This window comes from Vibrio sp. R12-SW3-ISO1 (genome assembly GCF_059834005.1).
The window spans coordinates 1-57671 of sequence record NZ_JCBDGK010000021.1; the positions used below are offsets into that span (position 1 = coordinate 1).

At 48.7% G+C, this 57671-nt stretch carries 48 protein-coding genes (1 of these 48 running past the window's edge); 28 read left to right on the forward strand and 20 right to left on the reverse strand.

Going from position 1 to position 57671, the window contains the following annotated elements:
- The 4 genes from AC6R0R_RS07060 to AC6R0R_RS07075 all read left to right on the forward strand — a co-directional run.
- Positions 1-1116, forward strand: a 1116-nt coding sequence (locus tag AC6R0R_RS07060) for an HlyD family type I secretion periplasmic adaptor subunit (RefSeq protein ID WP_500626190.1), incomplete at its 5' end; no start/stop codon positions are given.
- A 42-nt stretch (positions 1117-1158) separates the two neighbouring features.
- Positions 1159-1821, forward strand: a complete 663-nt coding sequence (locus tag AC6R0R_RS07065; protein WP_500626191.1) for a transglutaminase-like cysteine peptidase — start codon at positions 1159-1161, stop codon at positions 1819-1821.
- A gap of 5 nt (positions 1822-1826) precedes the next feature.
- A complete protein-coding gene (locus AC6R0R_RS07070; protein ID WP_487902927.1) occupies positions 1827-3737 on the forward strand; it encodes a bifunctional diguanylate cyclase/phosphodiesterase in 1911 nt (636 codons plus the stop codon).
- A gap of 15 nt (positions 3738-3752) precedes the next feature.
- The gene (locus AC6R0R_RS07075) at positions 3753-5870 is read left to right on the forward strand and encodes a type I secretion system permease/ATPase (RefSeq protein WP_500626192.1); all 2118 of its coding nucleotides are present in this window, start codon (positions 3753-3755) and stop codon (positions 5868-5870) included.
- 172 nt (positions 5871-6042) lie between these two features.
- Here AC6R0R_RS07075 and AC6R0R_RS07080 read toward each other — a convergent pair whose 3' ends face one another.
- On the reverse strand, positions 6043-7440 hold the full coding sequence (locus AC6R0R_RS07080) for a tryptophanase (protein WP_500626193.1): 1398 nt from the start codon (positions 7438-7440) through the stop codon (positions 6043-6045).
- A gap of 521 nt (positions 7441-7961) precedes the next feature.
- Between AC6R0R_RS07080 and AC6R0R_RS07085 the strand changes: the two genes are divergently transcribed.
- The 6 genes from AC6R0R_RS07085 to sstT all read left to right on the forward strand — a co-directional run bounded on the left by AC6R0R_RS07085 (position 7962) and on the right by sstT (position 12318).
- Entirely contained in the window at positions 7962-8612 is a 651-nt protein-coding gene (locus tag AC6R0R_RS07085) for a DUF2057 family protein (RefSeq protein ID WP_500626194.1), read from the forward strand.
- 51 nt (positions 8613-8663) lie between these two features.
- The gene (locus AC6R0R_RS07090) at positions 8664-9197 is read left to right on the forward strand and encodes a GNAT family N-acetyltransferase (protein ID WP_500626195.1); all 534 of its coding nucleotides are present in this window, start codon (positions 8664-8666) and stop codon (positions 9195-9197) included.
- A gap of 107 nt (positions 9198-9304) precedes the next feature.
- A complete protein-coding gene (locus tag AC6R0R_RS07095) occupies positions 9305-9766 on the forward strand; it encodes a hypothetical protein (RefSeq protein ID WP_487902923.1) in 462 nt (153 codons plus the stop codon).
- Positions 9763-10374 carry an SCO family protein gene (locus tag AC6R0R_RS07100; protein WP_500626196.1) on the forward strand — a complete coding sequence of 204 codons (612 nt, stop codon included), beginning with the start codon at positions 9763-9765 and terminating at the stop codon, positions 10372-10374. The genes AC6R0R_RS07095 and AC6R0R_RS07100 overlap by 4 nt, the downstream gene beginning before the upstream one ends.
- A gap of 26 nt (positions 10375-10400) precedes the next feature.
- On the forward strand, positions 10401-10847 hold the full coding sequence (locus AC6R0R_RS07105) for a copper chaperone PCu(A)C (RefSeq protein WP_500626197.1): 447 nt from the start codon (positions 10401-10403) through the stop codon (positions 10845-10847).
- A gap of 250 nt (positions 10848-11097) precedes the next feature.
- Positions 11098-12318 carry a serine/threonine transporter SstT gene (sstT, locus tag AC6R0R_RS07110; RefSeq protein ID WP_500626198.1) on the forward strand — a complete coding sequence of 407 codons (1221 nt, stop codon included), beginning with the start codon at positions 11098-11100 and terminating at the stop codon, positions 12316-12318.
- A gap of 84 nt (positions 12319-12402) precedes the next feature.
- Here the strand turns inward: sstT and AC6R0R_RS07115 are convergent, their stop codons facing one another.
- A complete protein-coding gene (locus AC6R0R_RS07115) occupies positions 12403-13626 on the reverse strand; it encodes a tetratricopeptide repeat protein (protein ID WP_500626199.1) in 1224 nt (407 codons plus the stop codon).
- A gap of 536 nt (positions 13627-14162) precedes the next feature.
- Between AC6R0R_RS07115 and AC6R0R_RS07120 the strand changes: the two genes are divergently transcribed.
- The 4 genes from AC6R0R_RS07120 to AC6R0R_RS07135 all read left to right on the forward strand — a co-directional run bounded on the left by AC6R0R_RS07120 (position 14163) and on the right by AC6R0R_RS07135 (position 19304).
- On the forward strand, positions 14163-15908 hold the full coding sequence (locus AC6R0R_RS07120; protein WP_500626200.1) for an SgrR family transcriptional regulator: 1746 nt from the start codon (positions 14163-14165) through the stop codon (positions 15906-15908).
- A gap of 202 nt (positions 15909-16110) precedes the next feature.
- The gene (locus AC6R0R_RS07125) at positions 16111-17100 is read left to right on the forward strand and encodes an ABC transporter substrate-binding protein (RefSeq protein ID WP_500626201.1); all 990 of its coding nucleotides are present in this window, start codon (positions 16111-16113) and stop codon (positions 17098-17100) included.
- A gap of 79 nt (positions 17101-17179) precedes the next feature.
- A complete protein-coding gene (locus tag AC6R0R_RS07130) occupies positions 17180-18079 on the forward strand; it encodes an ABC transporter permease (RefSeq protein ID WP_500626202.1) in 900 nt (299 codons plus the stop codon).
- Positions 18072-19304 carry a quaternary amine ABC transporter ATP-binding protein gene (locus AC6R0R_RS07135; protein WP_500626203.1) on the forward strand — a complete coding sequence of 411 codons (1233 nt, stop codon included), beginning with the start codon at positions 18072-18074 and terminating at the stop codon, positions 19302-19304. The genes AC6R0R_RS07130 and AC6R0R_RS07135 overlap by 8 nt, the downstream gene beginning before the upstream one ends.
- Before the next feature lie 132 nt (positions 19305-19436).
- Here the strand turns inward: AC6R0R_RS07135 and AC6R0R_RS07140 are convergent, their stop codons facing one another.
- Genes AC6R0R_RS07140 through AC6R0R_RS07150 form a run of 3 tightly spaced genes read right to left on the reverse strand, consistent with a single transcriptional unit; the run spans position 19437 to position 21180 of the window.
- Positions 19437-20273 carry a CsgG/HfaB family protein gene (locus tag AC6R0R_RS07140; RefSeq protein WP_334552853.1) on the reverse strand — a complete coding sequence of 279 codons (837 nt, stop codon included), beginning with the start codon at positions 20271-20273 and terminating at the stop codon, positions 19437-19439.
- Positions 20274-20287: 14 nt separating this feature from the next.
- The gene (locus AC6R0R_RS07145) at positions 20288-20692 is read right to left on the reverse strand and encodes a curli assembly protein CsgF (protein WP_500626204.1); all 405 of its coding nucleotides are present in this window, start codon (positions 20690-20692) and stop codon (positions 20288-20290) included.
- 23 nt (positions 20693-20715) lie between these two features.
- Positions 20716-21180 carry a curli production assembly/transport protein CsgE gene (locus AC6R0R_RS07150; RefSeq protein WP_500626205.1) on the reverse strand — a complete coding sequence of 155 codons (465 nt, stop codon included), beginning with the start codon at positions 21178-21180 and terminating at the stop codon, positions 20716-20718.
- Between the two features lie 409 nt (positions 21181-21589).
- Here AC6R0R_RS07150 and AC6R0R_RS07155 point away from each other — a divergent pair, with 409 nt between their 5' ends.
- Both AC6R0R_RS07155 and AC6R0R_RS07160 read left to right on the forward strand, forming a co-directional pair.
- A complete protein-coding gene (locus AC6R0R_RS07155; RefSeq protein WP_500626206.1) occupies positions 21590-22204 on the forward strand; it encodes a curlin subunit CsgB in 615 nt (204 codons plus the stop codon).
- 51 nt (positions 22205-22255) lie between these two features.
- Positions 22256-23353, forward strand: coding sequence for a curlin (locus AC6R0R_RS07160; RefSeq protein WP_500626207.1), 1098 nt, complete (start codon positions 22256-22258; stop codon positions 23351-23353).
- Positions 23354-23862: 509 nt separating this feature from the next.
- Here the strand turns inward: AC6R0R_RS07160 and pstB are convergent.
- The 4 genes from pstB to AC6R0R_RS07180 form a co-directional block, all read right to left on the reverse strand.
- Positions 23863-24612, reverse strand: a complete 750-nt coding sequence (gene pstB, locus AC6R0R_RS07165) for a phosphate ABC transporter ATP-binding protein PstB (RefSeq protein ID WP_334552864.1) — start codon at positions 24610-24612, stop codon at positions 23863-23865.
- A 33-nt stretch (positions 24613-24645) separates the two neighbouring features.
- Entirely contained in the window at positions 24646-25509 is an 864-nt protein-coding gene (gene pstA / locus AC6R0R_RS07170; protein ID WP_487902911.1) for a phosphate ABC transporter permease PstA, read from the reverse strand.
- Between the two features lie 16 nt (positions 25510-25525).
- Positions 25526-26458, reverse strand: a complete 933-nt coding sequence (gene pstC, locus AC6R0R_RS07175; protein ID WP_500626208.1) for a phosphate ABC transporter permease subunit PstC — start codon at positions 26456-26458, stop codon at positions 25526-25528.
- A gap of 92 nt (positions 26459-26550) precedes the next feature.
- Positions 26551-27372 (reverse strand): phosphate ABC transporter substrate-binding protein, encoded by an 822-nt coding sequence (locus AC6R0R_RS07180; RefSeq protein WP_500626209.1) that lies wholly within the window; start codon positions 27370-27372, stop codon positions 26551-26553.
- 375 nt (positions 27373-27747) lie between these two features.
- On the opposite strand from AC6R0R_RS07180, the gene AC6R0R_RS07185 reads away from it, so the two are divergent.
- The gene (locus AC6R0R_RS07185) at positions 27748-29391 is read left to right on the forward strand and encodes a methyl-accepting chemotaxis protein (RefSeq protein ID WP_500626210.1); all 1644 of its coding nucleotides are present in this window, start codon (positions 27748-27750) and stop codon (positions 29389-29391) included.
- 64 nt (positions 29392-29455) lie between these two features.
- Here AC6R0R_RS07185 and AC6R0R_RS07190 read toward each other — a convergent pair whose 3' ends face one another.
- The gene (locus tag AC6R0R_RS07190; protein WP_500626249.1) at positions 29456-30799 is read right to left on the reverse strand and encodes a DEAD/DEAH box helicase; all 1344 of its coding nucleotides are present in this window, start codon (positions 30797-30799) and stop codon (positions 29456-29458) included.
- 394 nt (positions 30800-31193) lie between these two features.
- Here AC6R0R_RS07190 and AC6R0R_RS07195 point away from each other — a divergent pair, with 394 nt between their 5' ends.
- Entirely contained in the window at positions 31194-31442 is a 249-nt protein-coding gene (locus AC6R0R_RS07195) for an Lpp/OprI family alanine-zipper lipoprotein (protein WP_334552872.1), read from the forward strand.
- 148 nt (positions 31443-31590) lie between these two features.
- On the opposite strand, the gene AC6R0R_RS07200 is transcribed toward AC6R0R_RS07195, so the two are convergent.
- The 4 genes from AC6R0R_RS07200 to AC6R0R_RS07215 are packed head-to-tail and all read right to left on the reverse strand — an operon-like array spanning position 31591 to position 35640.
- The gene (locus AC6R0R_RS07200; RefSeq protein ID WP_334552874.1) at positions 31591-32496 is read right to left on the reverse strand and encodes a L,D-transpeptidase family protein; all 906 of its coding nucleotides are present in this window, start codon (positions 32494-32496) and stop codon (positions 31591-31593) included.
- Positions 32497-33912, reverse strand: a complete 1416-nt coding sequence (phrB, locus tag AC6R0R_RS07205; protein ID WP_500626211.1) for a deoxyribodipyrimidine photo-lyase — start codon at positions 33910-33912, stop codon at positions 32497-32499. It lies immediately after the preceding gene.
- Positions 33909-34700, reverse strand: coding sequence for a MerR family transcriptional regulator (locus tag AC6R0R_RS07210; protein WP_500626212.1), 792 nt, complete (start codon positions 34698-34700; stop codon positions 33909-33911). Before AC6R0R_RS07210 ends, phrB begins: the two co-directional genes overlap by 4 nt.
- Positions 34690-35640: a YbgA family protein gene (locus AC6R0R_RS07215; RefSeq protein ID WP_500626213.1), complete on the reverse strand. Its 951-nt coding sequence runs from the start codon at positions 35638-35640 to the stop codon at positions 34690-34692. Before AC6R0R_RS07215 ends, AC6R0R_RS07210 begins: the two co-directional genes overlap by 11 nt.
- Positions 35641-35995: 355 nt before the next feature.
- On the opposite strand from AC6R0R_RS07215, the gene deoD reads away from it, so the two are divergent.
- The 6 genes from deoD to AC6R0R_RS07245 all read left to right on the forward strand — a co-directional run bounded on the left by deoD (position 35996) and on the right by AC6R0R_RS07245 (position 43133).
- Positions 35996-36706: a purine-nucleoside phosphorylase gene (deoD, locus tag AC6R0R_RS07220; RefSeq protein WP_334552881.1), complete on the forward strand. Its 711-nt coding sequence runs from the start codon at positions 35996-35998 to the stop codon at positions 36704-36706.
- A 55-nt stretch (positions 36707-36761) separates the two neighbouring features.
- Positions 36762-38231, forward strand: a complete 1470-nt coding sequence (locus AC6R0R_RS07225; RefSeq protein WP_500626214.1) for a transposase — start codon at positions 36762-36764, stop codon at positions 38229-38231.
- Between the two features lie 139 nt (positions 38232-38370).
- On the forward strand, positions 38371-39825 hold the full coding sequence (locus AC6R0R_RS07230) for a hypothetical protein (RefSeq protein WP_500626215.1): 1455 nt from the start codon (positions 38371-38373) through the stop codon (positions 39823-39825).
- Between the two features lie 12 nt (positions 39826-39837).
- Positions 39838-41418 (forward strand): diguanylate cyclase, encoded by a 1581-nt coding sequence (locus AC6R0R_RS07235; protein ID WP_500626216.1) that lies wholly within the window; start codon positions 39838-39840, stop codon positions 41416-41418.
- Positions 41419-41628: 210 nt separating this feature from the next.
- Positions 41629-42003, forward strand: coding sequence for a DUF3302 domain-containing protein (locus tag AC6R0R_RS07240; protein WP_334552889.1), 375 nt, complete (start codon positions 41629-41631; stop codon positions 42001-42003).
- Complete coding sequence (locus AC6R0R_RS07245; RefSeq protein WP_334552891.1) at positions 42003-43133, forward strand: HlyD family secretion protein; 1131 nt, start codon at positions 42003-42005, stop codon at positions 43131-43133. The genes AC6R0R_RS07240 and AC6R0R_RS07245 overlap by 1 nt, the downstream gene beginning before the upstream one ends.
- A gap of 79 nt (positions 43134-43212) precedes the next feature.
- Here the strand turns inward: AC6R0R_RS07245 and AC6R0R_RS07250 are convergent, their stop codons facing one another.
- Entirely contained in the window at positions 43213-43569 is a 357-nt protein-coding gene (locus AC6R0R_RS07250; protein ID WP_334552893.1) for an acyl-CoA synthetase, read from the reverse strand.
- 183 nt (positions 43570-43752) lie between these two features.
- On the opposite strand from AC6R0R_RS07250, the gene AC6R0R_RS07255 reads away from it, so the two are divergent.
- Positions 43753-44658, forward strand: coding sequence for a DMT family transporter (locus tag AC6R0R_RS07255; RefSeq protein ID WP_500626217.1), 906 nt, complete (start codon positions 43753-43755; stop codon positions 44656-44658).
- Positions 44659-44703: 45 nt separating this feature from the next.
- On the opposite strand, the gene AC6R0R_RS07260 is transcribed toward AC6R0R_RS07255, so the two are convergent.
- On the reverse strand, positions 44704-45159 hold the full coding sequence (locus tag AC6R0R_RS07260; protein ID WP_500626218.1) for a GNAT family N-acetyltransferase: 456 nt from the start codon (positions 45157-45159) through the stop codon (positions 44704-44706).
- Between the two features lie 346 nt (positions 45160-45505).
- Here AC6R0R_RS07260 and AC6R0R_RS07265 point away from each other — a divergent pair, with 346 nt between their 5' ends.
- Entirely contained in the window at positions 45506-46939 is a 1434-nt protein-coding gene (locus tag AC6R0R_RS07265) for a methyl-accepting chemotaxis protein (RefSeq protein ID WP_500626219.1), read from the forward strand.
- A gap of 99 nt (positions 46940-47038) precedes the next feature.
- Here AC6R0R_RS07265 and AC6R0R_RS07270 read toward each other — a convergent pair whose 3' ends face one another.
- A complete protein-coding gene (locus tag AC6R0R_RS07270) occupies positions 47039-47803 on the reverse strand; it encodes a ferredoxin--NADP reductase (RefSeq protein ID WP_500626220.1) in 765 nt (254 codons plus the stop codon).
- 173 nt (positions 47804-47976) lie between these two features.
- On the opposite strand from AC6R0R_RS07270, the gene AC6R0R_RS07275 reads away from it, so the two are divergent.
- On the forward strand, positions 47977-48417 hold the full coding sequence (locus tag AC6R0R_RS07275) for an acyl-CoA thioesterase (protein ID WP_500626221.1): 441 nt from the start codon (positions 47977-47979) through the stop codon (positions 48415-48417).
- Positions 48418-48498: 81 nt separating this feature from the next.
- Here the strand turns inward: AC6R0R_RS07275 and glgB are convergent, their stop codons facing one another.
- The 3 genes from glgB to AC6R0R_RS07290 form a co-directional block, all read right to left on the reverse strand.
- Positions 48499-50682 carry a 1,4-alpha-glucan branching protein GlgB gene (gene glgB / locus AC6R0R_RS07280; protein ID WP_500626222.1) on the reverse strand — a complete coding sequence of 728 codons (2184 nt, stop codon included), beginning with the start codon at positions 50680-50682 and terminating at the stop codon, positions 48499-48501.
- 199 nt (positions 50683-50881) lie between these two features.
- Positions 50882-53062 (reverse strand): 4-alpha-glucanotransferase, encoded by a 2181-nt coding sequence (malQ, locus tag AC6R0R_RS07285; RefSeq protein WP_500626223.1) that lies wholly within the window; start codon positions 53060-53062, stop codon positions 50882-50884.
- A gap of 100 nt (positions 53063-53162) precedes the next feature.
- Entirely contained in the window at positions 53163-55616 is a 2454-nt protein-coding gene (locus AC6R0R_RS07290) for a glycogen/starch/alpha-glucan phosphorylase (RefSeq protein ID WP_334552905.1), read from the reverse strand.
- A 556-nt stretch (positions 55617-56172) separates the two neighbouring features.
- On the opposite strand from AC6R0R_RS07290, the gene malT reads away from it, so the two are divergent.
- Positions 56173-57671: the 5' portion of an HTH-type transcriptional regulator MalT gene (gene malT, locus AC6R0R_RS07295; protein WP_500626224.1), read on the forward strand. Its footprint extends 1210 nt past the window's final position; the window shows 1499 of its 2709 coding nt (coding positions 1-1499); the start codon lies at positions 56173-56175; the stop codon falls past the right edge of the window.

Below are 57671 nucleotides of genomic sequence, written 5' to 3' on the forward strand. Positions count from 1 at the left end.
AGGTTAATACAGTCCGAGCCTCATGTGATCTCAGCACCTCGTTTTCGCTCTGACTTTCGTGAGCGAGAGCAGCAAGTCGCAAACCTGACTGCCAGTGTCCTGCAACTCTCTGCATCCATTACCAGTGTTGAAGTGAATGAAGAGTTCGACGACAGCAACTGGCAAAGTAACGTTCAACTCGACTTCAGTAAGCTCGCCTTCCCTCCTATTCTGGAAGAGCGTCAACCTCAACTCGTCGCTCGTCAGCGGGCTGAATACCGTCAGGATCTCAATAATCTGCGTAACCAAATCTCTGTCATCGATCAGCAGGTTAAGCAGAAGCAACAAGACTTAGTAGAAATTCAAGCGCGTGTAAGAAACCTGCGAGACAGCTATGACTTTGCACGCAAAGAACTCGAAATCACCGAGCCACTTGCAGAAGAAGGCGTCGTACCTCGCATTGAGCTGCTCAAACTGCAACGCCAAGTGAACGATACGCGTAGAGAGTTGACCTCAAGCGAATTGAAAGTGCCCGTCTTACGCGCTTCGATTCGCGAGTCGATGTTGGCACGCATAGACGCGGCGCAGAAATTTCGCTCCGAGCAACAAGAAAAACTCAATGATGCGCAAGACAGACTTTCCTCTTTGACCGAGTCGACCGTTGGCCTCGAAGACCGAGTCAATCGCACCATTGTCACGTCTCCCGTTACTGGTACCGTCAAAACGCTCAATATCAACACCGTCGGTGGCGTCATCCAACCCGGTATGGACATCGTTGAAATCGTACCGAGTGAAGATACCTTGTTGGTCGAGGCCAAGATTGCGCCACAAGACATCGCTTTCCTCAGGCCAGACCTTAACGCGATTGTGAAGTTTTCAGCTTATGATTTTACCAAGTACGGCGGATTAGAAGGCTCTCTTGAGCACATCAGCGCGGATACCACCACCGACGAAGAAGGCAATAGCTTCTATTTGGTGCGTGTACGGACCAGCGAAACGTCATTAAACAAAGATGAGTCACTGCCGATCATCCCTGGGATGACAGCGTCGGTCGATATCATTACCGGTAAGCGCACCGTGCTGGAGTATCTGCTCAAGCCGATCATGAGCGCGAAAAGTAACGCACTAAAGGAATAGTGAATGTACAACTGTAACGCACACAAAAGCGGCCTGTAATCAATGAAGTATTGTTGGGCCCTAGTGCTTTTGCTCATCAGCTCCGCCACATCGTTTGCTCTGAATACATCAGAGCAACGTTGGGTGTCGGCTGTGCATAAAGTCTATGGCCCAAGAGCGGCGAAGCGCGTAGCAACCTGGCGCAATGAAATCTCACAATATCAATCGCTACCGGAGACAGAGCAGCTTGAGAAAGTGAACAACTTTTTTAATCAGCTTCACTTCGTTAACGATGACAGACTGTGGGGCAAAGCTGACTATTGGGCGACGCCGCTCGAATTTTTAGGCGCGAACGCCGGGGATTGCGAAGATTTCACCATTGCCAAATATTTTTCACTGCTTGAACTTGGCGTCTCAGACAGAAAATTGAGGCTGGTGTATGTTAAAGCCATCGAACTGAATCAGTTTCACATGGTTCTCGCCTACTATTCATCACCCAATGCGGAACCTTTACTTCTCGACAACATTAACCCGCAGATTCGCCGCGCTTCCACCCGCCGCGATCTACTACCGATCTACAGTTTCAATGGTAAAAACCTCTGGTTAATGAAATCGAAAAACGGACAGTTAGCAGGAAAATCGTCCCGACTTAGCTTATGGAACGATCTCCGTGCGCGAGAAAAATCGCTCAAACTCAATAAACCAATAGTCAATTATGATGAGTAGGCAATATGACGTTATATAAACAACTTGTCGCGGGAATGATTGCGGTCTTTTTGATGTTAATGATCTCGGTCTTTATCATTGAATTCAACACCACGCGAAACAACTTAGAGCAGCAACAGCGCTCAGAAGTGAATAACACCATCAACACGGTCGGCTTGGCTTTGGCTCCTTATTTGGAGAATAAGGACCAAGTCGCGGTGGAATCCGTTATCAATGCGCTGTTTGATGGCAGTAGCTACTCTATCGTTCGTCTGATTTTCCTCGATACTGGCGATGAGATATTACGCGCCTACCCAATCAAACCAAACAATGTCCCAACCTGGTTTACCGACCTTAAGCTGTTCGACACCATTCACGATAGACGTGTGGTAACCAGTGGCTGGATGCAACTAGCGGAAGTCGAAATTGTCAGCCACCCTGGGGATGCCTACACCCAGCTATGGCTTGCCTTCGAACGTTTGGTTTATGCGTTCTGCTTTATCTTCCTCATTGGCTTGTTTGCGATCTCTTTCATCTTGCGCCGCGCATTAAAGCCGCTCCAGCTCATCGTCACCAAAATGGAGCAAGTGGCGAAGAATCAATTCGGCGAACCTCTTCCCCGCCCTGCGACCAAAGATCTCATCTACGTGGTCGATGGCATCAACAGCATGTCTGCTCAAGTAGAGAAATCGTTTAAAGCGCAAGCTCAAGAAGCACAGCAATTGAGACAACGTGCCTACATCGATCCCGTGTCTCAATTAGGCAACCGCGCTTACTACATGAGCCAATTAAACGCATGGTTGACCGAAGGCGGAATGGGTGGCGTCGCTATTTTAGAGGCGAGCTTTATCCGTGAACTCTATGAGGAAAAAGGCTATGAAGCGGGTGATGGCATGGTTAGAGAGTTGGCCGATCACCTAAAAGTCTCTATCTCCTCGCCGGAAGCGACCTTAGCGCGCATCTCGTCTGAAGAGTTCGGTTTCATCCTTCCGAACATCGATGACAGTGAACTCAAACTGATGGCGGACAGCATCATTACCTTTGTGCAAGATGTCAGTGCCGATCCTACCGGCATGGCGACCGCTAATGTGTCACTGGGTGTGGTGTACAGCAAAACGTCTCGCGGGACGTCTGAAATCCTCACCATGCTCGATAACGCGTTGGCAGCGGCCAAAGCAAACCCAGATTCCAATTATGGCTATGTGACCGGTGAAAACACTGAAAATCTCATGGGCAAACAGCAATGGAAAAACTTGGTTGAAGAAGCGATCAGCAACGATTGGTTCTCCTTTAGGTTCCAGGCCGCGAACGACTCCTGGGGACAGACATACCACCGCGAGGTGTTCTCTGCGATTGAGAAAGGCGATGAGCGTTATACCGCCAACCAATACCTGTTTGCGCTTGAACAATTGGGCGCAAGCCACATCTTTGATGAGTACGTCATTCAATCGGTGGTGGACAAGCTAAGCCGCGGCGAATTCAAAGAACCCGTTGCCATCAATATGTCGCAAAGCAGTATTTCCCAGCCAAGCTTCATTCGCTGGATATCTCAATATTTAGCCAAGCACAGCAAAGTCGCCCCTCTGCTCCACTTTGAGATCCCAGAAAACTGCTTTATCAACGCACCACACCACACTGCGCTATTTTGTAATGCCATTCGTACGGCTGGCGCCGACTTTGGTGTCGATAATTACGGCCGGAATTTCCAATCGCTCGACTACATCAACGAGTTCCGTCCTGCGTACGTGAAACTGGATTATCTCTACACTCATCACCTTGACGATGAAAAGCAGAAGTTCACATTGACGTCTATCTCGCGCACTGCGCATAATTTGGGTATCAAGACCATCGCCTCGCGCGTGGAAACACAAACGCAGCTTGATTTCCTATCTGAACACTTTATTGAAGTCTTCCAGGGCTTCATCGTAGATAAATAACGACAAAGGGTTAGCATGCAGGATCCGCTATTAAATTCGCTTATCTACGTCAGTCGCTACTATGGTTTAGCGAACTCTCCAGAGGCACTCATTAATGGGCTGCCTCTTGCTGACGGGAAGCTCACACCTTTCCTATTTCCGCGCTCGGCTGAACGGGCTGGTCTAGTCGCGAAAGAAAACCGCTCAAAGCTGAGCGACATCTCCCAATTGGTATTGCCCGTTGTACTGCTGCTCAAAAGCGGTGACGCTTGCGTTCTCAACAGCATCAATGACGAAGGCAGCGAAGCGGAAATTGTTACGGGTGAATCTGGCCTTGTGCCGATTTCTATCAGCATGGATGAACTCGAAGCGCTCTATATTGGCCGCTACTTCTTGGTCAAAAAGCAATTCCGTTACGATGAGCGCTCACCCGAAGTGCTCAATACCAAAAAGGGCCACTGGTTCTGGAGTACCATTTGGCAATCGAAACGTATTTATCGAGATGTGTTAATTGCGTCTATTCTCATTAACCTGTTCGCCGTAGCCGCGCCAATGTTTACCCGCTTGGTGTACGACAAAGTGGTCCCCAACTTGGCGTTTGAAACCTTGTGGGTGTTGGCGAGCGGTATCTTTGTCATCTTCTTGTTTGATTTGGTGCTCAAACTACTTAGAAGTTACTTCATTGATGTAGCGGGTAAAAAGTCGGACATTCTCATCTCCTCCAAACTCTTTAGCAAAGTGATGGGGATCCGAATGGAGTCTCGCCCCCCTTCCGTGGGTGCGTTTGCTCGCCACTTACAAGAGTTTGAATCGATTCGTGAGTTCTTCACCTCGGCAACCATAGGCTCGTTGATTGACTTGCCCTTTGCGCTGCTGTTTTTGCTTCTGATTTGGCTAATGGCTGGCAATTTGGTGCTGGTACCGATTGTCGGGGTGGTGATCCTGGTCATCTACTCACTGCTGATTCAAGGGCCTTTGCGTCATACCATTGAAGAGGGTTCAAGGCTCGCATCGCAAAAATACGCGAACTTGATTGAGAGTTTGGCTGGGCTGGAAACCGTGAAATTGTTTGGCGCCCAAAGCCAATTTCAGTTCCGATGGGAAGAAGCCGTTGCCCACATGGCCAACTGGAACATCAAAAGTCGCCGAATTACCGATGGCATTCAAAACACAGCGGGATTTGTTCAGCAAGCGTCGAACGTTGGGATGATCATTCTTGGCGTTTATTTGATCTCTGAAGGTGAATTGACCATGGGTGGTCTGATTGCTGCCACCATGTTGAGCGGTCGAGCAATTGGCCCTATGGTGCAGCTGTCACTGCTCTCGACTCGATACAACCAAGCCAAATCCTCAATGACCATCATTGAGCAAGTCATGTCGATGCCTGACGAACAAGAAGAGGGTAAACGCTACATTCACCGCCCAATCGTACACGGTAAGATTGAGCTTGATAAAGTCACCTTTCACTACCCTGACTCACCCATCGCGTCGATTCGAGATCTCAGTTTAGTTATTAACCCAGGTGAAAAAGTGGCGATCATAGGTCGAATTGGCTCAGGCAAGACCACACTTGAGCGCTTGATCATGGGCTTGTACAAACCCACTGAAGGACACGTACGTATCGACGATACGGACATAGACCAAATGCACCACATCGACGTAAGACGCAACATTGGCTGTGTACCGCAAGACAGTCAGCTATTCTACGGCTCGATTCGCGATAACATTACGCTTGGCAAACCGCTAGCCGATGATCGCGATGTGATGGATGCGGCTAACCGAGCTGGCGTGACCGTGTTTACTCAACAAGATCCTGCCGGGCTAGAAAGGCAAGTGGGTGAAGGAGGAATGCTGCTGTCCGGCGGTCAAAGACAATCCGTCGCCATCGCGCGAGCCTTACTTGGCCGCCCACCCGTTTTGCTGATGGATGAACCCACCAGCGCAATGGATAATCGCTCTGAGATGCATATCAAGCAGCAGCTCTCTCAATTGAAATCGAGCGAGACGCTGATCCTTATCACGCATAAAACCTCAATGCTTGATGTCGTCGATAGAGTCATCGTGATGGAAAAAGGCAGTGTTATCGCTGACGGCCCTAAAGCTGAGGTACTCAACAGCTTGAAACAAGGTAAAGTGCGCGCGGTCAATCACTAACCCACGCTCTGATGAAGCAACGCGCCACTCGGTGTTAAACCGTTTGGCGCGTTGTTGTTTATGTGAATAGTGACCTAGGTGAACAGTTACCTAGGTGAATACTTACCTAGGCAAATAGTTATCTAAGTGACCAGCTCTATATGCGAAAGGCTATTTAACCAAATAGACTCCACTACTTAGAGCGAAAACGCGCCGTAAAGTGACGCAGCACTGGTGGCTCGTAATCGAACGTCAATCCTTTGAGTTCATGTGCGCGCTCTTTCAGGGCAATGATCGCATCGGCAATATAATCCATGTGATCATTGGTGTAGACGCGGCGCGGAATGGTTAAACGCATCAACTCCAAATCAGAGGCTTTTTGTTCCCCCGTTTGAGGATCTCGACCAAGCAACAAAGAGCCAATCTCAACCGCGCGAATACCCGCTTCTAAATAGAGCGCATTACAGAGCACTTGGGCAGGAAACTCATCCGCAGGAATGTGAGGCAAGATTTTCGCCGCATCGACAAACACCGCATGGCCGCCCGTTGGCGTTTGGATTGGAATACCGCCTTCTTGCAAACGTTCACCTAGATACTCAACCTGAGAGATGCGGTAGTGAAGGAAATCTTCGTCTGCCCCTTCATAGAGACCACGCGCGAGTGCTTCCATGTCACGGCCCGCCATACCACCATAGGTGACAAACCCTTCCATCGGCACACATCGGGTGCGCACTGCTTGGAATAACTCTTCATGATCTCGAATGCAGCATAAACCACCAATGTTCACCATTGGGTCTTTTTTCGCCGACATGGTCAACATGTCCCCGTACTGGTACATCTCACGGATGATCTCAAGTATCGACTTATCTTGATAGCCGACTTCACGTTGCTTAATAAAGTAGGCGTTTTCACAGTAACGCGCGGAATCGATTACCACTGGAATGTCATTTTTCGAAGCAATCTCGTAAACTGCGCGCATGTTAGCCATGGAAACAGGTTGCCCACCGGAGCTGTTACACGTTACCGTCGTGATGATCGCACAGATATTGTTGGCACCATGAGCCTCTATGGTGGTTTGCAGTTTATCGAGGTCAAAGTTGCCCTTCCAGTCATACGGCGTGGTGGTATCAAACGCGCGATCATCGACAACGTTAATGGCTTTGCCACCGTTTAGCTCGATATGACCTGCGGTCGTATCAAAATGGTAGTTGGAGATAAAGACAGGCTCAGTACCACCGCGAACCACTTTCATTCTTTCAATCAACGCGGGGAAGAGGATCTGCTCTGCACCTCTACCTTGGTGTGCGGGAACCGTAAGTTTATAACCAAAAAAGTGCTCAACTGCCGCGCAAAGGTTGTAGTAGTTGCGGCTGCCCGCATAAGACTCATCCCCCAGCATCAAGCCTGCCCATTGGTTATCACTCATCGCTCCGGTGCCTGAGTCGGTAAGCAAGTCGATGTATACATCGTCACTTCTAAGCAAAAACGGGTTAAGTCCGGCCTCATTGAGCGCTTCAACTCGGTCTTGGTAGGTGGTCATTTTAATCGGTTCCACCATCTTAATGCGGAACGGTTCTGGAATGCGTTTCATCTTTTGATCCTTTGATTGATCGCCAGGCACTCGTGATGCGCAAGCGTGCCAGAGCAGCATGCACATGCGGCATCACGCAGTGACGATCTTAAAATGTATTTAACGGTTGTGTGTCTCGCAGCGCATGGCGCTGACAAAGGGGATCAAAGTGATGAGGATTCTTTGCTGAGCAGGGAAAGGCAATAGTCCAAGTTGTACCACGACGACAACACGAGTTTGCTGTCTAATGCTGATTGTCGCACGAAAAAGTCGACCAGCATGCTGCTTGTCATAGCGTTATCCTCCTGTTGAATTGAACATTCCTACACTATAGCGAAAACCTTTTTGAGATTACCGTGAAGTCCGCCGCACAATAAACCATACAGAATCCGGTCTCATCGGTGGGCGGCCTTTACGCCAATGAAGATTGTGTTAAATTTTCAAACTTCTCACATAAGGTTATTGAAATCGACGCCCGATACGCGCGATGATGCATGAGTTAAGTGCCTGTTTCATAGGCTACTCTGTAATTAGGGAATACCATGAAAAATCAATTTTGCCTTTTCGCTGCGACCGCATTGATCAGTAGCGCAGCCTTTGCCGATGTCACCCTTTCCATTCCTGATACCATTAATGTATTAGTGGTCAATGACGCTAGCCCTAAACTAGAAGGCGGGTTTTTCTCTGCGTCGAAAACCCTGACCCTACCAGATGGTGAGAACCAAATTTTGTTCCAGTACCAACCCTATTTTGACCAAGGTAATGATCGCGTCATTTTAGAAAGCGATCCGCTCGTTGGCACCTTCAACGCTTCAAACATTAAACTGGAATTTGCTCTGCCTAAATACCGCAATGAAAACCAGGCGCGCAAGCAAATCAGTCATGTCGAGTGGTCACTTGTAGATGAGAGTGGCAACACGCTGGAGACCAAACAAGATAAATTAGTCAAAGATGGCTTTCAACTTGGGCGTAACCACCAAATCGAACTGGCCGAATACAACCGCCAAGGTGGTGTCGCAGCACTCTCTACCGTCGCTGCTGCGGCTGCAGTTGCCACGCCAGCGAGCAAAGCCACGCCAGCCAATACCGAACAAGTTGACAGCAACACGGCCGAAGAAATGCTCCATTTTTGGTACAACAAAGCCGACGCAGAAACTCAAGCTCGTTTCAAAGCGCACATCAACAACCAATAATCACCCACGCGCTCAAACGAGCGCGTTATTTCTTTGCAAAGGAGTGCAAGCATGTTTCGTTATGAGGTTGATGACGAAGTCTCATTGGCACTGGTTCATGAGTCGTTCGCGGCCCACTATGCTCAGTTGGTCACAGAGCAACTGCCCTACCTAACACAATGGCTAGCTTGGCCTGCCCATTGCCAAACAGAGCAAGATTTTCGCCTGTTCATTCAACGCTCCTTACATGATTACGCCGATGGCAAATCCATGACCTGCACCATCCTCTACAATGGCGATATTATTGGTAACTGCAGTTTCAATAGCATCAACCATGACACGAAATGCGTTGAAGTGGGCTACTGGATAAGCCAACACCATCAAGGTAAGGGGATTGCCACGCGAGTGGTTCAAGCACTGACGCACATCGCCTTTGACCAATACCAGATGGAAAAAGTCCAACTGAGCGCTGCGGTCGACAATCACGCGAGCCGCGCCGTCGCCACACGTTGCGGTATGACCCTTGAGGGAATCTTAAGCCATCAGGAAAATATTGATGGCCGCTTATTAAGCCACGCTATCTACGGTTTGCTTAAAAAGCCTTGATTTTGCGCACAAATCCTTGCCAGCCATACAGCGTTCACGTTGAGCTGTGGTAACATCCCGCCACTCTTGTTTGTCGATGTGACAATTTTTATGTGAGAGGCGGTTCGATGACATCAAGCTTTTCGATACACGGGAAAGGCCGTTGGCAGTGGCTACTGATCCTCGTAGCGCTCATGGGCGGTTACTTTGCCAGTGACATTTATCATTGGTTGAGCACAGCCCGCCACCAACACACTTCCATCGACTTAAGTGAGTACTGCGCTCTCACCACCTCTTCGTGTCAATTAGGCACGGTGTCGATTCACGCGGATAAAGACACCAGTCAGCCTCTGCTACCGACCACCGTCACTGTCGCCTGGCCAAACAACGATGCTCAATCGCTGGTTCTGTCACTCCAAGGCGTTGAAATGGAGATGGGTTCGCCAAAGTTTTTGCTTGCGCGGACAGGAGATGGGCAATATCAAGGCGAACTGCTACTCCCCGTCTGTACGACAGACGCCATGACTTGGTATGGCACCGTCTCTGACGGTCATACCCACCATAAACTCTCAGTAAGGATGGAAAGATGAGTCGAAATTGGTCCCTGATTTTAGTCGTCGCCTTTGCGCTGGGATTTGGCCTTAAAAGCTATCTCGATCACCAATCGCAGGTCACCCCAACCAATGATAGCCGTGACGCGTCCATATTGTATGGTGAGCAAGGCCAACCCGTTGATATTTTTGACTCGTCCGACCCACGTATCCGTGTGGTTTACTTTGGGTTCACTCGCTGCCCCGATGTCTGCCCCACTTCACTGGCTATGCTGGCTGGCGCTCTAAACCAAGTGGGTGAAGAGGTTCAACACCAATTTAGACCCATGTTTATCTCTTTAGATCCCGAGCGAGATGCCGCTGCCGATGCACATCGCTACGCGCAGTATTTTCATCCGTCAATAGAAGGGCTCTCGGCGCCTCTTGAGATCACCACCCCGCTCGCCCATCGCTATGGCGTAATATTTAGAAAAACCGAACTGGAAAACTCTGAGCTAGGTTACACACTCGATCACAGCTCCTACTTCTACTTTTTAGCGCCGAATGGGACACTGTTGACCAAAGTCCCACACACTCTTACGCCCGCGCCTATTGTTGAGGCGTTGAACACTGTGACCATACAGCCCCAGCAGGCTGATAAAAAATAATTGATTGAGAAAGAAAGGATTGCCTGATGAAACTGCCTACACTTCTACTGTCTTCGCTGCTGATGAGCGCTTCAGCCATGGCGAATACCGATGTCATGACGCACCATGCCTACGCTCGTGCCACGCCGCCCGCAGCGGTAACCAGCGCCGTGTTTGTCACCCTAATGAACAAAGGTGATGAGGAGCGAATCATCACCTCGGCCTCCACTAGTGCGGCAGGCAAAGTGGAGCTACATGATGTGATCAAAGAGGGCGATGTGATGAAAATGCGCCAGATTGAGCGCATCACCGTACCCGCCCACGAGCAAGTGGAACTGAAACCGGGTAGCCTACATATTATGCTGTTTGATTTAACGGCACCTTTGGTCGAGGATGAAGAGATTGAAGTAACCATTGAATACCTAAATGGCGAGTCACAAACCTTTACCGCTCCTGTGAAAAAGGTGATGAGCGGGATGAAACACCACCACTAACGTCTATGCCGAATGCGGCCAATTAAGACAACACTAAGGGAGCGTATGCTCCCTTTTTCTTACCATTCTTTTATTGTAAACAACACCATTTGGGTAACATATAATTTACAACTTTGATAAAAATCCAATTGTTTCATCTATGTTTCAATTAATTCTAGACACATTATTTCAACACGCTAGTATATCGGCTCCAGCTAGGAATAGCTGGAATAACTATAACCTCAGATAATTATTCATTGCAGGGATACATATGCAACACAACTCTATTTTTGCCCGCTTTGCGCGCGGAAATCTGGTGCTACAGATCCTAGCCGGTATCATCCTTGGTGTTGGACTGGCTACCGTGTCTCCGGAGTCTGCTCAAAGTGTCGGGTTACTTGGAAGCCTATTTGTCGGCGCACTAAAAGCCGTCGCACCTATCTTGGTTTTCATTTTGGTGGCTGCGTCTATCGCAAACCAAAAGAAAAACCAACACACTTACATGCGTCCTATCGTGGTTTTGTACCTATTTGGTACATTAACCGCCGCCCTAACGGCCGTCGTACTGAGCTTTTTGTTCCCTACCACCTTGACACTAGTATCGGGTGCAGAAGGCGCTACACCACCGCAAGGCATTGGTGAAGTATTAAATACGCTGCTGTTTAAGTTGGTCGACAACCCAGTCAATGCGCTAATGAGTGCAAACTACATCGGTATCCTAGCTTGGGCTGTCGGTCTTGGTTTGGCTCTGCATCATGCTTCAGGTACGACGAAAGCCGTGTTTGAAGATCTTAGCCATGGCGTATCGCAAATCGTTCGTTTCATTATCCGTCTTGCTCCTTTTGGTATTTTTGGTCTCGTTTCTTCAACACTGGCAACCACAGGTTTTGAAGCGCTGGCTGGTTATGCACACCTTCTGGCGGTATTACTTGGTTCGATGGCAATCATCGCATTGGTGGTAAACCCACTGATTGTTTTAGTAAAGACTGGTCAAAACCCATACCCGCTGGTATTCCAATGTCTGCGTGAAAGTGGCGTTACCGCCTTCTTTACCCGTTCAAGTGCAGCCAATATCCCGGTCAACATGGCGTTGTGTGAAAAGCTGGATTTAGATGAAGACACCTACTCCGTGTCCATCCCACTCGGGGCCACCATCAACATGGCGGGTGCAGCTATTACCATCACAACCCTCACGTTGGCGGCGGTTCATACCCTGGGCATTGAAGTTGATCTAATGACAGCCTTGCTTCTAAGCATTGTGGCATCCATTTCTGCCTGCGGCGCGTCGGGCGTGGCCGGTGGTTCATTGCTGCTGATTCCTTTAGCGTGTGGCCTCTTTGGTATTCCAAACGAAGTGGCGATGCAAGTCGTCGCGGTCGGCTTTATCATTGGTGTTGTGCAAGATTCCGCAGAAACCGCGCTAAACAGTTCAACCGACGTTGTGTTTACTGCAGCCGTTTGCAAATCGAAACACAATCAAGAGAACGCATAATCACACATGCATAAACGACAAAGGCTCCCAGTCCAACTGGGAGCCTTTTTTATTGTTGCACATTCAATCATTCGTCGGATCGGTTCAATGACCGGATGATTTAGATGTCGGTCCAAAATGTGACTGGCTAAAGTCTAGAGAATCGCTCGGTGCACTCTCCTCACCTTGACCTTGCGTTTCACCTTGCCGAGAAGGATCTGGCTGGCGCGTCTCTGCTTGCGACTCTGGTAACGTAGAATCGCCTTCACTTTGCAGCGCTTCTTTGCTCAATAGATCATCTTTACTCAAGACCGATAGCTCCTGCTCTAACAACGGAATTTTGCGTTTATAGAGCTTGTTCAGCGCGCGAATAATCGAATGCTTGCTGACTTTCTTTTCTCGAATCTTCTTCAACATGGGTTTCGATAAGGCTTGTAAGCCGACCACAGTGTCCACACCAATATTTAACGCCACTTGATCGCGCAGTAATCTAGCTTGCTCGTAGCCGAGTTGCGCCGCTAAAAACAGCCAAATATAAGCGATAGCGTTGCCATTGGGGCGGTAATCCATCCAAGCTTCACCGGCACGGTACATCGCTTCAAGGTAGCCCTTTTCCGCCGCTCTTTCGACCCAGTAGCACCCTTTTTCATGGCTGACAGGAACACCACGTCCGTAGATATAATTCAGACCTAACTTCATTCGACCTTCGTTGCTTTTCAGCGCCGCAGCGCGACGAAAATAGTCCGTCGATTTTGTTGGATTAGTCTGTGGGTTATTCGGTGCAATATACCAGTCGCCAAGAAAGTTAATCGCATCAACAAAGTTTTGCTTGGCAGCGCTTTCTATCGTCTCTAGCGCTTTCACAATGTCTTTCTCGACACCACGTCCGTGGAACAGCGCCACCCCCATCTCAAAGCGATGAGGAAGACTCCCCTCATGGGCGGCAATGCACGTTTGCCAATACTTGGCTTGCTCCTTCAAGATCACATCTTGTTTCATGCGATTGCTGATACGCACCACACCATACATCCCGGTCACATTGTCCTGTTTGGCCGCTTTGGTATACCAGTACAAGGCTTCTTGAATGTTATGGCGCTCCGCTTCTTTCGCTAAGTACAAAATCGTCGGCACGTGGCCAGACTCCGCTTTATACAAGCGCTCCTCTTTTTCCTGCTTACGATTCTTCTCGATGGCTTTTCGTAGCGCCATATCGCGCTCTTTACGCTCATTCTCTAAACGCTTTTTACGCAGCGAGAGTGCCAGCATCCAAAGAAACAGGCACAGTAACAATAATCCGGTCGCGCCAATCGCGATACCCACTATATTCATGATGGTCTTAGTTTCAGTTCTGTTGCGGCTTATATCGGCGATAAGCCCACTTTCTTAAGGCTTCCATCATACCATTCATTCCTAACGCAGCGACGATTATTGGCGACGATAGCGAGACCCCTTGGGTAAAAACATAAAATTCTCTCACAATACACAGCAAATCTGGTATTGAAAAAGGTGGCGCTGAAGAATCTTCTGTGGGGGTAGGAGCATTAATCAACAGCGCCGAGTATCGAGGGCTCGAGTTAACCCTCTACGAGATAAAGAAGCGCCATAATCGCGGCGCGCTCGAGCGAAGAGCGAGTGATCATTAAACGCTGACAATAATATCTGGTGATGGGGTGAGTCATTGGGTTCATTCATGCCTCCTTAGTACAGCATCAGTGTGCGACTTAATAAGGAAAGAAAAAAGAGTCTAAATTTTTCTGGGTCTTTCCCATATAATCGACATATCGGCTTCATACCGGCCAAGAAGCGTGAATTTCGCCAAAACACGGAAATCACATTTACTTTCTGTTCTCATTATCGGAGGCCTAGTGTCTGACATCAATTTACTGCGTTATTATTCTCGCCTTGCGCCGCTAGGAATAAGCGCAACGATTAAGATTGCGCTACCAACGGTGGCAGAACATTTGTGTACGACACCCCGGCACGCTCGCAATTTGCTTGGTCAGATGCAAACACTGAACTGGTTGAGTTGGGCACCAAAAGCGGGGCGTAATCAACGCTCCTCGTTGACACTTCACTACGCCTTATCTGATTTGAAATCGCAACTTGCCGCTTCCCGTATCAGTCAAGGCCAATACGAGAAAGCGCTCCAGATCCTCGATGACGACCAAATAGAGTTTGGCCGCCTCCTACAACACACCTCCGGTGCGACGCTACGTGAAGGAAGGCTGCATATACAGTTAACTTACAAACGTGCTTTTGAGCGGTTAGTACCCCATCAGCTGCAACGCTCAAGTGAGCGCTATCTGATTCGCCAGATCTACTGTTGCCTGGTTGGTTGTACCAATGACGGTATGCTCACTCCTCAACTGGCTCATCATTGGCACTATGATGAAGACGCGTTGACATGGACGTTTTATTTACGTCCTGGGCTAACGTTTCACAACGGTGCGCCAATCGACGCAAACAGTGTTGTGGCGCTGTTTGAGCAATTGCGTGAGCTTGGCTATTACCGCAGTGAATTATCCCATTTAAAATCCGTGCATTCGCCCGGGCACAATAAAGTGATGTTCGAACTCTCCCTTCCCGACCAAGGATTTGGTGGCTTGCTCTCTGGCGTGAAGTATTCCATTCAACCGCCGAGCCAAGTCCACGACACCAAACAATCACAAGTTATCGGGTCGGGCCCCTTCGAAGTAAGCGAACATTCCAGTGCCAAACTGAACCTGCAAGCGTTCGAGCGCTTCTATACCTGCCGCGCGCTTACCGACCAAGTGACCATCTGGCAAATTGAAGAGCCCACTGCCCACAAAAAACAAATCGAGACAAACCAACCGGGTGCGCAAGATCCCTGTCACCACTATCTCTCACATGCGGTGAGTCATGAACCGCACACCGACATCAAGCGCTCTCGGGTTGAAGATGGCTGTATGTTTGTCCTATTTAATCAAACGGCGTGCAATACGCTCAACGATGCTCAACGCCGTTTTCTTTCGACCTTTATCACCCCTCTGCGAGTGCTCAAGCAGTTACAAGAGAGCGGACGTGCGTTCGGTTGTGAGGTCGCGCAAAACTTACTGCCGATGTGGCATAAAGTGATTCGACCCACGATGCCTCGTGTACCGCTGCCCAATCACATCAGCATTGCCGTTTACGACTACACCGCGCTGCAAAGCTGCGCACTCGCGATTCAGTCGTTACTCGAAACCCTTGACGTTGAAGTCACGGTTCACTCCTATTCTTATCGTGAGCTGACTGCACTCGCTGAAAGTGGTCAGTTACAAGCGTCTCTAATCGTCACCAATATCAACCTCGATGACAATCGCCACGCCTCAGCGTTCAACAGCCTCTACCATAACCCAATTGTCCAAGCTTGCATTGGCGAAGACTCCAAACGCTGGCTGCTGAGCACGCTAGATGATCTACGCAGAACAACACCACTGGCGCACTACCTAGAGGCGCTAGAGCCCATCGCCTCTGCGCTCATCAATCAGTTTTGGCTGTCGCCACTGTTCCATCATCGGCAAACACTCAGATTTGAGGGTGTACTCAAAGACGTCGAGCTCACCAACTGGGGCTGGCCAGACATTAAAAACGTTTGGTCCACGGACTAATTCATTTGAACTCAAACCAAAACAAGACATTCATCACACTACGTTTATGCAAAATTAATGGGCAACATGCATACAAATGCGATTTCTCTCACGTTAACGAGCGAAAAATCACTAGCGACAAGCACACTGCGTGCCACTTTTATTTGAACTCTAACCATTAATTCACTATTCTATTGATGGATTCATTTAGAAGGGAATTATAATGAAACTCAAATCCGCGACTCTAATTGCGCTTTCTGCCACCACATTTCACGCACAAGCAAGTGAATGTGGCTCTGTTACCATCGCTGATATGAACTGGAACTCAGCCAGTTTGATGGCCAACATCGACAAATTTATTTTAGAACATGGCTACGGCTGCGATGCCGAACTTATCCCAGGGGACACCATGCCTACTGGCACCTCAATGATTGAAAAAGGTCAACCTGATGTGGCCCCAGAATTGTGGAGTAACTCGCTAAAAGATGCGCTAGACAAAGGGGTTGAGGAAAAACGTCTGCGCTACGCAGGTAAATCCCTCGTTGATGGCGGTGAAGAAGGTTTTTGGGTACCTGCGTACTTGGTGGAACAGCATCCAGAACTTGCAACAATCGAAGGGGTGAAAAAACACGCGAAGCTGTTTGAGCACCCTGAAGATGACGAATTAGGCGCTTTTTACAGCTGTCCTGCGGGCTGGAACTGTCAAATCAGCGCTGGGAACCTATTCCGCGCACTGAAATTAGAAGAAGCGGGATTTGCCATCATTGATCCAGGCTCAAGTGCCGGTCTATCTGGCTCTATCGCCAAAGCCTATGAGCGTGAACAAGGTTGGTTCGGTTACTACTGGGCCCCGACGGCCGTTTTGGGTAAATACAACATGGTCAAAGTCGATTTTGGTAGTGGTGTTGACTTAGATGAGTTCGTCAATTGTACTTCGCAACCGGAATGTGCGGAGCCTAAAGCGACGATGTACCCGCCTTCACCCGTCCACACCATCACGACAGAAGAGTTCGCTACTCGCTCACCAGAAGCGTATGACTACTTCACAAAGCGTGGCTTTACTAACGCTGACATGAACCAGTTGCTCGCTTGGATGGAAGACAACCAAGCAGACAGTGAGGAAGCCATGTTCCACTTCTTAGAGTCCTACCCACAGATCTGGCAAGCTTGGGTACCTGCAGACGTTGCGGACAAAGTGACCAAAGCGCTCTAACCCCCTCCTCCCTTAACTCTGTTATAAGTTGTACTCCTTCACGCGCGACGCGTGAAGGAGAATAAAAGGAATAAACACGATGTCTAGTGATAGTTGGTTTAGCAGCTTTCCAGAAATGGAACGCTCAGATTTGCGAGCGATTCGCAAAACACTCGATGGTGCCTACCGCGAGTTTTCTCGCGAATACGGTGAAGTGATCGAGTCTTTCTTTGACCCACTGCTCTCATTTTTAATTTGGTTTGAAAAACTGCTCCTCTCCACGCCTTGGGTTATTGTTCTTGCGGTCTGTACCGCGCTTGTTTATCTGGCCAGCCGCTCTTGGAAATTGGGTGTCGGGTGTTTTATCTCACTGATTTTCATTGGCTATTTTGGTATGTGGGAAGATACTATGCGAACGCTGAGTATCATCACTGTCTGCACCATGCTATCTATTGTGCTTGGTATCCCTATTGGTATTGCGATGGCGCGTTCAAATCGAGTCCAATCGATCGTCACGCCGATGTTGGACATCATGCAAACCATGCCCGCGTTTGTGTATCTTATTCCGGTCGTGATGCTACTCGGCATCGGTAAAATACCGGGGCTCATTGCCGTGGTGATTTATGCGATCCCTCCGGTTATTCGCCTAACCAACCTCGGTATCCGCTTGGTCGACAAAGAGGTGCTCGAAGCCGCGACGGCCTTCGGCGCCAGCGCCAAACAACGGCTGTTTGGCGTGCAACTCCCACTGGCGATGCCCACCATCATGGCTGGCATCAACCAAACCATCATGATGGCGCTATCAATGGTGGTGATTGCCTCTATGATCGGCGTAAAAGGCCTTGGGCAACCCGTGCTTAAATCCATCACCAACCAATACTTTACCTTAGGCCTACTCAATGGTTTTGCCATCGTCGTACTGGCTATTTTGTTTGACCGAGCCTCACAAGCGTATGCAAAGCGCACCCAAGCTCATCTAGGAGATCTGAAACATGACTAAACCACTTATCGAGATCAGTGGCTTGTACAAGGTCTTCGGTGCCAAGCCACACTCTGTCATGGAGCGTGTTAAGCAGGGTCAAAGCAAAGACGATGTACTCGCTGAAACTGGCCACACTGTCGGGCTCAAAGAGATCAATCTCCAAATTAATAAAGGGGAGATTTTTGTCATCATGGGACTGTCAGGCTCTGGAAAATCCACCTTGATTAGACACTTTAATCGACTCATCGACCCTACCGAAGGCCAGATTTTGGTCGAAGGGACCGATGTGATGAAGCTCAGTCAAAGTGAGCTTGAAGAGTTCCGCCGCCACAAAATGTCGATGGTATTTCAGCGCTTTGGCCTGCTGCCTCATCGTACGGTTGTCGACAATGTCGCGTACGGGTTAGAAATTCAAGGCATCGCAAAACCAGAGCGCTTAAAAAAAGCCAATGAGTGGCTCGATACCGTTGGGCTATCAGGCTATCAAAACCAGTACCCTTCTCAGCTTTCTGGGGGACAGCAGCAACGTGTCGGTTTAGCCCGTGCCCTGTGTACCGATGCCGAAATCCTGCTCATGGATGAAGCGTTCTCGGCGCTCGACCCTCTGATCCGCAGTGAAATGCAAGATCAGCTTATCGAGCTGCAAGAAAAACTGCACAAAACCATCGTGTTTATTACTCACGATCTGGATGAAGCTCTGAGATTGGGCGACAGAATTGCCATCCTCAAAGATGGTGAGTTGGTTCAGCAAGGCACACCGGACGATATCCTCTTGAACCCTGCTGATGATTACGTTGAGGCGTTTGTCAAAGACGTCAACCGTGCTCGCGCGCTCACGGTGGAAACCGTGATGAACCCACCCGCGTATCGCATTACCGCCACCACAATTCAAGACGCTATCAAACAGATGAAAGGCTTCAAACAGGATTACGCCTATCATGTCACTGAAGAGGGGTATCAGGGCGTGTTGACCAAAGAGGGTCTGATGGATGCCGCCAAAGAACATGGCGAAGACGCAATCAATCGGGAAATCTATGAGGAAGTGCCGACGGTCTCTGCCGATTCTGCCATCGAAGAGGTGCTGGTCGATACCATGTCGTACGACTACTCTCTACCCGTCGTTGATGACGAAGGAAATCTCCAAGGCGAGTTAGAGCGCAGCGCAGTAGCGGAGATATTTGCCGACACGGGCGAGGACGCGGCACAGGATGACAAGGATAAACCCGCCAATACTCCCTCCTAGGTGATATTAAACACCACTCTCCCTCAATCACGATTGAGCACTTAAGTGATACAAGCAGACAGAAAAACGCCTATACGATCTGTATAGGCGTGACTTTTCTGAATAGACAGGCTTTTGGCCTTAGGTTTGCTTTTATAAAATCTGATGAGTCTGTTTGGCGTATTTTTGTAGCAATGCGTTATTTCTGTCTTCTGGGTTAGCTGGTTGCCAAAGCCCTTGACTGATACCTCGAACAATGACGTGAATGACCGCCGCATCTATCGCAGACATCACAGCGACGTTCACTGGCTCGTTGTTCGTGTACCCCGCTTCGACTTCAAGTAAATCTTGGTAGTCAATAAAGCGAAACGCCCCTGCCGTCAGTTCATGGGAAAATATCGTCTTGCTCGTGGTGACACTAAGCAGAATCTGCCCCGTACGAACATTCACCGCACGCAAGTTGACTGTGACTTGGTCTGTTCGGTATGTCCCCGATGAGCCGATGCCAAGATAACGCGCTCCCGCGCCGCCGGTTTTAATGTTTGAGTCATAGGCGACAATACCACCCTCAATCACGACATTCGCAGAGCTCAGTGCACTCAAATCATCACCGTGGTTTTCTGCACCTGAGCCCTTATTTTGTGCCGCTCGAATGATCTTTCGCTCGGTCAACAAGTTTTGTAGCCCTTCCCGCTCAAGCGGCACAAACCATTTAGAGTCAAGCAAAGACGCAGTCAACAGCGCCGTACCACCTTGGGGGACAGCCGTCGAGAAGTTACTGTTAGGTTGAGGTTTATATTGACCGGTTTGATCACGGAAGTCGTAGACAGAGACCAAAATCTTACCTCGAGGTTCAGGTAGGTTGACCAAGTCTTGGTAAGTTGCTCCGCGTGGCATCAAAGTCGGTGCTTCGTCAGTATCAGGCATATCCATAGAAATGGCACAACCGGATAATAAGCCACAGAGTAAAGTGAGAGTAATCAGGCGCATGGGCAGTCTCCGTTCTAATTATTATCCGGGTTTAAGCCCGCAACTTTTATCTCGGTGGATTCACCGGAGATTTTATCTACAATTTGCACCGTCAATGTGCCACCGTTGTCGACAATATTGAGATAAAAGTCGTCCGTCTCTAACTGACCAGTATTCCCATTCCCTACGTCTGATAACAGTTGGCTAATCAAGCGTGATTCTAAGCTATTCGCTAGTCGATCGAGCGCCGATTCCTCTTCAAAATCTAGCCCGTTGTCTGGACCTTCATAACCATTGATCGCATTCGCCACACCAAATAAATGTGAGCTGTTGAGCGGGTTGCCACCAAAGCTAGGATTCACTGGCGTATACACCAGCTCCGTTGCGTAAAGACTGCCAGTAAAGAGGCAGGCTAACGTTACACACTGCCGAAACATCATCTTTATTTTCATCATTATTCCCTTCAGAACTCATCACGTTCGAGATCAAAAGTATCTTGATACTCACGCTGAGCTTTCCATCTCAATAAATAGTTAGTGACTGCACTAAGTGCATCTTTGGCTTTGTCCTGTGCTGTTTTTCTCCCTGGGGACAACGCCGTACGATAAATAACTTTGTCGCGATGAAGAACGCTGATAATACTGCCAGACAACGCAGTCGGGCGCTCCTTGACAACTAAGTTTTCTTGTAATGAACCATGGCGATCATTCATGTACTGAGTGAAGAAAAAATAAAAATCATCACCTAGCCGCGTCATTGTTCTATCCACGATCAGCCCTTCAACCTCAGCATAAAATTCGTTGCTTTCTATATGTTGACTGCCACTCGAATTCTTCACACCTTCTATCTCTTCTGCAAAGCCCAAGTGATTAACTAAGCAAAGAAAAAAACCAATACACATAGACGTAAAGGTGTTTATTCGATTCATTCTAATTGTCCACTTTTGCATGAGAAGTATGATCATGTTTAAAACTTATATGATCTTTAAAAAAGATAAAAGGATACTATTCAAACAATCTTGTCCATCTCAATATTGAGACTAAACCAGCCATCTATGTAGAAGACAATCGCTAGCCCTCTAACTAACAGCCCATTGGCCATCAATAAAATTCATTAAATATCAATAATTTAAATATAAAATAAACGAAATAACTAGTTATGAAACAAGTTTAATTAAACTTTAGATTGCCCATCACAAGAAACCGTCTCATTAAAAAGAAAATTGATCTGATTAATTTTCAATTTTAAGTTCATTGTATTTAGTCGTAGTGCGAGCATAATTAATCGTGAGTTATGGAGACAGCAACTCGCTGAACACCTAAATAACGGAGGTTAAGGTGCAAAATCTCAACTATATCAAGAAAGGTTTTGTCGTCTTATCTTTATTATCCATGGCTCATGCATATGGTGGTACACGACATGATTTCGACGAAATGTCGAATGTCTTCGGAGAGTTTCAAGGTTCAGACAGTTTAAATGAGCTTAACGAGTTAAACACTCCTGGTAATTATGCAGAAGTCACTCTCAATAATAGTGTTGGCTCTACAGTTATTGTTGAACAACATCGAGTTGGGATCGGTAAAAATAAGGCTAAGGTAATACAAAACAATACCAAGTCGAGTACAGTTTTTTTGTCTCAGAAAGGTTCAGATAATACCGGAATGGTTGAGCAAACTGGACGTCGTAACCTAGCTGTACTTATACAAAATGGTCAAGACCATACTGGCTATATCAAACAAGATGGGGATTTCAATCTGGCTTATCTAGAACAATGCAGCGGACAACGATGCTTATCTAGTTATGGCAGTGATATCAGCATTTCACAAGTCAATGATAACAACATTGCCGTTGTGATTGATAAAAGTAATGCCAGTTATGGAATTAATCAGGATGGAGATGACTTTATCTTCATAAAGAACTCAATGCATCGCAGTATTTACGTTGAACAATGACGCTCAACGTAAAGGATAACACTACTATAAATGGACAAAAAGGATCTATTCATGAAAAAACTAGCGATTACAATCTCAGCTATTCTCGCTTCAAGCGCAGCATACGCAGGTAACGACGCTTTGACATATTTGCAAAGTGCAAACACGGACACTATAGAAATAACTCAAAACACTTCACATTTAAATAGAAGTTTGGGTCATGATGCTGCGGTACTTATGACAGAGACGACTGAAAATACAGTAACCGTTCTTCAGCAAGGCGGAGATCTCAATAAAGCGCTTGTTGACTCTGAGAAAGCCAAGACTTCAACGTTTTCTATCACGCAAGATGGTTCAGAAAATAAAGCGTTAATCAAAACAAGAAGTCTTGTAGGAACCGGGGATACTAACACGTTCACGATTGTACAAGATGGAGATGAAAACCGTTCAAAGATTAGTATTGATCAAGGTGGTGACGTAAATACTGCCTCGGTAATGATCCAAGGTAATGGAAACAAAACAAACACCCAATTTTTAGGTAGAGATGCGGATAATAACCAGGTTTACGTAAACGTTCAAAATGGTGACGGCAACATTATTCGTAATACCGTCGACGACGGTGGTCTAAACTACGTTTCTGCTACAGTTATGAACGGCGACAAAAATGAAATTACGACTAACCAGAATGGTGATTCAAGCTTGTCGTACATTGAGGTGAACGATTCTGACTCAAATACTGTGACAACTACACAGGGTAGCGCCAATGGGGCCGCTGTTTACGTGAATTGGAATAGTAACGAAAACGAAGTCATTTTAGATCAAACCGCTGGCAATGGGGCAATCGTTTATATCGATGGACATAGCGACGAAAATATCTTTACGGTAACACAAGACACTGGAAACTTAGCGCGTATCGTTGCTGTTGGAAAGAGTGATGAAAACGTAGTTTCTATCGGTCAAAAAGAGCAAAACATTGCTGATGTTTGGCTTACCGGTAGCAGTGATGAGAATACAATTACAATCGATCAGACTTCTAAAGCCTCTTATTCAGGTGTATGGCTAGATAACTCTGATGTTAACACTATTGGTATTACTCAAAACAGTGCTGATGCTGCATTAGTAATTGGGTTTGATTCCAACTACAATACCGTAACTATCGTACAAAACTAGAAACCATGTTCCACTATGGTTTTAAAGCGATACCTCCGGGTATCGCTTTCCTATTCTCCTTCCAAACACTGGCCTTTCCCGCCCTTCACACGCTCCCTCCGTATGTGACACTTCACTGTGAGCACAATCCTACCTCTATCTATCTCACCATCACTGCTCTGCCCACAATCCCCTCTGGCAGCAGGATTAAACTGCAAGGTACAAACACGATTCAAAGCTCTTTAAACCCAGGTTCGCGCGTCACGGTTTCCCTCGATACGCTTCCCGTCACACTGTTACTGAGCGCCCCTCAAGGGGCAACGCTTCACTTGTCCTTACATCAAGACTGCACATTGTCAGAAAACCAATCACGTTAGTTTAAAAATCTCAATCTTCACTAATGCCATGAGTAAAAGACTGTCATGAGTAAAAGACGGGCACAAAAAAGCCCCTCTAAAAGAGGGGCAAAGTACCATCGCATATTATTATAGTGATATTGCCAGTAAATTCTGTTAGTTAGCCGCTAAGAATTAACCAAAGTCGCCGTTCACGTAACCTTTGGTGCGATCGTCTTTAGGGTCGCTGAAGATAACTTGTGTATCGTCATGCTCAACTAACTCACCCATTAAGAAAAACGCCGTGCGATCGGAGATGCGACGTGCTTGCTGCATGGAGTGCGTCACAATCACGATCGTGTAGTTCTTTTTCAGCTCTTCCATCAACTCTTCGATTTTGTGAGTCGCGATTGGGTCAAGCGCGGACGTCGGTTCATCCATCAAGATCACATCCGGTTCCATCGCAATCGTACGCGCGATACATAGACGCTGCTGCTGACCACCCGACAAGCCGAAAGCGTGCGATTTAAGACGATCTTTGACTTCATCCCACAGAGCTGCGCCACGCAGTGAGCGCTCTACCACTTCATCGATGTGCTTTTTATCTTTGATACCCTGAGCGCGCAAACCGTAAGCCACGTTTTCATAAATGCTCATAGGGAAAGGGTTAGGTTTTTGGAACACCATCCCAACACGAATGCGCAAATCCGCCACGTCAATGTTGCCGTAGATGTCGGTGCCGTCCATCTCAAGCGAGCCTTTGATGGTCACACCTTCAATCAAGTCATTCATGCGGTTTAGGCAACGCAACAGCGTCGATTTACCACAGCCTGAAGGCCCAATCAACGCCGTCACCTGACGGGTTGGGATCGGAAGGTTGATCGATTTAAGGGCTTGGTTCTCACCGTAAAACAGGTCTAGATTTTCAATGTTGAATTTGTTCATGGTCTTAATCTCTTAAATTTGGTCAGTCAGCGATCAGTAAGTCGCGGTATTGAAGCGGCGAGCAATCAGTTTAGTGATCATGTTGATCAATAGAACAACCACAATCAGCACTGTCGCAGTTCCATAGGCCTGATTCCACTCATCTATCGTGAAGAGCTCGGTAGTGAGCTTGTACAGGTGTACCGTCAGCGTTCTGCCTGAATCGAATAACGAATCAGGAATACGCGCGACCATACCTGCGGTGAGAAATACAGGGGCAGACTCACCAATCACACGACCAATACTTAGAATGACCGAGGTTAAGATACCTGGCATTGCGCTTGGCAAAATTAGGCGCCAGATAGTGTAAATTTTCGATGCGCCAAGGCCATATGAGCCTTCGCGGTATGTTTGTGGTACGGACATCAACGCCTCTTCCGTGGTACGGATGATCACGGGAAGAATTAAGATACTCAGCGTCAATGCACCCGACAGGATAGAGAAGCCCAGTCCCAAAATCGCCACAAAGAATGTCATACCAAACAGACCAAAGATGATCGACGGGATACCCGCCAGTGACTCAGTACAGAAACGGATCACTTTGACCAGTTTACTGCCCACTTTGGCGTATTCTGTTAGATAGATGGCGGTCATGATGCCCATTGGGGCCGCAACCGCAATTGATGCGATAACCATGTAAATGGTCGATACAATCATCGGAAAGATACCTTGCTCATCACCGGTTCGAGTGTAATCGCCAGAGATAAATTTCCAATCAACATGCTGTAGGCCATTCGAAAGAATGTACCAGATAATCCAAAATAGGAAGCCAACTGTCAGCGCAGCAGACAACCAAACAAACGCATTGAGGATCTGATCCTTACGCTCTCGAGACTGTTTTAATTTCACGCGGTCCATAATCTTCACCTATCGCTTATTTCGCTTTTTCGCGGTTTAAGTACAACAATGCACCGTTTAACATCATGATAAAGGCCAGCAGTACCACGCCCGTTGCGTAGAGAGCATTCGCATGAACACCGCTTGCGTAGGACATTTCAATCGCAATGTTAGCGGTCAGCGTACGCGCGGAATCTAAAATGCCTTGTGGCATCGCTGGTGCGTTACCCATGACCATAATGATCGCCATCGTTTCGCCTAATGCTCGACCAATACCTAAGATAACCCCAGTCATGATACCGCTTCGTGCTGCTGGAACGAGAAGCTTAAAGATGGTGTAGATTTTTGACGCCCCCAGCGCTAACGACCCTTCTTTGTAAGCACGAGGCACAGCGCGAATCGAGGTTTCAGACACGGTAATGACCGTAGGAAGGATCATCACCCCGAGTACAATGATACCGGCCAAAATGGTGTTACCCGCAGGCACATTGAAGATGTTTTGAATCAGCGGAACGATGATGACGAGGCCAAAGAAGCCGTAGACGACCGAAGGGATACCCGCTAACAGTTCAACCGCTGGTCGAATCACATCCGCTAAACGTTTAGGCGCGATTTCCGCGATAAAGATGGCTGTCAATACACCAATCGGCACACCCACAATCACTGCGCCAAAGGTGGACACAATCGAAGCGACAATCATGGTCGCCACACCATACAGTGCCGGTGGCAACCAGTCTTGGCCTAAAACAATGCCGGTAATCCCCGCTTCTTGAAAGGCAGGAATGGATTCTCTAAAAATGAAGTAAGCAATGATGGCGAGAGAAACAATGCCGATAATAGCACTGGTTAAGAATAAGCCATGGAAGATGCGCTCTTTCCAATCAACGCGCTTTTTGGCACGAAGACTTGGCTTAGATACTTGAGTCGCTTGAGTATTCATAAGCTTTTCACTACTTGTTGCGATGGTCATAAAATCTTACCGAGATAACGAGTGAAACACTCGTTTCAGAGTGAGAAAAGGCTCAGCCCAAAGGGGGCTGAGCAATTAAAATCTTACTGGCGTTACTTAACTGAGATGTAACCTTTTTGGCCAACAAGCGCTTGCGCGTCGTCAGACACCATCCAGTCTAGGAATTTCTGTGTTGCCGCAGTAGGTTGACCTTCACGGTAAAGAACTAGGAAAGGACGCGCCACTTTGTAAGAACCGCCTTTCACGTTGTCAACCGTTGCATCGACACCGTCAATCGCTAGTGCGTGAACCGACTCGTCAACGGTACCTAGAGAGATGTAACCAATCGCGTATGGGTTAGAGGCAACCATGGTTTTAAGAGCACCGTTACCGTTGGCCACTTGAGCACGCTGAGAAATCGCTGACACAGTTTTGCCCGAGATCTTCTTCTTAAGGCTCATGATGTCTTCGAACGCGCCACGTGTACCTGATGCAGTATCGCGAGTGATCGCTACGATAGGCTTGTCTGCGCCGCCTACGTCTTTCCAGTTCGTCACTTCACCCGTGTAGATAGCCGTTACTTGCTCAGCAGTTAGACCTTTAAGATCGTTCTTAGGGTTCACCACAACAGCGATACCGTCGAGTGCAACTGTTAGCTCTTTCAATGTTGGCTCTTTCTCAGACTCTTTCAGGTTACGAGAAGACATGCCAAGGTCAGCGCTGCCGTTCTTCGCCGCTTTCACGCCCGCAGAAGAACCTGGTCCTTGAACTTCGATAAACACATCAGAGTTTGACTTCATGTATGTTTCAGAGAAAACTTCCATCAGTGGAGTTACGCTGCTAGAACCTACAGCAGAGATTGTTTCTTTAGCAGAAACAGGAGTCACTGCCATGGCGCCTAGAAGTGCGATTGCACCGATTACTGTCTTTTTCATCACAATTTCCTTAAGTTGGCTTTATTGCCGTTGTGTTTCACTTGAACGCTGCTCACTTTAGGACTCAAATGTGACAGTTGTGTTTCACTTCGTTGAAGCCTATATGACACATTGGTCTTATTTCTCAACGTCAGCACATTACTGGCGCCCTTACCACTTTAGCCGCTCTCGGTGTGCCCTTCTCTTTATCATCAATCTAGTGGGCAAGAATTAACCAGCTGATATTAATGCAAATATAAGTTGCATAACGTCGGATCAAACTTATCTATGTAAGATAAATTTGATCATTGAAATAAATCAGGGACAAATTAGAATCATTCTCCTTAACTATAAAAATAATAGATCTTATTCAGTTTCGTATGTAGAGGACCACTAATGCGCCAGTTACTCAGTAACCTTTCTATCAAGGTACAAGTTGTTGTACCTGTGATATTCACTCTGATCTTGCTCATCGCAGGCATCACTTACAGCTCAAATAGCCTGACTCACGCGTTTGGCACCGTCAAAAGCTCCACTGAACATCTCGTCAATCACAAAGAAGAACTCACTGACATTATCGACAACACCTACGGTATGCGTATCAAAGCTATCTACAGCTTGTTTCGCGCAGAAGATGTTGATGGACTCGCCAGCACCTTGTTAGAAAAACAGAGCGAAAATCAACGTCTGCTGGACTCACTCAATACTGTAGAGGGCTTGCAAAAAGAAGTCTCGGCTATGAAAGAGGCCATCGAGCACTACGTTCGCTACTCCATCAATACTATGGTGCCGCTCCTCAATCAGAAACATCAACAGGCCCAATCCAGTGCGGCGTTTGACCAACGTTTTGAGCAAGCTTTGGCAGTCTACCGCCAAGCCGGGCAAGAGATGGTATCAGCCATTGACCATCTCTCCACCAAGCTCAATGAACTGGCATTGGATGACTTGCATCGCAGTGAGGCGACCCACTCTTCGGTGATGAACAACAGTATCATTGGCCTTGTCGCTGTGCTCGCCATCGCGTTGATATTAAGTTGGTTGCTGGCCGGAATCATCGTCACGCCAATTCAGCGCCTACAACAAGCCATGACACAATTGGCGCACGGCAATCTACTCGTTAGCGTGCAAGAAGAAGGCAACAATGAGATCACGGCACTCTCTAAAGACTTCAACAGTACCGTGAGCAAACTCCAGCAAACCGTCGACTCATTGGTTCGAATCAGTGTGGATGTCGCGTCCGCCTCTACGGAGTTAGCGGCCGTGATGACACAATCGAGCGTCAACTCCGACCAAGAGAAGAACGAAGTGGAGCAAGTGGCGTCGGCGATTAACCAGATGGAGGGCACGGCAACCGAAGTGACGCAAAACGCCAATCTGGCCGACTCTGCCGCGCTGAAAGCAGATAAACTGGCAAAAGAGAGTTTGGCAGTCTTTGATGAGAACACCCGTGAGAGCGAGAAAATGGCGCGTCAATTATCGGATGCTGCGCGAGTGGTTCACTCACTCAAAGATCAATCTGAGCAGATCGGCAAAGTGATTGAAGTGATTGAGAGCATTTCTGAGCAAACCAACTTGCTTGCCCTCAACGCAGCGATTGAAGCGGCGCGTGCAGGAGAAAGTGGTCGTGGTTTTGCCGTGGTCGCCGATGAAGTGCGTATGCTTGCTGCACGCACACAGGAGTCAACCAAAGAGATCCAGACCATTATCGAAGAGTTGCAAAAACAGTCGGGCAGTGCCAATGACAGCGTGAATTCAAGCCTTGGGATGATCACTCGCAGTCAAGAACAAGCAAAGTTGGTCAGTGTCTCGCTGCGTGATATTTCCACGTCGATTTCCGACCTGTCGAGCATTAACGCTCAAGTCGCTATCGCGTCTGAAGAGCAAGGGCAAGTCACCTCCGACGTCAACAACAACCTCAGCAACATCTATGAGTTAGTGAGCCAAAACGTCACTGGTATCACTCAAGCCGCCACCGCCAGCCAAGAGCTCTCGGCACTGGCTGAAAATCAAAAGCAGCAGCTTGGATTCTTTAAAGTCTAAAGCGTGAGATAGACAAAGGGACTGCCTCGGCAGTCCCTAATTATTTTGTGAGTTTTCGCTAAGATTATTCGTCGTCGCTACTCGGCGCGACTTTCTTCTTAGGAATAAACACTGAATCGCCCACCGCCACGTTTTGGTAGAAACCTTTATCACGCTTAACAGGCTTGGTTGACGCCTTTTTCTTAGTCGTGGTGGCTTTCTTGTTCGGTTTGGGTTTGTTACGAAAATCGGGCTTACGCGGCTTCAAACCTTTGAACTTGCCTTTCAAACCTTCCAGCTCAGAAAAGGCAATGTCTTGCTGCAAATAAGCTTCCACACGCTTAAAGCTGTCCCAATCTTTTGGCCCTACTAGCGAAATGGCATCACCCTTGTTACCCGCTCGACCCGTGCGGCCCACACGGTGCACATACTCTTCAGTATGCTTAGGCATATCAAAGTTGACCACGTGAGTCACGTTGGCAATATCAAGACCACGTGAAGCCACATCGGTGGTCACTAGAATCTTAAACACGGCACGTTCAAACTGACTCATAATGGTGTTGCGTTGAGTTTGATTCAGATTCCCGCTCAGCGCTACCGCTTTGAGCTTGCGCTCGTTCAACTTATCAGTCAGACGCTCAGTGTCGACACGTGTTGCAGTGAAGATGATTAGCTGCTTGTACTGCGCTTCTTCAAGAATACGATCTAAAATCGCCTCTTTATGATCGAGATGGTCACACAGGTAGAACTTCTGTGTGATGTCCTTGTGCTCTTCATTGGCCACGCCTACAGCGATACGCTTAGGCGCATTGAGCATTTCAAAAGCGATGTTGTTGACCTCTGCGTGGTCTAACGTGGCCGAGAACATCAAGGTTTGACGACGACGATGCTTGGCTGCATTGTGGATACGACGTAGCTCAGGTGCAAAGCCTAAGTCCAACATACGATCCGCTTCATCCAGTACCAAGGTTTCCAAGCCATCAAGGAACAAGGATTTGTGTTGCAAGTGGTCGGCTAAACGCCCTGGTGTCGCCACAATGAATTTAGGGTAGCGCTTAAGCGCTTTGACTTGGTCGTTAAAGTTTTCACCGCCTAAAATCAGGGTGGCGTCGTACGTTAAACCGCCCAACATAGAACGCAATTCACCGTAAACCTGCTTCGCCAATTCACGGGTCGGCGCTAGAATCAATGCGCGTGGGTCTTTGGCGGAAAACGATTTATTTTTTAGAGACTTGTGCAAAATCGGCAGAACAAACGCCAGTGTCTTTCCTGAACCAGTCTTCGAGGAGGCGAGTAAATCCTTACCAGCAATCGCCACGGGGATCGCTTGCTTTTGAATGTCAGTCGCCTTGGTAAAATTAAAATGGTTCAAGTTTTTTAATAAGCGATTATCTAAACCTAAATCTTTGAACTGCAATGTTGTCTCCAATAAATCCACATTGAACGGTAAACTGTGACGCCCGCTACATCGAGCGACGAAATCAAAACGGTACATGATACCTAGAATAGACGGTGATGGGTAGAGTATGGTCAAAATATCGATCAAACCCTCTTGACTCTCAATCGCAAGCGTACTTTCTCACTGGATGAGTTTCAGCAGCCCCACTATTGATAGATGCTCATTATTGACTTCACTTGCATTATTTACTCTCACGAATGAGACATTCGTCAACAAATTCGATAATTACCTAAATTCTTGGGTTTTTTTGACTTTTCTCTACTTTTGGAAGTTAATATTTAGCACTACACTGTGGAATGTCACTATATGATGAAGAATGTATAGGGCAATCTAAATGATACTCATATAAGCAAGGAGTTCTAATATGAACAAAATGTTGATCGCAGCTGCAGCCTCTTCTGTTCTTCTACTAGCAGGTTGTGCTTCTGGTCCAGACGAAGCAACAACAGCGAAACTGGACGAGCTAAGCAATCAAGTTAGCCAGCTAAGCCAAGACGTTTCAGCACTGCAAGCAGACGTTCGTAAGTCAGGCGACGCAGCAATGGCAGCGCAAGAAGAAGCCGCTCGTGCAAACGAACGCATCGACAACATTGCTCAGTCTTACACTAAGTAATTCAGTCAAGTTTTAAAGAAAGGGTCTGCATATGCAGACCCTTTCTCTTTTCTCATCGTTGAGCGTATCAGGACGTTGACCACCCTGCACTCGCGCTGACAATTACAGCTACTACGCTATCGTTCATTCTCGCTAAGCAAGTCATTACCTACAAATAATCTGGCGCGACGATTTCTACCGGTACACCATTTTGCGCAAGGATCGCTGCTTTCGCTTTGGAATCAGAATGCTGAAACTCATCGAGCCACCAAGTGAGCTCTTGCGGAATAGTCAGCAACGTCTTGCTGCCATCACTTCGTGTCAGGGGCTCATGCGCTTCAATAAAGACGCTTCTGTCTGGCTCCAACGCCACTTTCACTGGGTCATTGATGACTTGCACCTTAGTGCCCACATTGACTTGAGAGAAAAGCCACTCAATGTCTTTGGGCTCCATTCGAATACAGCCAGCACTAACACGTAGACCGATGCCAAAGTCTTTGTTGGTTCCGTGGATCAGATAGTCTCCGACACCATAGGCCAAGCGGAGCGCGTACTCACCAAGCGGGTTTTCAGGGCCTGCGGACACCACAGGCGGCAACTCAATCCCCTTCGCCAAATACTCTTTACGAATGGAAGCCGGCGGCGTCCAAGTTGGGTTGGCGCGCTTTTGGCTAATGCTGGTCGTCATAGTGGGAGTATCTCGGCCGATACGGCCAATCCCAACCGGGAAGATGTGCACCACGCCTTTTTCAGGTTCGAAATAGTACAACCTCAGCTCCGCGAGATTGATCACCACACCCTGTCTCTCGACATTAGGCAAAATCACTTGCGTGGGAATCGTCAACACATGGTCGGCGGCGGGCAAAAAGGGATCGACCCCTTTATTCGCGGCCATCAAGGAGAGAAAACCAACATCATAACGTTTGGCAATTTCCGCCAGTGTTTCACCTTCAACCACTTGGTGATACTGAGTACGCCCGACAAGACGACTCTCTTCACCGGGTAATTCGTAGGTCGCAGAAAACGCAAACCAGGGTGTGACTAGTGCACACAAAGACACCCATTTACGCAGCATTTAGTTTCCCTTTGCTTCTTTGTAGATCTCTAAGGTTATCGCTCTTGCGCTCTTATGATCAACTATTGGTTGAGGATATTGACGACAATTTAACCCCGGGTCAGACCAGGGTGTGTGGATGTATTTGTCTGGCACTGAACTCAACTCTGGCACCCAGCGGCGAATAAACGCACCACGAGCATCAAAGCGCTCACCTTGAGAGGTCGGGTTAAAAATACGAAAGTAAGGCTGACCATCACACCCCGTTGACGCGCACCACTGCCATCCACCATTATTTGCAGCGTAATCACCATCAATCAGTTGGCGCATAAAGTAGTGCTCGCCAATACGCCAATCGACGTGCAGATCTTTAACCAAAAAGCTCGCCACAACCATGCGCAGTCGATTGTGCATCCAGCCCGTTTCGTTCAGTTGCCTCATCGCCGCATCGACAATAGGGTAGCCTGTCTCACCGCGCTTCCAGGCCTCAATGTGTTTGGGGTTATTTTGCCACCTCAGCTCCTCTCCCCAAGCATTGAAACTCTCCCCTCTCGACAGTTTGGGTTCAAAGTGGAGCAGGTGCTGATAAAACTCTCGCCATACGAGCTCGCTTTGCCACACTTCTCGCCCACCACTGAGTGGCAGCGTTTGCTGATACATTAAACGCGCCATGCATTGACGCACCGACAGCGCTCCAATCGCCAGATACGGCGACAGCTTGCTGGTATTATCCAACGCTGGGAAATCCCGCTTATCACCATACTCATCCGCTTTGCTCTGCACAAACTCTCGCAAGGTAGCGATGATGTCTCGAGTCTTGACACTGTATCGCTCGCTCGATTCACGCGGGTAACTGAACGGACTCGCCTCATCCAACAAGGCGACATCTTGGTGTTGCAACGACCCTGCACTCGGCTGACTCTTGAAGGTCTGGATGTGGAATCCTTCACTATAGAGTTTACTTAAATAAGCGCGCTTGTAAGGGGTGAAGACTTTGAAATAGTCGCCTTGCTTGTTGCGCACTGAGCCCGGCGGAAAAATACATTTATCATCAAAGCGATGCACGTCCACAGAAGTTGAACTCAATGCCTCCTCCAGCGCTTCATCGCGGCGACGTTCATTCAGTTCATACTCGTTATTTAGATACAGACCCGTTGCTTTAGCTTGCAGTGCCAACTCAGCCACCAGCGCTGCGCTGTCTGCGAAGGTCTCGACTTGCGCGTAATAAAGCGGGATGTCGAGTTCGGCCAATTCCGTCTTTAACTCGTGCAAGCGACGGTAGATGAGATCCGCTTGCCTTGGGCTATGATCGTGGGTTTGCCAGGTACCGGGCGTTGCGATGTATAACGCCACGACCGGTTGACCTCGATTCACGGCGCTCACTAATGCGTGATTGTCTTCAACACGTAAATCACGGCGCAACCAAACAATATTCAAAACCTTCTCCTTACCAATTCGATCATTTCTGACAGCGAGACTTGCCCATGCTGCGCTTCTAACTCTTTGATCACACTAAGCTGAGATTCACTTGGCTTCGTGGCACTGTAAAACGCCAGTTGTTCAAAGCGGTGAACGGCGGTGTGCTCTAAGAGGCCCGACAGATCCTCGACGCCATCAATCATCAAGACTCGATAGCCTTGACTGACCAGACTCAGGGCCCACAGTTGGGTGTGGATATCGCGCGCCGCATCGAGATTGATTACCAAACATTTACCGCGATGGGCCACCTTGTTTTCCGCCTCAATGATCTGGTTGAGCTTGGTGACCATCAAGGTATTAAACAGACCAAGATGCAAAGATCGCAGACTTTGTTTCACTAGCGCGAGCGCGTTGAGCGTTGGCGTGATGAACTGACGCTCAACCAACTCAAGAGGATACTCTTTCAGCACACCATTAATCACACTCTCTGCACGCTTGGTGTTGAGGTTAGTCAGCGCTTCAAGCACCTCCTCTACTGCCTCTAAACTGCCGACATCTAGCGCTTCATCTGGCAAATCAGACCCGATCAGGGCTTTCACTTTACCAATCGAAATCCCTTTCGCGAGCCAGCCTTGAATCTCATTGATGAGTGCAATGTGCTCATCCGTGTAGAGTCTGTGGCCTTTTTCAGTGCGCTCCGGTTGGATCAAGTTGTATCTACGCTGCCACGCTCGCAGCGTCACAGGCTTAACTCCGGTTAAATCCGAGACCTCTCTAATCGCATACCAATTTTTTTCACAGACCATAACGCAGTCTTAACTCCTGTGGGTGTGGCTGCAGAAACTTTTGCTTCGCCAAGTATTCATCGGGATGAGTGGATAGATAATGTTTGATGAGCGTTAGCGGCGCCAACAAAGGCAGCAAACCCACACGGTATTCGTCGATCACGCGGCGCAGCTCAGACTTTTGTTCTTTGTCGAGATGACGCTTAAAGTAACCTTGGATGTGCATCAGCACGTTAGTGTTGTTTTTACGACTGGCGCGATTGGCCACCGCTTGCATCAGCGCGGTACGGTACAAGTGGTAAAACTCTTCGATGTCGTACTCTTTGATGTTCGCAACCATGCGCCCAAGCTCTTTGTACGCTTCAGGGTGATGAGCCATTAAGGTCAACTTGTAACGCGAGTGGAAAGCGATGATTTTGCCACGGGTCGGCGTCTCACCCATTGAGTCATAAAAATCACGCAGGGTATAGACGCGGGTAATGAAGTTCTCTTTCAACACAGGATCATTGAGCCGTCCATCTTCCTCAACCGGTAGCCATGGCATCTGCTCCATCAACTGCTGTGTATACAGCCCAACCCCAATATTTTCCGCACCAGCTTTACGGTACACTTTAACGCGCTCCATTCCACAGGTGGGCGATTTAGCACAAACGATGTAACCGCATAGCTCTTCATCGACTAAACTGGCAACCTTCTGTTGGGAATAGCGAATCATGGCGTCCGTGTGATCTTTGCTCGAATCTTTGGTCTCCACCAGCGCAATGCGCTCGTCGTTTGACATCAATCGAATCGTCGGCCTAGGAACCGGCATCCCCATTCCCACTTCAGGGCATATCGGCATAAATTCAAAAAACGGTGCCAACTCTTTCGTGACAAACTTGCTGATCTTATGACCCGAGTCGAAACGGACTTTTTCTCCCAGCACACAAGAACTGATACCGATCGTAATTTGCTTTTCCATGTTGAGCTCCCATCACCATCAAATGTGTACAACTTAATTTCTTGTATAACTTAATTTCTCATATAAGTAGTAGCACAGCACTTGAAACATGTACAAAAAAATTATTTGTACAATGTTACGCAAACTTAACCATTTTGGTTCACTCCCCAAGCAAACGTTTTTGCAAATCGATTGCTAAATCACTTTCAACACATTTGGTTATCAATATCTCGAAATCGTCATGGTACACCCTGTTTTGTGAGCAACCTCTCAAGGAACAATGGCTGACAAGGCTAGTATTGCCTCAACACAGAATTGAAGTTCAACATAATTGGTAATCAGCACCGCGATTACTGACCCATTTGGAGTAATGACTATGGCAACCCCACATATTAATGCTCAGCCAGGCGACTTTGCAGAAACCGTATTGATGCCAGGCGATCCGCTACGCGCAAAATACATCGCAGAGACATTCCTTGATGACGTCAAACAAGTTTGTGACGTTCGCAACATGTTTGGCTACACAGGCACCTACAAAGGCAAAAAAGTGTCGGTGATGGGTCACGGCATGGGCATCCCATCTTGCTGTATCTACGTTCATGAGTTGATTGCCGAGTTCGGAGTGAAGAACGTGATTCGTGTCGGTAGCTGTGGCGCGGTACGTGACGACGTAAAATTGATGGACGTCGTGATTGGCATGGGCGCCTCCACAGACTCAAAAGTCAACCGAATCCGTTTTAACGATCACGATTTCGCGGCCATTGCGGACTTCGGTCTTCTTGAAACCGCCGTTGCTCAAGCTCGCGCGCAAAACGTGCCAGTCAAAGTCGGTAACGTATTCTCAGCAGATCTCTTCTACACACCAGAAGCAGACATCTTCGAGAAGATGGAAAAACTCGGCATCCTTGGTGTGGACATGGAAGCTGCAGGCATCTACGGCGTTGCGGCTGACCTTGGCGCAAAAGCGCTCACCATTCTGACCGTCTCTGACCACATCATCCGTGGTGAAAAACTGAGCTCAGAAGAGCGTCAAAAATCGTTCAATGACATGATGAAAGTGGCGCTAGAAACTGCCATCAACCTGTAACGATATTGCAGCCAAGTGACCGCTTGGCTGCCCAGATAGTCCCGAGGGGGAGAGAGTGACAACTGGCAAACTGCCAAAGGAAGCAGATGGGTTACAGCTCAATTTTTGTAAAACATTGGCGTGTGACAACTTTGGATTGAGTGATGCGCATCGTTACGTTGTGCAGCACGCTAACCCTAAACGACCTGCGATGGTATGTCGGGAGTGCGGTGCTTTCCCCCCCTTACTTAACAATCAAGATGTGCTGACTGAACTGCAACGTTTACGCCAGCTGCACAGCGATGGGCTGCCCGCTTGTCGCCAGCCTGATTGCCCCAACATGGGCCTTTCGGTCCACACACATAAACACCTCTACCACGCGTTTGGCTACAGTGGTGATAGGCAACGCTATCGTTGCAAAGCGTGCCAATCGACCTTTGTCGATAAGTGGTCAGGGGCGAACAAAAAACGTCAATTTCAAGAAAACCTGCTTGGGTTGCTGTTTACGGGTTATTCCGTGCGTGAAATCTGCCGCAAGCTTTCCATCAACCCCAAAACCTTTTATGACCATGTTGACCATATCGCCAGCCGCTGCCGACGCAAGCTTGCCATGATTGACGCTCGTTGGGTCAACCACGCCAAACACTACGAACTCGCATCTCACTACGTCACCCTGCAACCGAAAAGCAATAACGGCGTATTGTGGTTTGCCACGGGTGAAGCCCACAGCGGCTACATTTTGTGCCAACACGTCAACTACTCGGCCAATGAAGAACCCGTTGGTGGTATCGATCATGATCCGTACCAAACGCCTGCGCGTTTTGTCTCACGCGATCACTGCTCTGAGGCCAACCTGCCCGTGCCAACGCCACCGAGCGATCTTCGCGAGCGCATCGACCAGCAGTACCAAACCATTTTGGCGCGAGGCAATGTGGAAGACCCCATGGGCAACCTCACCGTCTTCCATTACCCCTCTAAAGGGGCATTAATCAGAGCACCGTACACCTCGTACGCCCATTTCTTACATGTGCTAGATTTGTGTCAGGGCGACCGCCAAGTTTCCATCTATCTACCGCAAGACCCAGTGCTTCGATCTGCAGCACTTAGCATATGCCTACCTAGAATTCAGCGTCAAAATATCGACCTTATGTATGTGGAAGAAGATCCACAGTGGTCTCTGAACCACAGTTTGGACAAAATCGACATCGTGCACATGGGTTGGTGGCGCGATCGCTGGGCGATTACTTCCGATGGTCGATACGCCAAGGGCATTTGCTATCTCGCAGGACAAGATAATCGACCTAACTACTGGCTGCGCAGGGCTTCCATTCGTCAAACGGCGTTTTTCCAGTCTCGCTTTCAAACGCTCTTTAGCGGTTTTATCAATGAGCCGCGTCGCAAACTCAGACCGGGTGGCCTACTGCCTATGTTGGATATTTTTAGAGCGTGGCATAATTTGTGCTACCAAGACAAACAAGGCATGACCGCAGCGCAACGGCTTGAATTGACTCAATCCCCTTTGACACTGCGTGAGCTGCTTTCATAATAAATAGAAGTGTGACGCATCCCTGTAAAAGGTGGAATGTTTGATGCTTTTGATAGTCGTAAACCCGTCAATGTTCATATTATACTGGGGTTTAGTACTAAAGTTTGATAGGTTTACTTAGCGGTAAGGGATTGACTCATTGGAAAAAAGCCAACGCCTACTCGACACTGAGCTTGAACAGCTAAAAAGTAAGATTGAATCCGATCCGGACAAAGTCTTCGCTTCCGCTGAGCAGTGCTTAGCGCGCGCCGCCCAAATCCTCTACCCACCCGCCGAGGTGAAAAGCCTCATCGTAATGGCGCGATGCGCGTGGGCATCGATGGACTACCGTAAAGGACTTCGCTACATCAAAGAGGCGCACACTAAACACAACGCCCTCGATACCGATGACCTGCTTCCTGAAATTCTGCACGTCTATGCGCTCCAATATTGGGGCCAAGCCAAATACTACTCCGCTCAACAATACTGGATTAACTGCCTTGAGCAGTCCGCACTGGTGGATGAAATTGAGTACCAAATCGAATCTTTGATTGGGTTGGGCAACATTTGGCGCATTACCCAAGAGTACGGCCTTGCCCAAAGTACTCACGAATTAGCGGTCATGGTGGCCAACCATAATCGCATCGCTTGGCTTGAGGGCAAATCGCGTATTTTGCTCGCTTGGGATCTCTACCTACTCAACAACTACGTCGAAATGCTCTCTGTTTTGGATGGCGCCTCAGACTTACTCTATGATCACGAAGACAAAACCTGGCTGGCAGAAATTTGGGATTTCCGCGGCTTAGCGCTACTTGGGCTTGAGCGTATTGAAGACGCAGAAGAAGCCACGCGAAAAGCGCACGATCTTGCGGTGAAACACGATTTGGTGTGGATGAAGTCTCACTCCTACATCAGCCGAGCGAGACTCGAACTACTACGAAAAAATCCACAAAAAGCGACCGAGTTACTGATTCAAGCTGAGCAGTCCGCCAAGTCGTTTGATAATGGCGAGCTGTTATCACAAATCTGTTTCCAGCAGTCGCGCGTCGCAGAAGAGAGCGGTCAATATCAAGCGGCACTCGCATCATTCAAAAAATACCGTGACCACTCCATTAACATGCTGCGCGAGCAAACGGCACGCGTATCAAACGATAAAGCACGCGCATCAAAGCGTCAGCTAGAGCAACGAGCGCGCAAACTGATCAACCGCATCAGACGTCAACACGAGTACGACCCAGAAAAACACCTCACACAAATGGTGTCTGAGACGTTTTGGTGGGAACAATTGGTGCTGTTTAAGACAGAGTTAAAGCACGCCAATCACGCGGTGATTATGATCCAGCACGACGATCCGCTCTATTTGGATGTGTGCGCCGAAATCGCCCATTCACTGTGTAATAACCGCGATTTGTTGTCTCGCTTGAGCAGTCAACGCCTTGGCTTATTGATTGCCGAAAAAGGCAGTGACGCCATCAGCGTTTTTCAGGTTCTCACCAAAATGATAGAAATGTACCCTTGGCATCGACGCGGATTGAGCCAATCGCTGCCAAAAGTTGTGTTCAGCGACATTCTCTCCTTCCCGTTCACACTAGAACAACTCGAAGAAAACGTGTAGGAGGAAAACAGCATGGAAAGACTCCTCAATAAAATTTCAGATTCTGGCCTTGATCCCTCCTCCGTTTCTGGCGAAGAAGCGCTGATTTTTTGGGACCACGTTCGCCGACATATCGCTACCACACCCCAAGAAAAAGCCCAGGCCTTATTCATTAGCGCCGAATACCGCAGCGAGCTCAAGCAATTGCAGGCGAGTATTGATGAGCTGCAAACCTCGCTGAAGTTTCTCGCTCTGCCCAAAGACGCCGAAATGGTGCTCGAAGTGCGCAATAATTTGGCCGAGCGTTTGGTGGAGAACGGCGATTACTACGGCGCGTTAAGCCAGTACGCCAGTGCCACAACGATCGCTGTAGAAAGCAGTAACATTGATGCGTACGTACTCGCGGTATTGGGGATGGGCAATTTGTGTGATGCCTATGGCGATCACAATCGCGCGCTGCGCTACTACCAAAAAATCGACAGTATTGACCATGCGATCCAAAGTCGCTCGCTGCGATTGCGCTATAAGCTCTATATGCTGGCTTGCTATATCGAGCTTAACCGTCTCACCGCTGCCACCGATTTGATCAAAGAGTGTGAAGAGCTCAGTATCTTGGTCAGCGACAAAGTGTTGGCGGGGCAGATTTTGCTCTATCAAGCTAAGCTGTATAGACAAAGCGACGAAGCAGAATTGGCGCTTAAATCACTGGGCAGCGTGCAATACTCAGCAGGCAACATTCACTCCGCCTGGCTCTCTACCATGATCAAAATCGAGCTTGCTTGTTGCCTCAATGACTTTGGCAAAGGCCACTTGGCCAGTTGGGTACTGCACCAAGCGCATCGCCGTATCGAGCGTCAACCCTCACCGTTATTAAACCTTAAGCTATCCAACTCGATGGCTCATGTTTCCGAGCAGCAAGGCGACTTTAAACGCGCCCTCGAATTTCAAAAACGCGCGTATCGCATCGAAAGCGATTTGATGAAAAAAATCCCTATCGGTGAGTTGGGCGCGAGTCAGCTGCGCAAATTGTCACGCTTTGAATTGCAGCTCAAACTGATCCTCTCTGAGCTTGAGAATCGAGAGCTCAAAGAGACCACTGAGAGCCAAAAACACACTGTGGCTCAGCTTCAGCAAGACGTGTTTACCGATCCGCTCACCTCCTTGCATAACCGTCGCTGGCTCGACGTTAAGCTGAAAGATCTGCTATTACACGAAACGCCGTTTGCCCTGCTAGTCGTCGATATCGATCACTTTAAGTCGATCAATGATGAGCTCAGTCACCTAGTTGGCGACAAAGCGATCGTTAATGTGTCTCACGAACTGGCGGCCTACTTTAAGTTTCGTGGCGCCTCCTGCGTGCGATTTGGTGGCGAGGAGTTTTTGGTGATTCTGGAAAACGCCTCCCTTGAACAAGCTGCCTTGCATGCCGAAAATTACCGCGAAAAAATCTACCAGTTTGGCTGGCATGAAATTCTCGGAGAGCGTGGCCTCACCGTCAGTATCGGCATTACTCTGCACCGCGAAGGGGAAAACACTCAGCGCACCTTCTACCGAGCAGATAAAGCGCTCTACCGCGCTAAAGCCAACGGCCGAAACCAAGTCTGCACCGAATAACTCTCTTCAGCGCGAATAGCGGTACTACCACGGCCTTGTTCGCGCAGTCCAGTCCATCCTCTTGCTCTGCTCTTTTTGTCTGAATATTCTGATGTTAATAATCGTGAGTGAGTTTGCATCTAATTTGTTGTTTTTATTTCTATACTTTGTAGATAACTGACAGTACCCTGTATGGATTGTTTTCATTAATAAAGAGATAAGGACGTTGCCATGTTTTTAGACTACTTCGCACTTGGTCTACTCGTCTTTGTTGCCTTAGTGATTTTCTACGGCATCATCGTCATTCATGACATTCCCTACGAAATCGCCAAAGAGCGCGAACATCCCCATCAAGATGCGATTCACTACGCGGGTTGGGTGAGCCTATTCACACTCCATGCGTTGTGGCCATTTCTATGGATTTGGGCCACGCTGTGGCGCAAAGAGCGTGGTTGGGGTTTTCAGAAATTGGAAGCCGAACAGCATGATATGCACCACCGCGTCGATGCGCTGATCGACCAAGTCAGTCAACTGCAAAAAGAAGTGGCTGAGCTGAAAAAACAACAATCTGACCCAGTCGCATCAACGGATGAGGAGCGTAGCTAATGGATCTCTTACTGATATTAACCTACGCGGCCATTTGTATTACCATCTTCAAAGTCTTCAAAATTCCGTTGAACAAGTGGACCGTACCGACAGCGGTATTAGGCGGCGTGGTACTGATTGGCACCTTGATCTTGTTGATGAACTACAACCACCCGTTTACCCAAATTGGTAACCAAGTTTTCTCTAGCACGCCGATTGTTTCCGGTGTCCGCGGTCGAGTCATTGACGTTCCAGTAGAGCCAAACGAGCCATTGAAACAAGGGGATGTCCTGTTCCGCATTGATCCCATCCCTTACCAAGCGGAAGTCGACAAGATAAAAGCGCAGATCAAAGAAGCGAGCCAAGACGCATTGGGTCTTGAATCCAATCTTCAAGAAGCCGTGGCAGACAGAGAACGAGCCATTGCTGATCGAGATAAAGCGGAGCGCGAGTTTAGCCGTTATCAACGTGGGTTTGACAGAGGCGCGTTCACCGAGCAACAACTCGATACCCGTCGCCAAGCGTTTAAAGCCGCACAAGCTGCTGTCGCTGCCGCCGAAGCAAACGTTCAGCAAGCTCAAATCTCGCTCGATTCAGAGATCGGTGGTGAGAACACCACAGTTGCGCGCTTGTTAGCCGAACTTCGCCAAGCCGAATTTAACTTAGAGCAAACGGTCGTGCGTGCGCCAACTGATGGTTTTGCCACTCAATTGGCTCTGCGCCCTGGGGTCATGGCTGTGCCGCTTCCGCTGGCGCCCGTGATGACGTTTGTCCATACCGAAGAGATCATCTACACCGCGGCATTTCGCCAGAACTCGTTGCAACGTTTAGAGCCTGGATACGAAGCCGAGTTTCTCTTCCGCGCCTTACCGGGCAAAGTGTTTAAAGGGGAAGTGGTGGATGTGCTACCAGCGATTGGTGAAAGCCAGTTCCAAGCGCGTGGCGCCCTACTAGGGACAGATGCACTGCGCACCAGCGGCCGTGTGTTTGTCACCCTGCGTATTACCGATGATTTATCGGATTACCATCTGCCACTGGGTACCGCTGTCGAAGTTGCGGTCTACTCGGATCGATTTGAGCACGTGTCTATTATGCGGAAGGTTTTGATTCGCATGAAGAGTTGGCAAAACTACCTCTATCTCGATCACTAACCGTCAATAACGATTCAGGGGCCAATTGGCCCCTGAATTTTTTGCTCTGTCCGTCATTAAAAGCGACGTGTAGACATCGCTAGGCAATATTGAGAAATAGCTCATCGTCTGTCATGTATTTATGTCGACTACCGCTGTTTCTAAGATGCATGAACATAAACTCTGGAAAGCCTGGTGCCAACAGATCATTGGGTTCCCATACTATGCCGCCGACAAACACGTAGCGGCCTTGTTTCTCTTCTTCATGCAGTGGATTGTTTAACGGCGTCGAAAGTTCCGGTCTTACGCCCTCAATCACACACACCACCTGCCCCTTCGCAATACCAATCACTCGCTTAACCAAGTTTGCTTTCACGCCACATTTCCATGCTTGGCGAGTGGCCATCTCAAAGCCTTGCTTTTTTACGCCTTTTTGAATGTTTACGATGAGGTTCATAGTGGGGAGTCTCTTTGTCATACTGCGATCACTCTCTGAGCATATAGTAACCGCAGCGCCTCACCTAATAGTATTTCTTCCCGTGTCGATAGAATTGGCCAGAATCGGAACCTGCATTCACTATTTCATTGCCTTATTCAGTCACTTGCGTCACATTGAGTTGACCAATGGAAGGAATCGACAATGAGTTATGCCAGTTTTATCGGTCTAATGATGCTTGCTGCTATTTGGGGGGGCTCATTTCTTTTTATGCGCATTGCGGCCAATACGTTTGGCCCCGCCTATTTGATTGAATGCCGCGTCGGCTTTGCGGCGCTGAGCTTATTGTTGGTCTCTTATTCTCTCAAGCGTTCTCTGCCCTTTCGCCAATACTTTCATCACTTTATGTTCATTGGCCTGTTTAATACCGCGTTACCGTTTCTACTGTTTGCCTATTCAGCACAAACGCTCAATGCCTCGACGCTTTCTGTTCTCAACTCAACCGCTGTCATTTGGGGCGCGCTTATTGGTGTGGTCTGGCATAAAGCACCGCTGACCAAACGTGTAGTTCTAGGCATGGCACTTGGCATCTTAGGCGTAACCGTGTTGGTCGGCGTTGACGCAATTCAGATTGGTACACAAGCGCGTCTACCCATAGTGGCCGCAATAATGGCAGCGTTCAGCTATGGGATCGCCACCAACTACACCAAATCGGCGCCAAAAGTCGCCGCCTTCGACAATGCACATGGCAACATGTGGGCTGCGGTGATCTGGATACTGCCTTTGCTGCCTTTCATCCCGATGCGCGGGGCACCGACGGAAGTTGAGATGGTGTCGGTGGTGGCGTTAGGCGTCGTCTGTACTGGGGCAGCGTACCTACTCTACTTTCGCCTGGTTGCCGACGAGGGTGCGACCTCTGCCCTCTCGGTCACTTTTCTTATTCCGGTATTCGGGATTTTGTGGGGCGCGTTGATTCTCGATGAGCCTGTCGGCTGGTCTACCGTATTCGGCACAGGTTTAGTGCTAAGCGGCACCATGTTGGTGACTCATTTTTCACCCCTCTCCTTGCTGAAAAAACGGACCTTAGCTCAAGATCTCGCCGCCAAATGACGGCGGGACATAAGTTGCCATGACACCTATCCCATAGACATAACATCATAGGGTTAAAGTCATAAAGCGGCTATTCGGATCGGGGGTATACTCAGCAAACGGTTCGCAATAGTGAAAACCAAACTTCTCATATAAGCGGCGAGCGGGCTCAAAGAACGCCATGGATCCAGTCTCTAAACTGACGCGATGCAACCCAATGTCACGCGAGTAATCCAGTACGTGCACCAATAAACGAGACGCGACGCCCTGTTTGCGAGCTTGGTCGCTCGTGCGCATCGATTTCAGCTCACCGTGTGTGTCATCAAGCTGTTTCAATGCTGCACAGCCGAGCAAAACGTCTCCGTGCCAAGCCGTCCAAAAGGTCACTTCTGGCGACCGCAAGCGGCTCACATCCAATGCGTGAACGCTGTCTGGCGGCGATGTCGCGTTCATATCCTCAAGATGTTGGGCAAGCAAGGTGATAACCGATTCGTGCTCCAACTGACCTATCATTATTTTCATTGACGTTCCTACTCACTTCAATCGTGTGTTTTTATCCTGATGCCGAAGACCCATCGACATAAGCACAGATAAAGCAAGTTTAGAGCCAGATATACGACGTCTATCGCTCGGAATCGACCAACACTCGCAGTGATGAATCGCTTGCAGTGATAAATAGGGATCCAAGTCTCAATAAACGAAAAGTTCACTAAACATTTTTCAAAAATACGCGATGATACTCACATAAATATAAGTTCATTGCTTATTATTTACATGGATTTGCCGATGCAGTGATAACCCACTCACCACCGGGTGGCTAGGTAGTAGCAGAGCAAACCGTGCGACGAACAAGAATAGGAAGTCACGAATGAAAGAAGTTGATTTTAGAACCATTGATAGACTCTTCATCAAAATGTCTATCAACGACAAGATGTGGACGATTTTCGCCATTTTTCTTGTTGCCTTAACTGCGATTGCAGGTGGACGTTACTACGCGACAGTTGACGCGCTAGAGCACAACGCCATCTACGCCGCGGAGCAAAGATTAGCCGGGATACTCGCTGCGGGTACCCCTGAGAGCATTAGTGCACAGAAAAATGTGTCTAAATCGACTTCGATGGCGCCTGCTAGCCTCAATAATGGTGTCGTGAAGGTCACCGCGCGATCCGCGGATGGCAGCCACTATCAACTGACGGTCAATGCCACTCAAAGCCTTGAACAAGGCAAATCTGCCGCACTGACCAGTTTCGCACTGAGCTACCTTGGGGTCATCCCGTTTGCGCTGTTCAGCTATTGGGTCGCTACGTTTATTGGTGGCGCGCTTTGGGTGCTCTATACCACTACCGAGCGTATCGGTGAAGGCGATTTAACGTCGCGCTTAGGCTTCCACCCTGGTCGTGATGAATTCGGTACCATTGGCTGCGCGCTGGATAAAGCCATGGATACCCTGACTGAACTCGTGGTAACGGTGAAAGAAAATGCGACCACTCTCAGTGAAACCTCTGCCTCCTTCGAGCAAGAGATGAAATTGAGCGAGTCACAAATTTCAAGCCAGTATGCCTCACTTGATTCGGTGGCGACCGCGATGGAAGAGATGACGGCATCAGCGAAAGAGGTGTCGAATATTTCACAGCAGGCGACGTCGCAAACCGAGAACGATACCCAACACATTGATGGCAGCCACAAGCGTGTCTTGTCTGCGATTCAAGAGATCGACAAGCTTTCTAGCTATATTGAGCAAGCGTCTTCTTCTGTATCTAGCCTGAATGAGAACACCACACAGATTAATGAGGTGATCACCACCATCAATGCCATTTCTGAGCAGACCAACCTCCTAGCGCTCAACGCGGCGATCGAAGCGGCGCGTGCCGGTGAGCAAGGTCGCGGCTTTGCGGTAGTGGCCGATGAAGTCCGTACACTCGCCAGTCGTACTCAAGCGGCGACCGTTGAGATTCAATCAATGATTGAGAAGCTGCAATCAGAAAGCCACAACATCGCCAATATTACTGAGCAAACCGTTGCCCAAGCTAAAACTAGCAGCGATTTGATTGCCGAACTAGGCAGCGATGTCCAATCCATCGCCGACTCAGCCCGCTCTCTCATGGATATGAGTATTCAGATCTCGACCTCAGCAGAAGAGCAAAGCGCCGTGGCGAACGACATCGCCTCAGAGCTTAGTGATATTCGCACCCAATCGAATACCATTCGCAGTGTCGCAGAGCAAAGCTCAATGGGCGTCGCGAACCTGACCAAAGCGTCGTCATCACTGGCAAGCATTCTCAAGCAGTATCGTACGCAGTAAACCTTCGCGTATTACACTGCTTAAACATCGAAAGCCGAGCGCAGTTTTCTGCCGCTCGGCTTTTTTATTCTTAGTGTGTTTTTATTCTCATGCGCGGGGCTACCAATACCGCTCGAAGATGATGTTGCCACCCGTGGCGCGTCGATACTTATTCAGCCCCATCTCCACCAACGTTTGTTGAGTATCTTTAATCATTTCAGGATTACCACACAGCATCACAAAACTCTGTTCGGGCGCCAAACAAACATCCGCACTGCGGAGCAGCGCACCACTTTGCAGCAGTTGAGGAATTCGGCCGCTAAGGTGTGTGGTGTCAGGATCTCTTGATACGACCGGCAAGTACCGCAGACGCCCTTCGTATTGCTGTACCAATTGATCAATCAAGTAGCGATAGACCAACTCTTTCTCATGACGCACCGCATGAACCAGCACAATCTCATCACAATTGGGGCGAAAATTCATGTCATCCAACAGAGAGAGAAACGGTCCGATGCCGGTACCTGTCGAGAGCAGCCAGAGGTTTTGAGTCTGTTTGGGTATGATGTCAAACGTCAGGTCGCCATAGGCCTCTTTGCCCACGTAGACGCCATCACCGGTTTGCAGCTGTTGCAGTTTCGGCGTCAGTTTACCTTCTGGATGCGCGACGATTAAGAACTCCAGCATATCACTGGTATTGAGCGGTGCATTCACCAATGAGTAGGCGCGCGAAATCATGTTGCCTTCGTCATCAAGCAGTCCCAATTTAGTAAACTGCCCAGCCTTGAAGGTCAGGGGGGCGCCGGTTAATCGTAAGCTAAATACGTTCGGCGTCCAGTCAGTCCGACGTTCTAATCGCGCTAAGTTGAAACCATCAAGTACCGCCATGCTACGCACCTCTTCTGGTTAACATTCCATTAACTTACTCTTTCACACCTTTGAAGTAAAACTGGAACATGATTTAACCATCTAAGATCACAAATAAATAACAAAATAAAAACAACCCGACGCTGAAGTTCTAGAATATTTACTCCATCCACAATAAAAATTAAGAGAACCCTATGAGTGATCTGTTGAACGATTTTCCTGTCATCACTGAAATTCCCGTCGCATGGGGAGAGATGGATGCCTTGCAACACGTCAACAATGCGGTCTATTTTCGCTACTTTGAAACAGCGCGATTGGAGTATTTTGCCAAGATTGACTTGCTCGTGAACATCCAAAAAACCCAGGTAGGGCCCGTACTGAGTGAGACACAGTGTCGCTATAAACTGCCCGTCACTTACCCGGACACACTGTTGGTAGGCTCGCGCGTCATCGACCTCCAACAAGACCGCTTTACGATGGAATACCAAATCGTGAGCAAAAAACTGGGTAAAATTACCACCACCGGACGCGCCACCTGCGTCATGTTCGACTTCAAACACAACACCAAGGCCACCTTGCCAAGTCATGTTGCGCAGTTGATTCTCGCCACACAAGAATCGCATCCCGCCCCATAAACGGCAAAAAGCCCGCCATAAAGGCGGGCAAGATCAATAGCACCAATTACGGTGAATTCAACGAATCACCGTTTATCGACGTTACTGCAGTTTGTAGAACACCGTCGAAAGCGGCGGCAAACTTAGAAGAAGTGAGTGATCCAGCCCTTCGCTTCTGACCTTCTCTGTCTTCACTTTGCTTTTCACCTCAAAGCCACTGCCGTGGTACTTATCATCGTCGGTGTTGAGCAACAACGCATACTCTCCCTTGATTGGTACGCCCAAACGGAATCGCTCATGCGGCACTGGTGTAAAGTTCGTCACCACCAAGATTCGCTCGCCGTTTTCGCTTAAGCGTTCGTGCGCCAAAATGGAGGCGTCCGCCGCATCTTGCAAGCGCCATTCAAATCCTTTTGGCTCACAATCCCACTCATGCATCGCCGCTTCATGCTTGTAAAGCAAGTTGAGGTCACGCGTGAGAGCTTGTACCCCTTGATGGCGCTCAAAATCGAGCAAGAACCATTGCAGTTGATCATCATGATTCCACTCACCGGTTTGACCAAACTCTGCGCCCATAAAGTTGAGTTTCTTACCAGGCTGACCGTACATGTAGCCTAGGTAGGCACGCAGGTTTGCGGTTTGCTGCCACTCATCACCGGGCATTTTGTTATGGATTGAACCTTTGCCGTACACGACCTCGTCGTGAGACAGCGACAGCACGTAGTTTTCACTGTGCGCGTAAATCAACGGGAAGGTAATGGTGTTGTGATGGTATTTGCGGTGCACAGGGTCTTGTTGAATGTAAGAGAGCGAATCGTGCATCCAACCCATGTTCCACTTAAAACCAAAGCCGAGTCCACCCATAAAGGTCGGCGCTGAGACGCCCGGAAACGCCGTCGACTCTTCCGCGATGGTCATGGCGTTCGGGAAGTGTTTGTAGACTTCTTCGTTCATCCATTTCAGCGTCGCGATAGCATCGTAGTTTTCGTTGCCACCATCGACGTTCGGAATCCACTGATCGTGACTGCGCGAATAATCGAGGTAAAGCATCGAGGCTACTGCATCAACGCGGATACCATCAATATGGAACTGCTCAAACCAATACAAGGCGTTGGAGACCAAGAAACGACGGACATGCTCGCGACCCAAATCGTAAATGAACGAGTTCCAATCTTGGTGCCAACCGCGACGCGGATCTGGATCGTGGTAAAGAGGCGTACCATCAAAATTCGCCAGACCATGATCGTCAGAAGGGAAATGGGCGGGCACCCAGTCAAGCACGACACCTAGACCTGCAAGGTGACACTGCTCAACAAAATATTTGAAATCATCGGGCGAGCCAAAACGGCTGGTTGGCGCAAACAGACCGACCGGTTGATAACCCCAAGAGCCATAGAATGGGTGCTCAGAGACGGGCATCAATTCAACGTGGGTGTAACCCATATCAACAAGGTAAGGGACTAGCTGATCGGCGAGTTCTCGGTAATTAAGGAAATCACCGTTGTCATCTCGGCGCCAAGAACCGGCATGCAACTCATAAAATGACAGCGCTTCATTGCGTTTTTGCGTGATGGGGCGCTGCTGCCACTCACTGTCTTGCCACTGATAGCGAGAGTGATCGTAGGTGACGGACGCAAAAGAGGGGTATTGCTCTGCGTACGCGCCCCACGGATCGGCTTTGTGCGGTAAGCCTTCGCCATTGGGCCCTTTGAGTTCAAACTTATAGCTGGTGCCTTCAAGTAAATTAGGCACAAACAAGCCCCAAATACCGTAATCTAAGCGCTGCATAGGATGACGGCGGCCATCCCACTGGTTGAACTCACCGACCAAACTGCACGCAGATGCGTGCGGTGCATAAACAAGAAAACGCGTCCCAGAGATGGACTTGCCGTCACGCTCTAAGGTGACAAACTGCGCGCCCATGTGGTGATACATCTGCTTGGGGGTATGCAGTTCTTCGTATTCTGCATAAATGGTGTGATATTGGTATGGATCATCCACCCATTGCTCTGTCCCCTGCCAATCGACCACGAGTTGGTAGTGGGTAAAGCGCAAATCTTTAGCCTCGGTTAATACAAAGCCTGAATCTTCTTCTCGCTGCAACTTAATACGCGGTTCACCATCAATCACTAACTCGACTTTATCGGCTCCCGGCATCCAAACGCGCAAACTTGACGTTTTATCCTCAATAAACGGCCCTAGAAATGAAAATGGGTCTGCAAATTGAGCGTGAGAAAGTTGGTTATATTTTTGTGTTTTTTTGTCAATCTTGGTCACTTTTTTCAAGTTATTCTCTCCCTAACCTAACCTTCCGACTGCAAGTATCATTGGTATCAATCATCCCATTATTAGCTGGGGGTACCACTAATATAAACAAAGCCCGCGGGAATAATGCGGGCTTAGATAGCTTAATGAAAGTTTACCGAATTGCTACCTTACATAGAGTGACGCATTCGATACTTTTTTACGTAACTTAAGCAAGTCCTTACTTACTCACCTTAGCACGTACTTCCGTAAGTTTACGAGCGATACGGTTTACCCCATCATTGGCGAATACTTCGTCGAGATTCATTGATAATTTACGACGCCAGTTCGGGTATTCGTTCACGGTTCCTGGGATGTTAACCGGCTTATCCATCTCTAACCAATCTTCCAACTGCACGCTGAGCAGAGTCGAAGAACCCGCAGCGACATGCAGTTGCAACGCTTCGGCTAGGTAAGAATCCATCGGTACGTACTGCGCATCTCGACCAACGCCTTCAGGCAGATAACCGTGCCATGCGACCGAGTCTAAAATCCCTTGTTTGCACTCCAAACGATCCGCAAACAGACCTTGTAGCTGCGCTTCGTTCGGATACAAACCCAACTCTTTACCCAGTTTCAAATCATCACAGTGCCAGAAACCGCGAAGCGTCGGCATGTCATGAGTACACAACGCAGACATTGACTGCTCAGCGTAGTGCTTAGGTGAGATAAAGCCGCCATCCTCTTCTGAAGTTTCGAAGAAGAACACTTTGTATGAGTGCACGCCCGCATCGCGCAGCAACTCAACGATTTCGTCTGGCACCGTACCTAAATCTTCACCAATCACACTGCATTGATGACGATGTGATTCCAGCGCAAGGATCGCCAACATATCTTGGACAGGGTAGTAGATGTACGCCCCTTTCGTTGCGTTCTCACCCTTAGGGATCCACCATAGACGCAGCAATCCAAGCACGTGGTCAATACGCAGAGCGCCACAATGCTTCATATTGGCGCGCAGAAGCTTAACGTAAGCGTCATACCCCGTTGCTTGCAACACTTGTGGATTGAGCGGTGGTAAGCCCCAGTTTTGACCAAGCGGCCCTAGTACATCCGGCGGCGCACCAATGCTGGCATCTAAGATCAGGTTGCCATTGTCGGCCCAGGTTTCTGCACCTGAATCGGCCACACCGACCGCCAAGTCGCGGTATAGACCCACCGACATGCCTTTTTCTTCTGCTAGAGCCTGCGCTTCGTTAATCTGTGTGTCCGCGACCCATTGCAGATACATGTACAAATGAACTTTGTCTTGATTTTGCTTGATGAAGGTTTGCACCGCGCTGTTATCAAAGTGGCGGTACTGCTCAGGGAACACCGGCCAGCCCCAGACGTTGCTGTCTTTGGCGTGCAGTTCACTGTGCAAAGCATCAAACGCAGCTTGGTGAAGTAGGCTGTCTCCACCCTCTTCGACAAACGATAAGAACTGCTGAGCGCGCTCGGTGTTCTTATCGAGATGGCGTTTTTTAAATTCCGCAAACAGCAGCGGTAACACGCTCAGTTTGAGCTCCGCGACTTCGCTGTAGTTTACCCAATGAGACTCGCGCGCTTTTTGCAGGCGTTGCTGGAACTGAGCACTGCCCACTTGCTGCTGCGCCTCAACACTGAGCGCAAACTCAGGCACCGAGCTCACATCGATGTATAGGATGTTCAACCAGCGGCGAGAGGACGGGCTGTAAGGACTTGCCCCCTCAGGGTTGGCTGGGAACAAGGAGTGAATAGGGTTAAGACCCACAAAATCACCACCGCGCGAGGCGATATCGGCCACCAGCTGTTTTAGATCGCCAAAGTCACCCATTCCCCAGTTGTGTTGGGTACGCAGTGTGTAGAGTTGAACACTCGGGCCCCACATCTTCTTGCCCGACAAAATCGAATCTTGCTTGTAACACGCGCTTGGCGTCACAATTAAGGTTGCCTCATACGGGGCTTTACGACGCTTACGAACAATCGTGAGTTTATGGTACCCCCACGCTAAGTCGTTCGGTAAGGCAAACACTAAAGGGCCACCCTCGCTGCGCTCATCTCGCACGATTTGCGATTGAAGATAGCCTTCAAGTACCTCTCCTTGCTCAGTATCCAAACGCCAACTGAACTCACTTTCACGTGCACTCGCGCCTAGATTCAAAGCCACTTCAAATGGGTCGCCATCGCGCACCACGGTCACAGGGTCCAACACATCTTTCTTGTGTTTACGCTCTGCGGACTTAAGAAGAGTCTCGTCGTTGGTTGTGTCATAGCCTAAAGAGTTTAGTAAGTGGAGAATGGTAGCCTCTTCCACTTTTGCCTCATCTCCCCACGCGCTCACGTAGCTGTCGGCAATTCTAGCCATTTCAGCGACTTGTTTTAATGCATTGTGATGTTTCATCGCTCTCTCCGAAGGACTGCTTATACCTTCAAATGTAGGGTTATTAAATCGTTATAAAGAATTGAGCCAAGGCGCGAACGCCTTGGCTTTTTAAGTCGTTTTAGCGTTTAACCGCTTCCAACTTCCAAATATTATTGACGTAATCTCGAATCGAGCGGTCGGAGGTAAATTTACCGACCAGCGCCGTGTTCAAGATGGCTTTCTTCGCCCAGCCCGCTTGGTCTAAGTACTGTTTGCCCATCGCCTCGTGCGCTTCCACGTAAGACGCGAAGTCCGCAAGACAGAGGTACGGGTCACCGCCGTCGAGTAGGCTGTCATAGGTCGCGCGCAGTAGGCCCGGTTGACCCGGAGTGAACTCTTCACCCGCCAGTAGATCCAGTGACGCTTTGAGCAGTGGGTCTGCGTGGTAGTAATCGTATGGGTTGTAGCCAGCTTTCTTCAGTGCAACCACTTCGTCGACTTCAAGACCAAAGATGTAGATGTTGTCGTCGCCGACTTCTTCACGGATTTCAACGTTTGCCCCATCCATAGTACCGATAGTCAGCGCACCGTTGAGTGCCATCTTCATGTTACCCGTACCGGACGCTTCTTTACCGGCCAACGAGATTTGTTGGGACACGTCCGCCGCTGGGATGATGATCTCTGCCATGCTCACGCGGTAGTCAGGGATGAAGACGACTTTCAGCTTGTTGCCAATGCGTGGGTCGTTGTTGATTTTTTCAGCAATCTTGTTCACAGCGAAGATGATCTCTTTCGCCAAGTGGTAACCCGGCGCCGCTTTTGCCGCGAAGAAGCAGACGCGTGGCGTACACTCAAAACCCGGCTCATTAATGATGCGGTGGTAGAGAGACAGGATGTGCAGCAAATCAAGGTGCTGACGCTTGTACTCGTGCAGACGTTTGATTTGCACATCGAAAATCGCGTTGGTATCTAGCTCGATGCCCATGTTGTCTGATACCCACTTAGCCAAGCGCTCTTTGTTCTCTTTCTTCACCGCCATAAACGCTTGTTGGAACTCGGCGTCATCAGCGTATTTCGCGATACCTTCAAGCTGCTCAAGCTTCGCTGGCCATTCACTGCCGATTTTGTCAGTGATCAGCGCGGATAAACCTGGGTTACAGAACTTCAGCCAACGACGAGGCGTAATACCATTGGTCACATTGTGAAGACGCGTTGGGAACATCGCGTGGAACTCTGGAAAGAGATCTTTTTTCACCAACTCTGAGTGCAGCGCCGCTACACCGTTCACCGCGTAAGAACCGATCACACACAGGTTTGCCATGCGAACCATACGGTTGAAGCCTTCTTCGATGATCGACAGCTTCGCTTGCTTCTCACCATCACCCGGCCACATTGCGCGTACTTCTTGTAGGAAGCGATGGTTGATCTCAAAAATGATCTCCATATGACGCGGTAGCAGACGTTGAATCAAAGACTCTGGCCACGTTTCCAATGCCTCTGGTAGAAGTGTGTGGTTAGTGTACGCGAAGGTTTGCGAACTGATTTCCCACGCTTTATCCCAAGATAGCCCTTTTTCATCGAGCAAAATACGCATCAATTCAGGGATAGCAATCGTTGGGTGAGTATCGTTAAGCTGAATTGTTTCTTGCTTTGGAAGATCCGCAAGTGCAAAACCCGCTGCTTCGTGACGACGTAAAATGTCACGTACCGAAGCTGCTGAGTGGAAGTACTGCTGCATCAAACGCAGTGTTTTGCCTTTCTCATGGTTGTCATTCGGGTACAGCACTTTAGTAATGTTACCGGCGTCAATCAGCGCGTGCTGCGCTTCGAAGTAATCGCCGTTGTTGAAACTTGCCAATGAGAATGGCGCAATCGCCTGACATTCCCACAAACGCAGCGGGTATACCGTGTCAGATTCATAACCGACAATCGGTAAGTCCCAAGGCATCGCTTTCACGCTCATACCCGGTACCCATTTGCGTACTTCTTTGCCGTTCTCGTAACTCACTTCAACGCGACCGTAGAAACCAATTTCTTGCGCTAATTCTGGGCGCGCGACTTCCCACGGGTAGCCTTCGACACCACGCCAAGCATCCGGCGCTTCTTGCTGACGTCCGTCAACAAAAGATTGCTTGAACAGACCGTATTCGTAGTGCAAACCGTAACCAACGGTTGGGAACTCTTGCGCTGCACAAGAATCCATAAAACACGCCGCCAAACGACCTAGACCACCGTTACCCAGAGACGGGTCGCGCTCTTCTTCCAACAAGTCGGTCAGGTTTTGGCCCAGTTCGGCCATCGCATCCGTGATCTGCTCGTAGAGACCTAAGCTGATTAGGTTGTTACCGGTTAAACGACCGATAAGAAATTCAAGAGATAGGTAGTTGACGCTTTTCGCGTTCTTGATGCGTGGGTCTTGCTCGGTTTTCAAAAGATCGAGCGTTGTGATCTCTGCCAGGGCTTTACCCATAGCAAGGTACCATTCACGCGGAGTTGCGGTGTCTACGGTTTTCGCGTAGGTCGCAGAAAGGTGCATTTTAACGTCAGCTTGAAAGCTGGCTTTATCAAATTTTTTCTGTTGAGTAGGTTTCATTAGAGAAATCTCACTTATCGGTTTCAATCCATCTGAGACATATCGTGCAATGCTCTGTCTTGCAAAACATCCTCCTACTTCGGTAGCGATTTAGGAGGAGGAGTCAGGGCGTAGAGGGCGTAATTCACAACAAGCAGTGATCCAACTCGCAATAAACCGATGAGTGAACTGGACTCTGTTGATTAAGATCACACCATGACCCTAAACGACCTTACCTAAGGTGTATGAAACTTCATCGAAATCAAAAACTGGCAAATGAAAAATATGCAGCGTGAATCACAGAATGTTTTCATCCTGAGTGCAAATTACACGATTTCTCGTGCAAAGCATGAGTTGAGACAAGTTTTACCGAACAGTTTAATGTGATTCAAATCACGAAACAGGGGCGTAGAGACGCACAAAATGTGAAATATGCGAAAAAGTCGCTCTCCTCACATAACAATCCCACCAACTCTTAAGTAACATCCCACTCAACAACAAAGATCGAACAAAAAACAACCCATCTTGACGTCGTGCTCGCTGACACGTTCACTGACAATAAGATAAGGATGAGAAGATGTGGATTCCTTCGAAACTCACGCGTCCTGGCCGTTTACACAACGCCATCGTACGCCCAAGAGTTCTTGATTTACTTCAGCAAGCACCCTGCTACAAACTGGTGCTTTTTCGCTCGCCTGCCGGATACGGTAAAACCACCATGGCCGCCCAGTGGCTCGCCGACAAACCTAATGTCGGCTGGTACAGCATCGATGAAAGCGATAATGACCCGTTCCGCTTCATGAACTACCTGCTGCAAGCCCTAAACAAAGCGACCAACCAGGCTTGCCCGAATTCACAAAAATTGGCCGAAAAGCGTCAATTTTCCTCACTTCACTCCTTGTTCAGTGAAGTATTTGCAGAGATGTCCGAGTATTTTAACGAGTGTTATGTGGTCCTTGATGACTACCACCTCATTTCTGACGATGAGATCCACGAGGCGATGCGCTTTTTCCTCAAGCACATGCCCGACAACCTGACATTAGTCGTCACCAGTCGCGCCGCGCCGCCACTCGGCACCGCCAACTTACGTGTGCGCGATCTGATGATTGAGATCGGTGACGAGTTACTGGCGTTCGATACCGAAGAGACCACCCGTTTCTTCAACCAGCGCATCGCCGATGGCATTGATGATGCCACGGCAGACAACCTGCGCAACTACGTCGAAGGTTGGCCATCGGCCCTGCAGTTGATCGCCCTTCAAGCGCAAGGTCAAAATCGCACGTTGGCGCAATCGGCTGAGTCTTTTTCGCAATTTAATCACGCGCATCTGTGGGATTATTTGATTGAAGAAGTGTTTGATCTGCTCGACCAAGAGACACGTCAGTTCTTACTGCAATGTTCGGTGCTGGATCACTTCAACGACAGCATGGTAGCGGCGCTGACTCAGCGTGATGACGCTCTCAGTATGATTGAGTCTCTCAACCGCTATGGGCTGTTTATCCACCCGCTTGAAGGTGAACAAAACTGGTATCGCTTCCACAATCTATTTGCCGAGTTTCTTGCACATGAGCGCTCAGCGCGTATGCCGCAAAAAGAGCAAGAGCTGCACCAAGTCGCCGCGCGCGCTTGGCTCAAACAATCCTCGCCCCATGAGGCACTCAAACACGCGCAAGAAGCCAAAGACAGCCAACTGATCGCCGATATTTTGAGCCAGTTTGGCTGGAAAATGTTCAATGGTGGTGAACTTAAAGCCCTAGAGCAGGCCATTGATTCGTTATCGCCGGAGCAGCTCTACAGCGAACCGAAATTGTGTATGTTGCAAGCGTGGCTTGCTCAGAGTCAGCACCGCTACAACGATGTCGGTGACTTGCTTGCCAAAGCCGATGAGCAAATGCGCCAGTTCAACGTGGTACTCAGCAGCAAAGAGCAAGGCGAGTTCAACGCCCTGCGCGCGCAAGTCGCCATCAACCAGAACCAACCAGAAAAAGCGCTGGAACTGGCTGAGCTGGCACTGAGCCAAGTTGACAGCACGGTCTATCGAAGCCGCATTGTTGCGACCTCGGTCGTCGGCGAGGT

Bases quoted from the DNA above. Each gene is read 5' to 3' on its own strand.
- AC6R0R_RS07065 (WP_500626191.1), top strand. From the start codon at position 1,159: ATGAAGTATTGTTGGGCCCTAGTGCTTTTGCTCATCAGCTCCGCCACA.
- AC6R0R_RS07070 (WP_487902927.1), top strand. From the start codon at position 1,827: ATGACGTTATATAAACAACTTGTCGCGGGAATGATTGCGGTCTTTTTG.
- AC6R0R_RS07075 (WP_500626192.1), top strand. From the start codon at position 3,753: ATGCAGGATCCGCTATTAAATTCGCTTATCTACGTCAGTCGCTACTAT.
- AC6R0R_RS07080 (WP_500626193.1), bottom strand. From the start codon at position 7,440: ATGAAACGCATTCCAGAACCGTTCCGCATTAAGATGGTGGAACCGATT.
- AC6R0R_RS07085 (WP_500626194.1), top strand. From the start codon at position 7,962: ATGAAAAATCAATTTTGCCTTTTCGCTGCGACCGCATTGATCAGTAGC.
- AC6R0R_RS07090 (WP_500626195.1), top strand. From the start codon at position 8,664: ATGTTTCGTTATGAGGTTGATGACGAAGTCTCATTGGCACTGGTTCAT.
- AC6R0R_RS07095 (WP_487902923.1), top strand. From the start codon at position 9,305: ATGACATCAAGCTTTTCGATACACGGGAAAGGCCGTTGGCAGTGGCTA.
- AC6R0R_RS07100 (WP_500626196.1), top strand. From the start codon at position 9,763: ATGAGTCGAAATTGGTCCCTGATTTTAGTCGTCGCCTTTGCGCTGGGA.
- AC6R0R_RS07105 (WP_500626197.1), top strand. From the start codon at position 10,401: ATGAAACTGCCTACACTTCTACTGTCTTCGCTGCTGATGAGCGCTTCA.
- sstT (WP_500626198.1), top strand. From the start codon at position 11,098: ATGCAACACAACTCTATTTTTGCCCGCTTTGCGCGCGGAAATCTGGTG.
- AC6R0R_RS07115 (WP_500626199.1), bottom strand. From the start codon at position 13,626: ATGAATATAGTGGGTATCGCGATTGGCGCGACCGGATTATTGTTACTG.
- AC6R0R_RS07125 (WP_500626201.1), top strand. From the start codon at position 16,111: ATGAAACTCAAATCCGCGACTCTAATTGCGCTTTCTGCCACCACATTT.
- AC6R0R_RS07130 (WP_500626202.1), top strand. From the start codon at position 17,180: ATGTCTAGTGATAGTTGGTTTAGCAGCTTTCCAGAAATGGAACGCTCA.
- AC6R0R_RS07135 (WP_500626203.1), top strand. From the start codon at position 18,072: ATGACTAAACCACTTATCGAGATCAGTGGCTTGTACAAGGTCTTCGGT.
- AC6R0R_RS07140 (WP_334552853.1), bottom strand. From the start codon at position 20,273: ATGCGCCTGATTACTCTCACTTTACTCTGTGGCTTATTATCCGGTTGT.
- AC6R0R_RS07145 (WP_500626204.1), bottom strand. From the start codon at position 20,692: ATGATGTTTCGGCAGTGTGTAACGTTAGCCTGCCTCTTTACTGGCAGT.
- AC6R0R_RS07150 (WP_500626205.1), bottom strand. From the start codon at position 21,180: ATGAATCGAATAAACACCTTTACGTCTATGTGTATTGGTTTTTTTCTT.
- AC6R0R_RS07160 (WP_500626207.1), top strand. From the start codon at position 22,256: ATGAAAAAACTAGCGATTACAATCTCAGCTATTCTCGCTTCAAGCGCA.
- pstB (WP_334552864.1), bottom strand. From the start codon at position 24,612: ATGAACAAATTCAACATTGAAAATCTAGACCTGTTTTACGGTGAGAAC.
- pstA (WP_487902911.1), bottom strand. From the start codon at position 25,509: ATGGACCGCGTGAAATTAAAACAGTCTCGAGAGCGTAAGGATCAGATC.
- pstC (WP_500626208.1), bottom strand. From the start codon at position 26,458: ATGACCATCGCAACAAGTAGTGAAAAGCTTATGAATACTCAAGCGACT.
- AC6R0R_RS07180 (WP_500626209.1), bottom strand. From the start codon at position 27,372: ATGAAAAAGACAGTAATCGGTGCAATCGCACTTCTAGGCGCCATGGCA.
- AC6R0R_RS07185 (WP_500626210.1), top strand. From the start codon at position 27,748: ATGCGCCAGTTACTCAGTAACCTTTCTATCAAGGTACAAGTTGTTGTA.
- AC6R0R_RS07195 (WP_334552872.1), top strand. From the start codon at position 31,194: ATGAACAAAATGTTGATCGCAGCTGCAGCCTCTTCTGTTCTTCTACTA.
- AC6R0R_RS07200 (WP_334552874.1), bottom strand. From the start codon at position 32,496: ATGCTGCGTAAATGGGTGTCTTTGTGTGCACTAGTCACACCCTGGTTT.
- AC6R0R_RS07210 (WP_500626212.1), bottom strand. From the start codon at position 34,700: ATGGTCTGTGAAAAAAATTGGTATGCGATTAGAGAGGTCTCGGATTTA.
- AC6R0R_RS07215 (WP_500626213.1), bottom strand. From the start codon at position 35,640: ATGGAAAAGCAAATTACGATCGGTATCAGTTCTTGTGTGCTGGGAGAA.
- deoD (WP_334552881.1), top strand. From the start codon at position 35,996: ATGGCAACCCCACATATTAATGCTCAGCCAGGCGACTTTGCAGAAACC.
- AC6R0R_RS07235 (WP_500626216.1), top strand. From the start codon at position 39,838: ATGGAAAGACTCCTCAATAAAATTTCAGATTCTGGCCTTGATCCCTCC.
- AC6R0R_RS07240 (WP_334552889.1), top strand. From the start codon at position 41,629: ATGTTTTTAGACTACTTCGCACTTGGTCTACTCGTCTTTGTTGCCTTA.
- AC6R0R_RS07245 (WP_334552891.1), top strand. From the start codon at position 42,003: ATGGATCTCTTACTGATATTAACCTACGCGGCCATTTGTATTACCATC.
- AC6R0R_RS07250 (WP_334552893.1), bottom strand. From the start codon at position 43,569: ATGAACCTCATCGTAAACATTCAAAAAGGCGTAAAAAAGCAAGGCTTT.
- AC6R0R_RS07255 (WP_500626217.1), top strand. From the start codon at position 43,753: ATGAGTTATGCCAGTTTTATCGGTCTAATGATGCTTGCTGCTATTTGG.
- AC6R0R_RS07260 (WP_500626218.1), bottom strand. From the start codon at position 45,159: ATGAAAATAATGATAGGTCAGTTGGAGCACGAATCGGTTATCACCTTG.
- AC6R0R_RS07265 (WP_500626219.1), top strand. From the start codon at position 45,506: ATGAAAGAAGTTGATTTTAGAACCATTGATAGACTCTTCATCAAAATG.
- AC6R0R_RS07270 (WP_500626220.1), bottom strand. From the start codon at position 47,803: ATGGCGGTACTTGATGGTTTCAACTTAGCGCGATTAGAACGTCGGACT.
- AC6R0R_RS07275 (WP_500626221.1), top strand. From the start codon at position 47,977: ATGAGTGATCTGTTGAACGATTTTCCTGTCATCACTGAAATTCCCGTC.
- malQ (WP_500626223.1), bottom strand. From the start codon at position 53,062: ATGAAACATCACAATGCATTAAAACAAGTCGCTGAAATGGCTAGAATT.
- AC6R0R_RS07290 (WP_334552905.1), bottom strand. From the start codon at position 55,616: ATGAAACCTACTCAACAGAAAAAATTTGATAAAGCCAGCTTTCAAGCT.